The organism is Mycolicibacterium iranicum (assembly GCF_014190915.1).
Taxonomy (GTDB): Bacteria; Actinomycetota; Actinomycetes; order Mycobacteriales; family Mycobacteriaceae; genus Mycobacterium; species Mycobacterium iranicum_B.
On record NZ_JACHVU010000008.1, the window covers coordinates 169,836 to 226,850 of the forward strand.

The following is a 57,015-nucleotide window of genomic DNA, read 5'->3' on the forward strand; positions in this document are numbered from 1 at the left end:
CGGTATTGAGCCGAGGCGCAGCGGTAACGAGGTTTTCGGCCGGCTCCGCCCTTCAGCCTGTAGGCCGGTCGACCGCAAACCCCGCAGTGCACGATCTGAAGGAGGAGGCCTGAAGACCGCTTGGTCGGTTCCTTTCGATTTTCCCGATCAGCCAGCTCTGCGCCTAGCCGAGCGAATACTTCGGGCGTCAGGATCGGCTCCGATCGGACTACGGGGGAACCATCCTCGTCGCGGATCGACTCCCCCTTTGAGACCGCGTGGCCTAGCAGCGTCGGAGACGTCAGAGAGCGCTTTAGCGGTCCAGAGTGCCATTCGTAACCTTTGGCCTCCCGCCCCTGCGTCTGTGCAAACCGATCCTTCGGCGTCGGCACTTTTCGACGGGTCAGGTCGTGGGCGATGGCCCGGAGCGGCTCCCCGTCGAGGGCTCGCTGGACGACCTCGTTGATGACCGCGACTTGATCGGGGTCTTGGACGTAGCGCCAGCCCTCCTCCGTCTCCTCGGGAAGGTAGCCCCACGGCGGAATTCCTCCTCGGTACTTTCCCGCTCGCAGGTTGTACTGAGCAGCGGATCGGTTGCGATCGCTGATCGCTGCAAGCTCCATCTCAGCCACTTTGGCGACCAGGAGAGCGATGATGTCCCCGAAGGGCTGCGTCAGGTCTAGGAACTGCTCGGTGGCCGACACCACCGAGACCGAATGCTTTTGGCACCAGCGAATTACATCGGCGAGGTCCAGCAGTCGACGGACGAGGCGGTCCATCCGGTAGAACACGAGCACGTCGAACTCACCGAGCCGGTTTGTCAACCAGTCCCCGATCTGGGGGCGGTCGAACGGTGTCGTAGAGCCGGCCGACACGTCCAAGTCCTCGGCTACTCCAACCACCTCATAGCCACGTTGGGCGCATAGCTCCCGGCAGGTCTGAAGCTGCCGCTCAGGGGACGTTGTAGCGTCGGTGACGCGGGACAGCCTGACAACGATGAGTGCTCGCACAATGGCATCCTCTCAAGGGGTGTAAATCGAGGCAATCGAATACTCCACGGTGGACATGCCGTCGTCGTCGACGGCCAAGACGATCAACCGGGTGTGCATCTCGTGCAGGCGTTGTCTCATGGTGTTCCTCTTCTCCTTCGGATTCCGTCACAGCACTCCTGACTGCAGGACTTCGCCGGCCAACCCGGCGACAACGGGCACGATGCCCAGACACAGGAAGGCCGGCAGGTAGCACAGGCCCAACGGCCCGCCATCAACACCGAGGCGCGCTCGGCCCGGGCGCTGGCGGCATCGCCGGCCTCGGCGCGCAACTGCCCGGCCAGCTCTTCGATGCCGTCGGCGAGCGCGGTTCCCGACGCCGCCGAGCGACGGGCCATCCGCAGAAAGGCCTGAACATGGTCGCCCGCCTCTCCCGCCGGACTCACCCACGCCTTGGCGGGATCGGCCCCGAGCGCGAGCAGGTCGGCCGCGCGTGCCAGCAGCGATGCCAGCCCCGCCGGCGCCGAGACGGCGACTGCCGCGGCCGCCGTCGACACCGCCATGCCCGACCGCAGGCAGGCCGCCAGCACATCGAGGCTGGCCGCTATGGCCAGCGGATCCTCGGCCGCCTCGGTCACGGCCGACCGACTCTCCGGCTGCTCACCGCGCCGCACCCGGGCGATCGACGCAGACGGAACCACCAGCGCCGCCACCGCGAGAAGCGTTGCCGCCCAGATCATGTCAGCACCCTGGAGGTGATGCGGTCAGACCACAGCAGGCCGCAGCACACGAACGCGACGCCCACGACGAGCAGCCACCCGCCCGCACCCGCCGACAGCAGGAAGCGCAGGGGTTCGGCGCCGATCGCATGGCCCAGCAGCACCCCGAGAACCGGCAGCCCTGCGAGGATCGCGGCGGTGGCCCGCGCCCCGGCCATCCCCGCCTCGACGCGCCCGCGGAACCGCTCCCGTTCGGCGATGTCGCGCTGAGCGGCCTGCATCAACGTCGCGATGGCGAGGCCGTGTGTCTGGGCGAGCGACCAGCACACCGCCAGTCGGTCCCAGTGCGCCGGCGAGGGCGACCGTCGCCCTTCGGTGCGCAGCCCGGCCGCCACGTCCGCACCCAGCAGCGCCCGCGCCGACACCGCCGCCAGCGACTGCGCGATGCGGCCGTGGCTCTCCTGCGCCGCGGCCCCGATCGCCGTGACCGGATGGGCGCCGATGCGCAGCTCGCCGACCAGAACGTCGAGCGCGCCCTGCAACCCCGCGCCCTCGGCGGTACGCAGGCGCCGTCGCCCGGCGAGGCGTCGTCGGGCGAGCAGGGTCGCCGACAGCAGGCCCAGCGCCATCCCGGCCGGAAGCGTCACCGCGACCGCCGCCGCCGCGCACGCCAGCACGGCGCCCGCGGTCACCGGCAACCGGACGCGTCGTCGCGGCGACGCCAGCACCTCCCGCGCCCGCCACCGTGAACCGGCCGGCGCCACGAGCACCGCGACCGCCAGCGCGACCGCCGCGATCGTCACGGCTTGACCCTCGCCTGCACGAGCTCCCGCAGCATCTCCGCCCCCAGGCCGAAGCCGGTGTCGCGGTGCCAGCACGGAACGACCACGACCCGCCCGTCGTCTCCGCGGTGCAACACACCCACTTCGCCGAGGCGACGACAGCCGGCCCGGTCGCGCACCACGTGCAGCACCACCTGAATCGCTGCGCCGAGCTGGCTGTGCAGCGCGAGGCGATCGAGGCCGCCGAGGGCTGCCAGCGCCTCGAACCGGGCGGGCACCTCGGCGGGGCTGTTCGCGTGCACGGTGCCCGCGCCGCCGTCGTGCCCGGTGTTCAGGGCGGTCAGCAGATCGACCACCTCGGCACCCCGCACCTCCCCGATGACGATCCGGTCCGGTCGCATCCGCAATGCCTGCTTGACCAGATCGCGGACGGTGACGGCGCCGGCGCCCTCGACGTTGGCGTTGCGGGCGACAAGCTTGACCAGGTGCGGGTGGGCGGGGGCGAGCTCGGCGGCGTCCTCGACGCACACGATGCGCTCGGTGGTGGGGACCGCGGCCAACAGCGCCGCGAGCAGCGTCGTTTTTCCCGCCCCGGTGCCGCCGGACACCACGAACGCGAGCCGGGCGGTGATGATGTCCCGCAGCAGCTGCGCGGCGTCCTCGTCGATGGCCCCGGCGGTGATCAGCGCGTCGAGGTTCTGGGTGGCCGGGCGCAGCACGCGCAGGGACAGACACGTACCGGCTGCAGCGATCGGCGGGAGCACCGCGTGCAGGCGGACGGTCAGCGCTGCGCCGGGCACACCCGCGACCACACCGCTGAGCTGCCCGTCCACCCAGGGCTGCGCCTCGTCGAGGCGCCGTCCCGCACTGAGCGCCAACCGCTGTGCCAGTCGGCGCACCGCGGCGTCGTCGGCGAACCGCACGGCGGTCCGCCGCAGGCCGTTGCCGTCGTCGACCCACACGGCGTCCGGAGCCGTCACAAGGACGTCGGTGGTTCCCGGGGCCGATAGCAAGGATTCGAGGACGCCGGCCCCGACCAGTTCGGTCTGTAGCTCGCGCATGCTGGTCAGCACCTCGGCGTCGCCGAGGACACCACCCGATTCGGCGCGGATCGCCGCGGCGACCACGCTCGGGCGCAGTGGAGCCGACTCCGCGGCCAGGCGTTCGCGGACCCGTTCGATCAGCGGCGCGTTCACGCCGCCGGCTCCGCGGCGGCATCGAGGTGGGGGTTCTGGCTAAGTACCGCCAGCACGGTCCGGGCGGCCCGCGCGAGCGGGGATCGCGGCCGAATCCGCAAACCACCGCGCTCCAGCAGGGCCTCGATGCCGGGCTGCGGTCGCATGGACGCCAGAACCGGCAGCCCGACGATGCGGGCGACGTCGACCGGCCGCAGCCCGCCCGGCGCCGGACCGCGGACGACGACGCCGGTGTTGGGGTTGCCCGCCGTCACCCACTGTGCGGTTGCGGCCGCCGCGGCGCAGGACCGCACATCGGCGGGAGTGACCAACACCACGAGGTCTGCTGCCGCCAGCGCGATCTCGGTCGCGGGGGTGGGACGGCGCGCGACATCGCAGACGACGGTCACGCCCCCGCGGCTGCCCGCGTCGATGACCGCATCCAGCGGGGCGACGTCGATGTCGTTGCTGGTTCTGTCACCAGACAACACGCGGCTGCCGGACAGGACGCTGACACCGTGGCGGCGCGGCAGCGCGTCACGCAGCGCCGGATAGCTCACCCTGCCGCCGGCGAGGGAGAGGTCGGGCCACCGAAGCCCGGGCTCGGTCTCGCTGCCGAGCACCAGATCCAGGCCACCGCTCCACGGATCCCCGTCGATCAGAAGGGATTCCGTGGCCGTCTGGGCGAGCGCGGTCGCGAAGACGGACGCGCCACCTCCGCCGCGGCCCGCGAGCACCGCCACCACGGGACCGCGGGTACCGCCGGGGTGCCCCGACTCGCCGGCGTCGGCGAGCACCGCCATCAGCTCCTGCTCTCCGGCCGGCAATGTCAGTATCCGTTGCGCGCCGACCGCGACGGCAGCCTCCCAATCGGCGGCTTCGGGCTCATCGCCGCAGATCAGCAGCACGCGTGCGCGGCGGGGCAGGCCCGCCGCGGCGCAGCGCCGGGCGGCGTCGGTGTCGACGAGCACCGCCGCGGCGCTGGTCCACACCCGCCGACTGGACGGGTCGTGAGAACGGACGATGCGAAGACCCGCCGCCGCGCCGACTCTGTCGATGTCGGCGTCGAGAGCCGGGTCGGCGACGAGAGCGAGGATCCCTCCGCCAGTGGTGTCGGTGGCGTTCATGACGCCAAGCCTGCGGCGCTACTGCACGCGCCGGAAGAGTTACAGCAAGGATCTGTGGATGAATGCGGATGTGTGCACAACCAGGGGCACAAACGTTGAAAACGACGTTCCGCAACTTTTGATCCGCGAATCGACCTATCCGCTGGACGAAAACACCCCAGAAAAGGGACGACCCCCGCCAGGGGGGGAGGAGGCGGAGGTCGTCGTGTATCAGCCCCGGGGGGTCGGGCTGATGCACACCCGACATAAGCCGGGTAACGCCCACTATACACACGCCGAGCAGGGCCAGCGCAAGTATCGAAATGGGAACAACTTGGCTGTGTCGCCGAAACCATGCAGGGACAGACACGTGTCGTGAACTGCCAATTTGTACGATCTGCCGCAAATTGTCACGCGCGACACCTCTATGCTGACGATGTGACCTCGTCCGACCCGGCAACCGGGGGTAGCCAGGCGCCCTACGCGTCCACTGCGCCGGACAGCCCCATTCGCACCGCGGCGTTCTTCGATCTGGACAAAACGGTCATCGCGAAATCGAGCACTCTGGCTTTCAGCAAACCGTTCTTCAGTCAGGGGCTCATCAACCGCCGCGCCGTTCTGAAGTCGACCTACGCGCAATTTCTGTTCCTGATGTCCGGGGCCGACCACGAACAGATGGACCGCATGCGCAGTTATCTGACGACGATGTGCGCGGGTTGGGATGTCGAGCAGGTCAAGGGGGTCGTCGGCGAGACACTCCACGACATCGTCGATCCGCTGGTGTTCGCTGAGGCGGCCGAGCTCATCGCCGACCACAAACTGTGCGGGCGCGATGTCGTGGTGGTGTCCGCCTCCGGCGAGGAGATCGTGGCGCCCATCGCGCGTGCCCTGGGCGCCACCCACGCGATGGCAACACGCATGGTCGTCGAGGACGGTAAGTACACCGGGGACATCGCGTTCTACTGCTTCGGGGAGGGCAAGGTCGAAGCGATCCGCGCCCTCGCCGACCGGGAGGGTTACGCGCTCGAGCATTGCTACGCCTACTCCGACTCGATCACCGACCTGCCGATGCTCGAAGCCGTGGGCCATCCGACCGTCGTGAATCCGGACCGGACGCTGCGCCGGGAAGCGGCCGCCCGCAATTGGCCGGTCCGCACGTTCTCCCGTCCGGTGTCACTGCGCGACCGGATGCCGACGCCGTCGGGAGCGGCGGTCGCGACGACGGCCGCCGTCGGGTTCAGCGCCCTGGCCGCCGGCGCGCTGACGTACTCGCTGTTGCGCCGATTCGCGTTCTGACACACGCGAGTTCGCAGCCGGGGCCGAGATTGCTGAACCGGGTGCATAACAAATCGAAATCGTGCCGCGTTGGGCCTTGATGTGACGGTGGTCACGTAGTACAAAGGAAGCACGGAAGCCGGGTGAGGCCAAGGCCGAGCCGGAAGAGAAGGCTCGACCTCCCGATCTCGGCCTCCCAGCACGGGTCCCGGTACCCACGCGGAGCCCATACCGCGATAACGGTAAAAGTGTTGCGGGCCTGCGTGATTGCGAAGATCGGACGACCTCGACGGCTCTTTGGGTAGGGCTGCGGTCGAAGCGGATCGCAATGACGCCGAGGCCACCCACGCAGCCGCAGAACGCACGCTTGGTAACCGGAGGTCCGTGCTGGCGGGCGGTGAGCCGAAGTATTTTTCGAATTGCTTCGGACGCCGCCCGCCTTTTTTGCTGGAGCGCCTGGGAGCGCCCTTTACACCCAGCCCTTTCGCCCCCGCCCTTACGTCGACGACTGCGCGATGGACAGCGCCTCACGAGCGCCCGCGTGCAGTGCTTCGTTGCTCAGGATCAGCCACGCCGTCAGACCATCGGCTGTGCCCGACGCGAAACCGCGTGCCGCAGCGCGATAGTCGTTGGAACGGCGCATCCAGTGCACTTCAGGCACGCCGAGGCCGTGGGGATCCAGACCGCTGGCGATGGTGATCAACCGCGACACCCCGCGCGCAACGACGCCGTCGGCGCTGCCGAACGGCTCCAGCGTCAGCAGCTCACCGTGGGCGACGGCCGCGAGCACCGTCGCGGGGACGCGCGTCCCTCCCGTGGCGAGGTCGGCGAGCAGCTCCAGCCGTCGCCCCGCGCCCTCGCGAGGCCGTCCGAGCGCCTCGTCGGCGACGAGGTCGGCCGCCGCCAGCGAGTGCAGCCGCGCGATCGCCTGCAGCGGCGCCCGCCGCCACACCCCGATCAGGGCGCCTTCGCCACCCTCCAGGGCCTCGGACACCCGCAGCGCCCCGGCGAGCACCGGGTCGCGATCGTCGGCCTCGGGTGCGAACTGCAGCGGCCCACCGTCGAGCACCGACGAGGCGCGCGCCGCCCGCAGTGACGCCTCGGCGGCGGTCTTCGGCCACCCCCGCAGATTCGTCCGGTGCCGGTGTGCGCGGCCGAGCGTCTCCCTGGCCTCCTCGCCGCCGTCGGCGACTCCGGGAAGCTCGGTCAGCGGGGCCAGCGGGTCGGTCACGCCTGAGAAGATACCGCTGGGCCGACGAGCCGCCACGCTCGTCGCGTCCGAAGTGCCGCCCGCAGCCCCAGATATGAGTTGCCAACGTCTTTGCAACGTTGGGTGACTACCCTCACACCCATGACCGAGACGCACGTGGACGCCCCCTCGTCCTACCCTCCGGCACCCGAGTTCGCCGAGAACGCCAACGCCACCGCCGAGCTCTACGACGAGGCCGAGGCCGACCGGCTTGCGTTCTGGGCCAAGCAGGCTGAGCGGCTGTCGTGGGAGACCCCGTTCACCGAGGTGCTCGACTGGTCGGAGGCGCCCGTCGCGAAGTGGTTCGTCGGCGGGAAGCTCAACGTCGCCTACAACTGCGTGGACCGCCACGTCGAGGCCGGCAACGGCGACCGGGTCGCGATCCACTGGGAGGGTGAGCCCGTCGACCACGCGCGCAGCATCACCTACGCCGAGCTCAAAGACGAGGTGTGCCAGGCGGCCAACGCGCTGACCGAACTCGGGCTCAAGGCCGGCGACCGCGTCGCGATCTACATGCCGATGGTGCCCGAAGCGATCATCGCGATGCTGGCCTGCGCGCGTCTGGGCGCCATGCACAGCGTCGTGTTCGCGGGCTTCTCGGCCTCGGCGCTCAAGGCCCGTATCGACGACGCCCAGGCCAAGCTCGTCATCACCACCGACGGCCAGTACCGCCGCGGCCAGGCGGTGTCACTGAAGACCGGCGTCGACGAGGCCATCGAGGGCCTCGGCGACGACAGCCCCGTCGAACACGTGCTGGTGGTGCGCCGCACCGGAATCGACACCCCGTGGACCGAGGACCGTGATCTGTGGTGGGACGAGGTCGTGCCCAAGGCCTCGACCGAACACACCCCTGAGGCGTTCGACTCCGAGCACCCGCTGTTCCTGCTCTACACGTCGGGCACCACCGGTAAGCCCAAGGGCATCATGCACACCTCGGCGGGCTACCTGACGCAGTCGTCCTACACGCACTTCAACGTCTTCGACCTCAAGCCCGAGACCGACGTCTATTGGTGCACAGCCGATATCGGCTGGGTCACCGGCCACACCTACATCGTGTACGGGCCGCTGAGCAACGGCGTGACGCAGGTGGTCTACGAGGGCACACCCGCCTCCCCGAACGAGCACCGCCACTTCGAGATCATCGAGAAGTACGGCGTCTCCATCTATTACACCGCTCCGACGTTGGTTCGCACGTTCATGAAGTGGGGGCGGCAGATCGCCGCCGACCACGATCTGTCGAGCCTGCGGCTGCTGGGTTCGGTGGGCGAGCCCATCAACCCGGAGGCGTGGCGCTGGTACCGCAAGGTCTTCGGCGCCGACAAGACCCCGATCGTGGACACCTGGTGGCAGACCGAGACCGGCGCGATCATGATCTCGCCGCTGCCCGGGGTGACGGACTGCAAGCCGGGTTCGGCGATGCGCGCGCTACCGGGCATCTCGGCCAAGATCGTCGACGACGACGGCAACGAACTCGCTCCGGGCACCGACCACGGCGAGCAGGCCAGCGGCTACCTCGTCCTGGACAAGCCGTGGCCGTCGATGCTGCGCGGCATCTGGGGCGATCCGGAGCGGTTCAAGGAGACCTACTGGTCGCGCTTCGCCGAGCAGGGCTGGTACTTCGCCGGCGACGGCGCCCGGTACGGCAAGGACGGCGAGATCTGGGTGCTGGGCCGCATCGACGACGTCATGAACATCTCCGGGCACCGCATCTCGACCGCCGAGGTGGAGTCCGCGCTCGTCGGGCACTCCGGGGTCGCCGAAGCCGCGGTCGTCGGGGCGACCGACGAGCACACCGGCCAGGCCATCTGTGCGTTCGTGATCCTGAAGTCCAGTGCCCACGGCGGCGAGGAATCGATGGTCGACGAGCTGCGCGCCGAGGTGGCGCGCGAGATCTCGCCGATCGCCAAACCGCGGGAGATCCACGTGGTTCCGGAACTGCCGAAGACCCGAAGCGGCAAGATCATGCGGCGGCTGCTGCGTGACGTCGCCGAGGGCCGCGAGCTGGGCGACACTTCGACGCTGGTCGACCCCAGCGTGTTCGAGGCGATCCGCGCCAGCAAGTAGCGGCCGGGACCTCAGGAAGCAGGGACCTCAGGAACCGATCGGGCGGAACCCGCTGCCGGGCCGGCCCTTGGCGACGATGTCGGCCAGCTGGGTGTTGATCGACATCGTGACCGCCGGGGTGTGCAGCGGGATGAACTTCACGACGCAGGTGGGCAGTTCCTCGGAGAACGCCCCGTGGATCATGCCGACGAGCCGGTTGTTGACGGTGACGGGCGCGCCCGAGTCGCCGGGCTGGCCGCACACCTGGTTGACGATGGTGCCGGGCTCCTGACCGGGCCCCCACGTGACGCCGCAGGAGTAGCCGGTGGTGCGCCCGAGCTTGCAGGCGACCTCGCCGAACTTCGGGTCGGGGCCGATGCCGTCGATGCGGAAACCGTTGACCTCGTTGACCGGGGTGACCTTGGTGGGGTCGAACCTGATCACCGCGTAGTCGAGGATGTCGTTGCCGGCGACCATCTCGCCGACGGTGCCGGCGGTCTGGGCGGATTCGGCGGCGACGACCGCGCCCGGGCCGCCGCAGTGCGCGGACGTGAACCCGATCAGGTTGCCTCTGTTGTCGGTGCCGATGGCGGTCAGCGTGCACAGCGTCTCACCGTTGACGACCAGGCCCGAACCACCGCCGAGCGGAACCGGGGCTTGCGCGTGTGCGGTTACCGCGCCGAGCGTGGTGGCGCCGAGCACGGCGGCCAGGACCACGAACGTGGCGCGAACCGTCAGCCAGAGGCTGTTGGTTCTCAAGAAGTCACTCCCCTATCCGACGTGCCCGACCGGCCAGCAAGGAACCCAGGCAGTCTATCGTCGGGCTGAATCGTTTAGAGCGGCGCCACGTGGCAACATGAACGCGACCGAGGACAGAGGCGGGAAGGAAGCTTTCGTGAGCGACCGCAGGAACGGCGTGCCCAATACCGTGACGTCGATACCGCTGGTGGATCCGCACGCACCGAAGCCCGATCCGTCGATCGGCGATCTGGTCAAGGACGCCACGGCGCAGGTGTCGACGCTGGTGCGCGCCGAGGTCGAGCTGGCCAAGGCCGAGATCACCCGCGACGTCAAGAAGGGCCTCACCGGCAGCGTCTTCTTCATCGCCGCGCTGGTGGTGCTGTTCTACTCGACGTTCTTCTTCTTCTTCTTCGTCGCCGAGCTGCTCGACACCTGGCTGTGGAAGTGGGCCGCCTACCTGATCGTGTTCGGGGTGATGGTGGTGCTGACCGTGCTGTTGGCACTGTTCGGCTATCTGAAGGTGCGCAAGATCCGCGGACCGCAGAAGACCATCGAGACGGTCAAGGAGCTCCCGGAGGCCTTCTCCCCGGGCCCTGACAAGCGCGCCGTCGCCCGGACCGACAATCAGCCCGCGGCGCAAAAAGACCCGTCAGGCTGGTAATGCCCCCACCCGATCCGTCGGTCGTACGCATCGGCGGGCCGTGGCGCCACCTGGACGTCCACGCCAACGGGATCCGCTTCCACGTCGTGGAGGCCGAGCGTCCCGCCGGCAGCGACGACCCGGTCGATCAGTCGAAGCCGCTCACCGACCGCCCGCTGGTCATCCTGCTGCACGGGTTCGGGTCGTTCTGGTGGTCGTGGCGTCACCAACTCACGGGGTTGACGGGCGCCCGGGTGGTCGCCGTCGACCTGCGTGGCTACGGGGGCAGCGACAAACCGCCGCGCGGCTACGACGGCTGGACGCTGGCCGGCGACACCGCGGGCCTGGTCCGGGCGCTGGGCCACAACAGCGCCACCCTGGTCGGCCACGCCGACGGCGGGTTGGTCTGCTGGGCCACGTCGGTGCTGCACCCCCGTGTGGTGCGGGCGATCGCGGTGGTCAGCTCACCGCACCCCTCGGCGCTGCGCCGATCGGTGGTGACCCGGCGCGACCAGCGTCGGGCGCTGCTCCCGTGGATGTTGCGCTATCAGGTGCCGATGTGGCCGGAGCGGGCCCTGTCGGGGCACGACGGCGCCGAGCTGGAGCGGCTGGTGCGCAGCCGAGCCGGTGCCTCATGGCAGACCACCGACGATTTCGCCGAGACGATGGGTCACCTGCGGCGGGCGATCCAGATTCCGTCGGCGGCCCACTGTGCGCTGGAGTACCAGCGCTGGGCGGTGCGCAGCCAGCTACGCGGCGAGGGCAGACGGTTCATGCGGTCGATGAAGCGCAACCTGACGGTGCCGGTGCTGCATCTGCGCGGCGAGGCCGACCCGTACGTGCTGCCCGACCCGGTCAACCGCACGCAGCGCTACGCGCCGCACGGACGCTACGTGTCGATCGAGGGTGCGGGGCACTTCGCCCACGAGGAGACCCCGGACACCGCGAACACGCACCTGTCGCGTTTCCTCGCCGAGGTGTACTCCTGATCAGCCGGCGCTGATACAGGTTCCGGTGGCCACCCGCGCGACGTTGCCGACCTTCGCCATCTGCGCGCCCACCTCCTTGGCGGTCAGCACGAACCCGGTGTCGACATCGTCGACCGCGGCCCCGAACACGACGCCGAGCACCTGGCCCTGCCGGTTGATCATCGGGCCGCCCGAATTACCCTGCCGCACAGTACCTCTGATGGTGTACACCTCGCGGGTCACGGTCGTGCTGCGGTAGATGTCGGGACCGTTGAGCTCGATCACCTCGCGCACCCTGGCCGGTGTGGCGGTGAAATCGCCCCCGCCGGGATAGCCCATCACGATGCCGTCGGTGCCCGTGGGTGCGAGCTCCTCGACGAACTGCAGCGGCGCCGACGGCAGGTTCGGCACATCGAGGATCGAGATGTCGGCGTTGGGGTCATAGGAGATGACGCCCGCGTCATAGGTCTGGCCGTCCACCTCGATGGTGACGCTGTCGGAGCCGGCGACCACGTGGGCGTTGGACATCACGCGGTTCGGCGCGACGACGAACCCGGTGCCCTCCAGCACCTTCTGGCAGCTCTGCGCGACGCCGCGCACCTTGACCACACTCTGGCGGGTTTGGCCGACGACGGGGGAGGTCGCCAGGGTCGGATCGGGCGCCTCGACCGCGGCCACCGGGGTCGGGCCGAAGGGTTTGAGCACGTCGTGCAGGCCGGCGGTCTCCCACAGCGACGACAAGCGGTTCGGTACCGACCGCAGCCAGCTGGGCGCGACCGAGTCGACCTCGGCGATCACCCGGGAGCCCTGCACGGCGGCCGCGAGGTTCGGCTGCGGGGAGGACACCAGCGCGGTGCCCAGCAGCCAGGACGCGGTCAGCACGAGGACCAGTTGCAGGGCCACGCCGACGACGGAGTCGGCGATCCGCAGCCCCGGGTTCCGGATCGCGCCCCGCACGGCCCTTCCCAGCACCACGCCCGCGATCTCGCCGATCACCACGAGCACGAGGATCAGGAAGAGCGTCACGAAGAGTTTGGTGCGCGGACCGTTGAGGTGGCTGACCACGTGGGGGGCCAGCAGGATGCCTGCCGCCGCGCCGAGGACGACGCCGACCAGTGCCAACAACGAACCGGGCGCACCTGATCGCCAGCCTGAGACGGCAGCGAGGAGCGCCACGGCGAGGATGGCGATATCAAGCCATTGTGACGAGTTCATCGTTGCGCATCACCGTAGCTGCCCTCGGCGTCGAGGAGCGCCATTGCATCGCTGAGTTCGTACAGTTTGTCGTTCTGCCACGGCACCGCCCAGCCGGCCACGTCGAGCATCGCCGAGATGACCTGTCCGGTGAATCCCCACACCAGCATCTGGTTGAGCAGGAACGCCGGTCCCGCCGTGCGGCGGGTGTTCTCGCTGCGGTACACCATGATCCGGTTCTCGGGGTTCACGAACGCCCGCACCGGGACGCGGGCGACCAGCGCGGTCTCGGATTCGTCGACCACCCACACCGGGCCGGGATCCGACGAGTACGCCAGCACCGGCACCACGTGGAAACCCGACGGCGGGATGAACATCTTCTCCAGCGTGGCCAGCGGCTGCAGCCTGCCGGCGTCGAGGCCGGTTTCCTCGGTGGCCTCCCGCAGCGCGGTGTCGACGGGGCTCGCATCGCCGGGGTCGGCCGCGCCGCCGGGGAACGCGGCCTGCCCTGCGTGGTGGCGCAGCGTCGACGCGCGGACGGTCACCAGCAGGTCGGCGTCGTCGGGCAGCATGCCCCGGTCACCGTCTGCCGGGCCGGAGAAAAGGACCAGAACGGCGGCGTCGCGGCGCTTGCCGGTGACGGCGGCCGTCGTGTTGGCGGCGGTGAGCGCTGCCAGCACTTCGGCGGGCACGCGTCGCCGGTAGGCGTTCTTCACCGCGCCGGGCTGGTCGACCAGCGGTGCCAGCCACGGCGGCGCGGCCGACGGAGTCAGCTCACCCTCGGGGTCGTCCCAGGTCACGCGACTCCAATCTTCGGGTCCACCGCAGCGGCGATCTCGTCGGCGGTCGCGAACGACCGGGGCAAGATCTCGGCCACGCTACCGTCGGCGCGCAGCACGACCGTCGCAGGCATCACGTTCGGAACCCGTAGCGCTGCGGCGATCCGACGGCGCCCGTCCTGGACCGTGGGCAGGTGCACGCCGAGCTCGGCCATCCTGATCAGCGCCGCCGTCTCGTTCTCGTCCTGGTGCACGGTCAGCACCGTGACCTCAGACCCCTTGCGGCGCTGGTACTCGGCCATCGCCGGCAGCTCGTCGGCGCACGGACCGCACCAGTACGCCCATAGATTCAGCACCACCGGCCGGCCGGCCAGCGCGCGGGCGATGTCGACCCGGCTGCCGTCACCCACGCATTCGAGGTCGATGCCCCGCAGCGCCTCGGGCCCGAGACCGGTTCCGGCGGTGGGGCAGGGCTGCAGCGCGGCCTCGGCGCGGGGTTCGGCGAGTGCCTCCGGGGTGTCGGCGTCCCGGCGGTCGCGGGCGGAGACGGAGTCCTGGCGAGCCGACGGCGCGAGGTCGTCGTCGCCGAGCTCCGACCACAGAGCGACACCGAGCGCCACCAGGATCACCAACGCCACGACGCTCCAGCGGGCGGACGCGCTCATCGGCGCCTACAGTCCGGCCAGCGCCAGCAGGTGCTCGGTCTCGGGACCCTTGACCAGCGGCGCGGCGACCAGCGGATCGGTCGGACCCGTGCCGTAGGACGGGCAATCCTTGGCGAGCACGCAGACGCCGCAGGCGGGCTTGCGGGCATGGCAGACGCGCCGGCCGTGGAAGATCACGCGGTGGCTGAGCAGCGTCCACTCGCTGCGCTCGATCAGGGCGCCGACGACGTGCTCGACCTTCACCGGGTCCTCCTCGGCGGTCCAGCGCCAGCGGCGCACCAGCCGTCCGAAGTGGGTGTCGACGGTGATGCCGGGGACGTCGAACGCGTTGCCGAGGATGACGTTGGCCGTCTTACGTCCGACCCCGGGAAGCGTGACCAGCTCCTCCAGGGTGCGGGGAACCTCGCCGTCGAACCGGGCGACCAGCTCCTCGCCCAGCCGGATCAGCGAATTGGCCTTGTTGCGGTAGAAGCCGGTGGAGCGCACCAGCTCCTCGAGCTCGGTGCGGTCGGCCTGCGCATAGTCCAGCGCGGTGCGGTACTTGCGGAACAGCGCCGGGGTGGCGAGGTTGACCCCTTTGTCGGTGCTCTGGGCCGACAGGATGGTGGCGACCGTCAGCTCCAGGGGGTTGGTGAAGTCCAGCTCGCAGTACACGTGCGGAAACGCCTGCGCCAGAGTGCGGTTCATCCGGCGGGCCCGCCGGACCAGGCCCAGGTGGGTCTCTCTGTCCCATTTGCGGGCCGCGGCGGCGGAGGTCTTGCCGCTGGTCGAGGCTTTACTGGCGGTCACGAAGCCAGCGTACTGAGGGGGTCCGACGCGCCCGGGGGTGGATCGGTTCTTAACGAGGGCTTTTCGTGATCCCGTTGAGACTTTCGCCGTGTTTACTTCCTCCTTGTGTCGTGGTTGCTCGTGGCGCTCATCCCGGGGTTGCTCATGTTGGTGACGCTCGGGCTCGAGCGTGTCGAGGCGGGCTTGCGTTGCGACGCGATGTCGCCGTCGGACGTGGACGAAATTCTCGAACAAGCCAAGGTGAACGAGGTCGACACCCGCCCGCGGGTGCACATCGACGAGGCCGTGCTGAGTGCCGCGCGACGCCTCACCGAGCAGGAGTCACTGGCGCGCCGGTTCATCGAGCCCATCTCCGTCCCGGGTTTGCCGACACGCGAGTATGCCCATCAGCTCGCCAATACTGAGTTTCGGCAGACCCGACAACCCGATCGTGTGTAGCGTGGGCTGGTCGCACCGGGGGCTCGATGCCGCCAACGTCGACAGGGCGTACCTCTAGACTGATCTCACGATCTTTCGAGGTCGGCTTACGCATGTCTGATCAACGAACGCTAAAGGGGCAACGTGGACGAGATCCTGGCCAGGGCCGGAATCTTCCAGGGGGTAGAACCCAGCGCTGTTTCCGCGCTGACCAAGCAGCTGCAGCCTGTCGACTTTCCCCGTGGGCACACCGTGTTCGCCGAGGGCGAGCCCGGCGATCGCCTGTACATCATCATCTCCGGAAAGGTGAAGATCGGGCGGCGTTCACCGGACGGCCGTGAGAACCTCCTGACGATCATGGGCCCGTCCGACATGTTCGGCGAGCTGTCGATCTTCGATCCCGGACCACGGACGTCGAGCGCTACGACCATCACCGAGGTGCGCGCGGTGTCGATGGACCGCGAAGCGCTGCGCGCCTGGATCGCCGATCGCCCCGAGATCGCCGAGCAGCTGCTGCGCGTGCTGGCCCGCCGGCTGCGCCGCACCAACAACAACCTCGCCGACCTGATCTTCACCGACGTGCCCGGCCGCGTGGCCAAGCAGCTGCTGCAGCTCGCGCAGCGCTTCGGTACGCAGGAGGGCGGCGCACTGCGCGTGACGCACGACCTGACGCAGGAGGAGATCGCCCAGTTGGTCGGCGCATCGCGCGAGACCGTGAACAAGGCGCTCGCCGATTTCGCCCACCGCGGCTGGATCCGCCTGGAGGGCAAGAGTGTGTTGATCAGCGACTCGGAGCGCCTGGCCCGCCGAGCGAGGTAACGAGCGAGAATCCCGCCGCGAGCGAGGTAACGAGCTCAGCGGCGCAGGTGGTTGAGTTGCGCCTGCACCGACCATTCGGCTGCCTCCCACAGCTTTTCGTCGACGTCGGTGTAGACGTGCTCCACCACCTGGCGGGCGGTGGCGTCCTCCCCCAGCTCGCGGAGCGCTCCGCGCACCTGCTCGAGCCGCTCCTCGCGATGGGCGAGGTAGGTGTCGCACACCGCGGCCATGTCGTCCAGCTCGGGTCCGTGGCCCGGCAGCACGGTGCGGTGACCCAGTCCGCGCAGCCGTCGCAGCGATTCCAGGTAGTCACCGAGATCGCCGTCCTCGGAGTCGATCACCGTGGTGCCGCGACCGAGGACGGTGTCGGCGGTGAGCACGGTGTCGTCGACAAGGAAGGACAGTGAGTCGGCAGTGTGCCCGGGCGTGGCCATCACGGTGATGGTCAGCCCGGCCGCGTCGATCACCTCGCCGTCGGTCAGCGATCCGCCCAGCCCGCGCTGGAATCCGCTGCCGACCGATCGCACGACGGCGCCGGTGAGGTCGACCAGACGGTCGATGCCGCCGGTGTGGTCGCCGTGGCGGTGGCTGATCAGCACCAGCGGAATGGGCCCGAGGGCCGCGAGGCGCTCGATGTGTTCGTCCTTGTCGTCGGGTCCCGGGTCGATGACGACCATCTCGTCAGAACCGGGACCGCGCAGCACCCACGTGTTGGTGCCGTCGAGGGTCATCAACCCCGGGTTCTCGCACAACAGCACCGACGCGGTCTCGGTGACCGGCCGCAGCAGTCCGTACGCGGGATGCTCCACTCAGGAGACCTCGGCGATCACTTCCACCTCGACCGGCGCGTTGCGCGGCAGCTCGGACACCCCGACCGCCGACCGGGCGTGGGCGCCGTTGTCGCCGAAGATCTCGCCGAAGAGCTCCGAGGCCCCGTTGATGACGCCGGGCTGGCCGTCGAAGCCAGGCGCTGATGCCACGAAGCCGACGACCTTGACCACCCGGACCACCGCGTCGATGCCGGCCACCGAGTCGATGGCGGCCAGCGCGTTCAGGGCGCACTGGCGAGCCAGTTCCTTGGCCTGCTCCGCGGACACCTCGGCGCCGACCTTGCCGGTGGCCAGCAGTTCCCCGCCGCTGATGGGCAGCTGCCCTGCGGTGTAGACGAGGTTGCCGGTGCGCACCGCGGGGACGTAGGCCGCCAGCGGCGCCACGACCTGCGGCAGTTCGATACCCAGCTCGGCCAGCCGCGCCGAGTTGGTCATTTGGCTCGCTTCAGATACGCGACGTGCTGCTCACCCGTCGGGCCGGGCAGCACCGAGACCAGTTCCCAGCCGTCCTCACCCCATTGGTCGAGAATCTGTTTGGTCGCGTGCGTCAGCAGCGGAACGGTGGCGTACTCCCAGCGGGTCGGTTCGCTCATGCGGCTGAGCTTATCCGGCGGCCGATCCGCTATGGCTAGCATGCAAGCGTGGCTACCACCTCATCCAGATCAGCGGGTCCACCGGATGGTCCGACGCCGGCCGGATGGCCGTCGCGGCTGACCGAAGCGCGTCTGCATTTCGTCACCGGCAAGGGCGGCACGGGCAAGTCGACGATCGCCGCGGCGCTGGCGCTCGCACTGGCCGCGGGCGGACGCAAGGTGCTTCTGGTGGAAGTCGAAGGGCGCCAAGGGATTGCGCAACTCTTCGACGTTCCGCCGCTGCCGTACGAAGAGGTCAAGATCGCGACCGCCGAGCGGGGCGGCGTCGTCAACGCGCTGGCGATCGACACCGAGGCGGCCTTCCTCGAATACCTCGACATGTTCTACAACCTCGGGCTGGCCGGGCGCGCGATGCGCAGGATCGGCGCGGTCGAGTTCGCCACGACGATTGCGCCGGGCCTGAGGGACGTGCTGCTCACGGGCAAGATCAAAGAGATCGTGACCCGCACTCAGAAGGATCAGCCAAAAGGCAAGGGCATCGCGTACGACGCGGTCGTCGTGGACTCCCCGCCGACCGGCAGGATCGCCCGCTTCCTCGACGTCACGAAGGCGGTGTCCGACCTGGCCAAGGGCGGCCCGGTGCATTCCCAGGCCGACGGCGTGGTGAAGCTGCTGCACTCCGACCTGACGGCCATCCACCTCGTGACACTGCTCGAGGCGCTGCCGATCCAGGAGACCCTGGAAGCCATCGAGGAGCTGCGCGACATGGGCCTGCCGATCGGCAGCGTCATCGTCAACCGCAACATCCCGTCCTATCTCGCACCCGACGACCTGGCCAAGGCCGCCGAGGGTGTCGTCGACGCCGACGAGGTACGGGCCGGCCTGGAGTCCGCGGGCGTCACGCTCTCTGACGAGGACTTCGCCGGTCTGCTGACCGAGACCATTCAGCACGCGACCCGGATCGCGGCGCGCACCGAGAGTGCCGAGCAGCTCGCCGAACTGGACGTGGCCCGGCTGGATCTGCCGGCGCTGCCCGACGGCGTCGACCTCGGGAGCCTGTACGAACTGGCCGAAGAGCTCGCCCAGCAGGGCGTGCGGTGAGCGGGGAGACACGATGAGCACGACACCACCGGCCCTCGACATGGCCTCGATCCTGCGTGACCGCTCCAACCGCGTGGTGGTGTGCTGCGGGGCGGGCGGCGTCGGTAAGACGACCACCGCGGCGGCGATGGCGCTGCGTGCCGCCGAGTACGGACGCACCGTCGTCGTGCTGACCATCGATCCGGCCAAACGCCTCGCGCAGGCACTCGGCATCCGGACGCTGGGCAACACGCCTCAGCGAGTTCCGCTGGCACCCGAGGTGACCGGCGAACTGCACGCGATGATGCTCGACATGCGTCGGACGTTCGACGAGATGGTCGTGCAGTACTCCGGACCCGACCGCGCGGACGCGATCCTGGACAACCAGTTCTACCAAACCGTGGCCACGTCGCTCGCCGGCACGCAGGAGTACATGGCCATGGAGAAGCTGGGACAGCTTCTGGCAGAGGACAAGTGGGACCTGATCGTCGTCGACACTCCGCCGTCGCGCAACGCACTGGACTTCCTGGACGCGCCGAAGCGGCTGGGCAGTTTCATGGACAGCAGGCTGTGGCGGATGCTGCTGGCGCCCGGACGCGGCATCGGGCGGCTGGTGACGGGCGCCGTCGGACTGGCGATGAAGGGCATGTCGACCATCCTGGGGTCGCAGATGCTCTCGGACGCAGCGGGTTTCGTGCAGTCCCTGGACGCGACGTTCGGCGGGTTCCGCGAGAAGGCCGACCGCACCTACGAATTGCTCAAGCGGCGCGGCACGCAGTTCGTGGTGGTGTCGGCCGCGGAGCCCGACGCGCTGCGCGAGGCCTCGTTCTTCGTCGACCGGCTCTCCAGCGAGCGCATGCCGCTGGCCGGGCTGATCCTCAACCGCACGCATCCGACGCTGTGCGAGTTGCACGCCGACAAGGCGGCCGAGGCCGCCGACGATCTGGCGAAGGCGGATGCGGACTCGGTGACCGCAGCCGCGCTGCGGATCCACGCCGCCCGCGCCTCGACGGCCAAGCGCGAGGTGCGGCTGCTGTCGCGGTTCACCGGCGCCAATCCGACGGTGGCCCTCGTCGGCGTCCCGTCGCTGCCGTTCGACGTGTCCGATCTGGAGGCCCTGCGGGCCATCGCCGATCAGATCACCGGCGCGGCGTAGCGCGAACCGACCCCCAACAAAGGCGTAACCGCGCCCTGGTCGGGCGCGGTTACGTCATTTCCCTCACGTGCGTTTCGACAGGTGGGCCAACCCGCGAATCAGGCAATCGCGGCTTAGCTGTCGAAGGACTCAGCTGTCGAAGGACTTAGCTATCGAAGGACTCAGCCGGCAGTGCGGTGTTTGCGCTGGGCGGCGAAGAAGTCGGCCCAGGAAACAACTTCAGGGTGTTGCTTGAGCAGTGCGCGACGCTGGCGTTCGGTCATGCCTCCCCACACACCGAACTCCACGCGGTTGTCGAGAGCATCGGCGCCGCACTCGGCGATCACCGGGCAGTGACGGCAGATGACTGCGGCTTTGCGCTGCGCGGCCCCGCGGACGAACAGCTCGTCCGGATCCGTCTGGCGACACCGAGCCTGCGAAACCCACGCAATACGCGCTTCTGCTTCCTTACCCGGCACAATGGGCTGGGTAATTGTGTTCACGACGGTCTTACGAGCCGCGGGCTGAATTGTTGACACCAGCGATCCCCTATCGTTCTGGCCGCGCCCCGACAACGCAGACGACTGTTAACCCTGACGTCGATTGCAAGTGCGATCTACGCCACATTGCGAGTACCGGGTGTGACCTGCATCGCACTGTGCGCTCAATTTAGGTGGTCACAGCCGTTCTGCGCAATACATTCGTGACCACTTTTTTGGGACGACCGTGCCGTCAGGCGCGTACATTGCCGTTCTTCGATGGCCTGTTCTGCGCACAAGCGCTCGTCAACGGCGTTTGACATGGCCTGTCACGACTCATTCCGGCGTCCTCGTCGGGCTGCTCGAGGCACGCCCGGCCGAAAGTCGTCGCTACTCTGTACGCATGCCGGAGGACCCACCGACACGGCCGCCGCGCGCGGTGACCGTCATCAAACTCGCCTGGTGCGTCGTGCTCGCCAGCGTCGTCGTCGCCGGGCTGCTGTTCCCCGTCGTCGGCGGCTTCGGGCTCGTGTCGAACCGCGCGTCGGATGTGGTTGCCAACGGGTCGGCGCAACTGGTCGAGGGCGAGGTCCCTCAGGTGTCCACGATGACCGACGCGAAGGGCAACATCATCGCGTGGCTGTATTCGCAGCGACGCTTCGAGGTCCCCAGCGATCAGATTGCCAACACGATGAAGCTGGCGATCGTCTCGATCGAGGACAAGAGGTTTGCCGACCACAACGGCGTCGACTGGCAGGGCACCCTGACGGGTCTGTCGGGTTACTTGTCGGGCAACCTCGACACCCGTGGCGGTTCGACGATCGAGCAGCAGTACGTCAAGAACTATCAGCTGCTGGTGATCGCGCAGACCGACGCCGAGAAGCGCGCCGCGATCGAGACCACCCCGGCCCGCAAGCTGCGTGAGATCCGGATGGCGCTGACGTTGGACAAGACGTTCACCAAGCCGGAGATCCTGACCCGCTATCTGAACCTGGTGAGCTTCGGCAACAACGCCTTCGGCGTGCAGGACGCCGCACAGACCTATTTCGGAATCAACGCCACGGATCTGAACTGGCAGCAGGCCGCGCTGCTGGCCGGCATGGTCCAGTCGACGAGCACGCTGAACCCGTACACGAATCCCGACGGCGCGCTGGCCCGCCGCAACGTCGTGCTCGACACGATGATCGAGAACCTGCCCGAGCACGCCGAGGAGCTGCGGGCGGCCCGCCAGCAGCCGCTGGGCATCCTGCCCCAGCCCAAGGAGCTGCCGCGGGGCTGCATCGCCGCCGGCGACCGCGCCTTCTTCTGTGACTACGTGCTCGATTACCTGGCCCGCGCCGGGATCAGCAAGGACCAGGTCGCCAAGGGCGGCTACATGATCAAGACGACGCTGGAGCCCGACGTCCAGGCGTCGGTCAAGAACGCCATCACGCAGTTCGCGAGCCCCGACCTCGACGGCGTCGCCAGCGTCATGAGCGTCATCAAGCCGGGCAAGGAGACGCACCCGGTGCTGGCGATGGCGAGCAACCGCACCTACGGGCTGAACCTCGATGCCGGGGAGACGATGCAGCCCCAGCCGTTCTCGCTGGTCGGCAACGGCGCGGGTTCGGTGTTCAAGGTGTTCACCACCGCCGCGGCGATGGAGATGGGCATGGGCATCAACGCTCAGCTCGACTCGCCGTCGCGCTTCGAGGCCAAGGGCCTCGGCAGCGGCGGGGCGCGGGGCTGCCCGCCCGCGACCTGGTGTGTGCAGAACGCCGGTAACTACCGGGGGACGATGAGCGTCACCGATGCGCTCGCGACCTCGCCGAACACCGCGTTCGCGAAGCTGATCGCCCAGGTGGGCGTGCAGCGGACCGTGGACATGGCCGTGCGGCTTGGCCTGCGCTCCTACGCGCTGCCCGGCACCGCCCGCGACTACGACCCGGAGAGCAACGAGAGCCTCGCCGACTTCGTGAAGCGGCAGAACATCGGCTCGTTCACCCTGGGCCCGATCGAGGTGAACGCGCTCGAGCTGTCCAACGTCGCGGCGACGCTGGCCTCGGGCGGCATGTGGTGCCCGCCCAACCCGATCGCCGAGGTCTACGACCGCTATGGCGAGCCGGTGTCGGTCACCACCGAGACCTGCGAGCAGGTCGTCCCCGAGGGCCTGGCGAACACGCTGGCCAACGCCATGAGCAAGGACGACACCGGTGCGGGCACCGCGGCCGGCGCGGCGGGTTCGGTCGGTTGGACCCTGCCGATGTCGGGCAAGACCGGCACCACCGAGGCCAACCGTTCGTCGGCCTTCCTGGGCTTCACCAACCAGTACGCGGCCGCGAGCTACATCTACGACGATTCGACCGCGCCGACGGAGCTGTGCTCGTTCCCGCTGCGCCAGTGCGGTTCGGGCAACCTGTTCGGCGGTAACGAGCCGGCCAGGACGTGGTTCACCGCGATGCAGCCGATCGCCACCGCGTTCGGCGACGTCACGCTGCCACCGACCGATCCGCGGTACGTCGAGGGCGCACCGGGCTCCCGGGTGCCGAGCGTGTCCGGCCTGAACATCGACACGGCCCGCCAGCGCCTGCGCGAGGCCGGGTTCCAGGTCGCCGACCAGCCCACCCCGGTCAACAGCGGCTCGTCCTACGGGACCGTGGTCGGAACGGCGCCCAGCGGCCAGACCGTCCCCGGGTCGATCGTGACGATTCAGATCTCGAACGGCATCGCCCCGGCTCCCCCGCCACCGCCTCCGGGGGCCGGGCCGCCGGGTGCCCCGCCGCCACCGGTGGGCCAGCAGGTGATCCAAATCCCTGGTCTGCCACCGATCACGGTGCCGGTGCTGGGTCCCCCGCCGCCACCGCCACCCCCGCCGGGCTGACCCGACAGCCTGTGTCTCACAGGCTCGGGCAGTACGCTTGAGTTCATGTCTGCGTCACCGGCTGCCCTCCTCAAGACCACCGCTGCGGCGTCCGTCGGCACGCTCGTCGCGGGGATCGGGTACGCGTCGCTGATCGAACGCAACGCGTTCGTGGTCCGCGAGGCGACGATGCCGGTGCTGTCGCCGGGGTCCACGCCGCTGAAGGTGCTGCACATCAGCGACATCCACATGCGGCCGGCGCAGCGACGCAAGCAGGCCTGGCTACGCGAACTGGCGGGCTGGGAGCCCGATCTCGTCGTCAACACCGGCGACAACCTGGCGCACCCGAAGGCGGTGCCGTCGGTGGTGCAGGCGCTCGGCGACCTGCTGGCGGTCCCCGGCGTGTTCGTGTTCGGCAGCAACGACTACTTCGCGCCCCGGCTGAAGAACCCGGCCAACTACCTGACCAAGCCGACACATCGCATCCACGGGGAGCCGCTGCCCTGGCAGGACCTGCGGGCGGCGTTCACCGAGCGCGGTTGGCTCGACATGACCCACACCCGTCGCGAGTTCGAGGTGGCGGGCCTGCACATCGCGGCGGCGGGCGTCGACGATCCGCACCTCACGCGGGACCGGTACGACACCGTCGCCGGGCCGGCGAGCCCCGCGGCGAACCTGACGCTGGGGCTGACCCATTCGCCGGAGCCGCGCGTGCTGGACCGCTTCGCCGCAGACGGCTATCAGCTGGTGATGGCCGGCCACACCCACGGCGGCCAGCTGTGCCTGCCGTTCTACGGCGCGATCGTCACCAACTGCGACCTGGACCGCTCGCGGGCCAAGGGCCCGTCGCGGTGGGGTGCCCGTACGCAGCTGCACGTGTCGGCGGGCATCGGGACGTCCCCGTTCGCACCGCTGCGGTTCTGCTGCCGCCCCGAGGCGACGCTGCTGACGCTGATCGCGGCGCCGACCGGCGGCTCGGACCTCGGCACGCAGGCTGGCCAGTCGCATCCGACCGTATCGGCGCGGTGAACGCGGCGGGGCCATGCCGCCGCCAGTCCCGGGCCTGGGTCGACAACGCGGTGCGGCTCATCGAGGCCGACGCGCGCCGCAGCGCGGACACCCATCTGGTGCGGTATCCGCTGCCGTCGACATGGTCCGGTGACGTCGACGTCGCGCTGTACCTGAAGGACGAGACGACCCACATCACCGGCAGCCTCAAGCACCGGCTGGCGCGTTCGCTGTTCCTGTACGCGCTGTGCAACGGGTGGATCGGCGAGGGAACGACGGTGATCGAGGCGTCGTCCGGATCGACGGCGGTGTCGGAGGCGTACTTCGCCGCGATGCTGGGGCTGCCGTTCATCGCGGTGATGCCGGCCTCGACAAGTGCGTCGAAGATCGCATTGATCGAATCCCAGGGCGGCCGTTGCTATTTCGTGCAGCAGTCGGCGCAGGTCTATGCCGAGGCGCAGCGCCTGGCCGAGCAGACCGGCGGGCACTACCTCGATCAGTTCACCAATGCCGAACGGGCCACGGACTGGCGGGGCAACAACAACATCGCGGAGTCCATCTTCGAGCAGCTCGGCGAGGAGACGCACCCCGTGCCGGAGTGGATCGTCGTGGGCGCGGGCACCGGCGGCACCAGCGCGACGATCGGCCGGTACCTGCGCTACCGCCGGCACCCGACGCGGTTGTGCGTCGTCGACCCGGAGAATTCGGCCTTCTTCCCGTCCTACGAGCAGGGCGATCCCGACGTGAGCACGGGTGCGTCGTCACGGATCGAGGGCATCGGACGACCCCGGGTGGAGCCGTCGTTCCTGCCCGGGGTGGTGGATCGGATGGTGAGGGTGCCCGACAACGCGTCGGTGGCCGCCGCTCACCACGTGAGTCGTGTCCTGGGACGCCGGGTCGGGCCGTCGACGGGCACCAACATCTGGGGCGCGTTCGGCCTACTGGCCGAGATGGTCGAGCAGGGCTGCAGCGGGTCGGTCGTCACACTGCTCGCCGACAGCGGAGACCGCTACGCCGACACCTACTTCTGCGACGAGTGGCTCAGCAGCCACGGCATCGAACCGTCCGAGTCGGCCGGGTCACTGGCCGAGTTCGAACGCACGGGACGCTGGCTCTGATCCTTGGGACGCCGAGTTAGCGGAACGTCGGAGGTCAGAAACAGCCACAGTGCTGCCAGCGCGAAGAAGCCCAGGTAGATCGATGCTCCCAAGCCAGTCATGTCACGCCTCGTTTCGGTCGGTTCCTTTTCTCAGTGTGCATAACGCCACCGACACCTCTGTTCCTTCCCGCGGCGTGTCGTAAACCCAATAGCCGTTTGGCCTCAACGGCCTGCAGTGCGATACGCTGTCGTGGCTTCACGCGGGGTGTGGCGCAGCTTGGTAGCGTGCTTCGTTCGGGACGAAGAGGTCGTGGGTTCGAATCCCGCCACCCCGACTCGTGTGATCGCAGGTGAGAGGCCCTGACTGGATGTTCTGGTCGGGGCCTTCTTGCTGTCCGGGCGCGACCGGGGTCGCCCGAGAATTGGTGACAGGGGCTACCGCGGGCCCGGCTTAGGGTTTCTGTCATGGACGCCTTCACCACGGGCTTCGACGGGGCCCGCTAGGCCGTGTTGCCCTCCCGACCCCGGCTGGAGAGCTGGAATCCCGACTCGCTGACATTCACGGGCACGGCGATCCGGGACGCCGGCAGAACCGTCGCCGACGCCGTGACGACGTTGAGCACCAACATCAAGGAGATGCCGGACACCCGCGCCTGGTCGGGCAGCGCGCACGACGCCGCGGAGGCGATGTTCGAGCGGGCCGGCCGTCAGGCCGATTCGTTCTCCGACTACACCACCGCGGTCGGCGAAGCGTTCACCACCGGCGCCGGCACGATCGGCGGTGCCCGAACGGCGTTGCTGGACAAGGCCGATCAGATCGACATGGGTGGCCAGCTGCACGTCAGCGATCAATGGGTGGTCCTGATCACCGGCGCTCAGATGACCCTGGAAGAGGCTGCCGCGCTGGAGAAGCGTGCCCAGGCCGAACAGGTCGTCGTCAACGGACTGCTGCTGAAGGTCGGCGCCGCCGATGACGACACCGCCGCGGCCGTGACCGCCGCCGCGACACCGCACGGCTTCGTCGCCCCCAATCCGTCGGATCCCGCAAGCCTGCTGCTACCCGGCACGCAGAGGCCCGGCGACGAAGTCCCCAACCCGTCCACTGCAATGGGAATGCTGCAGCAGGGGATGCTGCGCGATGCCGACATGTCGCAGACCGTGCGCGAGACGACGACCGAGACCAAGCACGACCCCGCGACAGGCGAGCTCATCTCCACGACCACAACGATGTACATGCAGGACGGAAGCCGCCACGAGCGCACCGCCGACGCCAAACCGCTCTTCTCAGACCGCGGGCCGGCGACCACCGAAACGCACTATGACGAGCACGGCAACGTGATCTCCGAGTCGAGCACCGTCACCTTCAACGACCGCGGGGACCACAGTATGGACAACGCGACGGTCACCTCGGTGAAGATGGCCGACGGCACTCTCGTCACCCTCGTCGAACGCCCCGGCGGCAGCCGCAGCGGCACCGTCACGACGCCGAACGGGCAGACGGCCGACATTCCGCGCGAATTCTTCGACAAGCCGCTGATGACCGGAGTCGAAACGGCCATCGCGGGATTGGAGCACACCCCCCACGGGATTCCGAAGCTCAGCGCCGAGGCGGTCGAGCACATCCGCGCCGGCGCCAAATATGCCGGACCCGGTCTGGGCATCGCCACCACCCTGTGGGAGGTCGCCGTCGCCGATTCGGGGTTCGCCCGATGCGTCGCCGCGACGGAGGGTGCCACCGGGTTGGCGACGGGCGCGCTGGCGGGCCTGGCCACATCCGAGATGGGTCCGGTCGCTATTCCGATCGCCATCCTCGCCGGCGAAGGCGGTTCGCAGCTCGGCAACTGGATCGGAAACACGTTTTGTCCGCGATGAACAGTCCCGTACGTCCTGTCTTGCTCGCCGTCGCCCTGGGTGGGACCGGCGTCTTCACCGGCATCTGGACGGTCCTCTGGGCGCTGCGCGGCAGCTATCTCACGGCGCTCATCATGCTCGCCGTGACGATCTGGGCGATCGGGTTCGCCGTCTTCTGTCTGTGTACGGCCCTGGGCGCGGTGACTCCCCGCGCACACAGCGACCCGAACGGAATCCTGCTGCGCCCCGGCGTCGTGCTGGATCTCGCGGCGATCGCGTCCACCGCTGCCATCACCCTGGCGGCTGCCCTGTATCTGATCTTCTCGCGTCTCGGCATGGTCGACTACGTACCGTCGGCGGTGCCCCGGGCCGCGCTACCCGCGGCGTGCATCGGCCTGATGATCTTCGGAGTACCGGCGCTGTACCAAATGGCCAGGCAGAAATGCGGTCACCATCTCCGTCTCGACCCCGCCGGCTTCGAAGTCTGGAACGGGCACTGGAACTCCCTGCGGCGCGGGAGCTGGGACGACGTCGAGCAGATTCTCGATCACCCTCCCAAGGGCGGAAAGCCGTTCAACAAGCTGGTCGTCTTCCTCCCCTCGACAGGGTCTGCTGCACGGTTGTACGCCGACGCCGTCGCCGAAGACGGTGACGCCCTTCGTGACTGGGTCCGGTTCTACTGGAAGAACCCCGAGCACCGAGCAGAGCTCGTCGATGATCGTGCTCTGCGGCGCCTCGAGCAGCGGCAGTTCACCACCGGCTGATGCCGTCGTTCCGCTCCCCCGCCACCGAGAGATCCTCGGCGATGAACCCATCCAGGTAGGTGGTCAACATCGCGACGTCGAGCGGTTCGGCATGGTCGGCGTCACCGGGTTCGAGAAGGTAGTCGCCGTCACCGCGGATCTGCACCCACTCCAGGATCGGACGCCCGGGATCGACACCCCACTGCGCGGCCGGGTCGCGACGTGTCTGCAGCGTCCCGGTGGCCACCACGTCGTTGCGGGCCACACCGGCCGCCGATTCGTCGTGACCGGTGAGGAAGTCCAGATCCGAGTCCATCTCCCGAGGGGGGCTCTCCGCCAGAGCGATTCGCGGATGAACGCCGGCCCCGATCAGCCCCGCCGTCTCGGCGATGGCCGGTCCCAGCATGTCGGGTGACACCGAGTAGATGTCGACCACATCGACGCCGTCGTCGTCGCTGCCCTGCACCGCAACGTATCCCGAACCGCCCGAACGCACCCCGTGCAGCCGGAGGTCTGGCGTGCCTTCACCGGGGAACCGCACCCGGCACTCGACGCAGACATCCGCGCGCACAAGCGCTTCCGCCCAGTCACGGACGCCGCGCAGGTCGCCGTCGTTCATCCGTGCGTCGAGCGAGCCGACGTCCCGGGTCAGCAGCCACACCGAGCCGACGGGCCGGCTGCGGCCCAGGGGGTAGGGCAGCGTGTCGCGGCCGTACAGTTCGCACGCCGACTCCAGATCGACCACCGCGACGGTGGCCACCGGTACGAACCACAACGATTCCGGCAGAGCCGGCCTGTACGACATCGCTCCATTCTGCCGCGGGCCCAGACCCCTACCGTGCAGTTCTTGACCGCCGCACTGCCGCTGTCGACTTGGCGGCCGCGGCCACCAACGGCGCGCCCAGGACCATCCCCAGCAGGCCGGCGACCGTTCCCCCGATCATCGTCGCGAGCAGCACGGCGACCGGGTGCAGGCGCAGCGACGATCCCAGGGCCCACGAACTGACGACGCTCTGGATCGTGCCGTTGGAGATGACGAACGTGATTCCGAGGATCAGCGCCGCCGTCGGCCCGACCGACCCGAAAGCGATCAGCACGGCGAACACCCCGGTGATCCATGCGCCGAGGAACGGGATGAACGACAGCACGAAGTACAGGATGAAGATCGGGAGTGCCAGGGGCACACCGAGAAGCAGCAGCGGCACCATGAAGATCGGCGCGGTCACCAGCGCGGTGATCGCGGTGCCCCGGAAATAGCCGCGGATCGCCGAGCGGCTCAGGCCGACCACGGTGTCGACGTCGCCGGCGTCCAGCCTGGCGGTGCGGGCGAACCACAACGGGAAACGGTGCGCGTCGCGCAGGGCGAAGAACAGGAAGAACACCGCGAGCAGCGTGCCCATCGCGAGCGACACCGCGCCGTAGAAGGTGCTGCTGACCGCGCCGAGCACGCCTTGGCCGAGCGCAGGGGCGTGGTCCTCGAGCCCCGCGCGCGCCCGCATCAACCATTGCGTCGAAACATCAAGCTTCGCAGCCCATTCCATGAACCGCGTCCACCCCAGCGTCAGCTGCCGGTAGATGTCGCTCCACTGCTGCAGGAAACCCCACACCACCACCGCGACGGTCCCGACCCCGACCACGACCGCGGTCAGCAGCGTGAGGACCGCAGACAGCGCACCGGGCAGACCGAGGCGCTGCAGCCCTTCGGTCACCGGCTCGAGCACCACGCCGAGGATTACCGCGATCACCAACGGGATCAGCACACCGCTGACGGCGCCGGCCGCCACGGCCACGACGACGACCAGAGCGATGATGCCGAGCAGGGACCAACTCAGGGATCCGGCCCGCCGGATCCAGGCGGACGACGCGTGGGAGCCGCTGCCGGCCCCGTCTGCGGCATCCCCACCCATGAGCGCGATTGTGCCCGACGCCGGGCCGTCGGCCTAGCGGCCGCGGCGCGGAACCTGCGGCACCCCGGCGAGCAGACCCCGCTGCGGTATGCCGTCGACCGGCTCGGCGGCGACGCCCAGTTCGGCCAGGACGTCGTTGGCCGCCAGCACACCGGACATCGACGACCGTTCCATCAGGCCCGCCAGATAAGGCATGTCGACGAAATCGCCGGCCACCCGCAGCCCGCGGGCATCCGAGCGCACAGCGGGCCGGGTGCCGGCCGACCCCGGCGGGAACGCCGGCGCGGTCGCCTCGAGCCTGTCGTGGCGGTGCAACACCCGCGCGTCCGCCGTCTCGGGCCACAGGACGGCGAGCTCGCGGCGCAGCGCCTCGGCCGCCTCCTCGGCGTCACCCAAAGTGCAGGAGTAAGAATGCAATTCGATGACCGAGCCGCCTGTCGAGGCGGCCCACCGGCGACTCGGCTCCTCCAGCCGGGAGTAGACCGCGATGGAGTCCAGGGTCGGCTGACCGGTCACGGCGCTGAACACGGCCCGGTCCGACGCGACGTCGCGGTCCAGCCAGAGCCGGCTCACCGCGAAGGGTGGCGCCACCCTGATGCCGTCGCACCGGCCCGCCAGCAGCGGCGCCACATCATGCAGGGCGGAGTCGGCGACCACCTTCTGCAGCGCACCCGGGTCGAGCGCCATGATCACGTGTCGCGTCGGCAGCGAGTCGCCGGCGGTCTCGACGCGCCACCCGTGGCCGTCGGGCACCACCGCCGTCACCGCCGCACCGAGGCGGATGTCGGCACCCTTCTCAACGAGGTACTGCTGCAACGGATTCCAGATGGCGGTCGCGTGGTCGGTGTTCGGCACATCGAAGCCGATGCCCTCGGGGTTGCCCAGGAAGTAGTAGTGGAACATGGCCACGAGCTCGGCCGCCGACAGCGCGTCCTGGTTGCAGAAGAACGAGCGCGCGAACGCCTCGAACAGCATGCTGCGGGTGCGTTCGGTCATGCCGAGGCGATCGAGGAACGCTGCGGCGTCGACATGGTCGAGTTCGGCCACGGTGGTCGCGCGGTCGTAGGCCAGCAGCGCCCGCCCCGCCTCGGGGTCTGCGCGCAGCATCTCGCTGCGCGACAGGCTTTTCGACCGCAGCACCAGCGCCAGCAGGTTCAGCGGCGGCGCGGCGGGCAGGCCGGAGAGATCCTCGGCCGGCCAGGTGGCGGAGATGACCGGGTAGTGCGGAACCGGTTCGAGGAACGCGAGGTCCGGGTCCGCACGCCGCAGAATCGACCGCCAGGTGTAGTAGTGCCGGAAGAACGCGTGGAAGCCGTGTTCGATGTTCTGCTCGGTGCCGTCCGGCAGTGTCTCGGGCCACGCGCCGAGCCGTCCGCCGAGGTGGTGTGCGGCTTCCAGAACCGTGACGCGGACACCGCGTTCGGCGAGCACGACCGCCGCCGAGATCCCGGCGATGCCGCCGCCCACGACGACGGCTTCGGCGCCGGGCGCGACGTCGCGGGGCAGCGTCGGGTCGGGGGTGACGAGCCGTACGGGCCGCATCCGCAACGGTGCCGCGCGGCGGCGCAACGGGTCAGCCACGTCGTCTCCACAAGGTCACGGCGAACGGTATCGCGATCGCGCCCATCAGCACCGCACCGGTGACCGCGGAGCCGGGCAGACCGAAGAACACCGCGTGCGCCATCACCGAGGACGCGTACACCCACAGATACAGCGTGGCCGCCGGTGCGGACGGCTCGTCGTCGCGCGGAAGCGTAAGGTGCAGCAGCGCGATCACCAGGGTGGACACCAGCAGCCACCCCGCGTAGTTCGTCAGCGGGACACCGGGTACCAGCGGCAGCCCCGGATCGGGGTCGAACCACACCCAGTGCCCGGCGGCGACCATCTGCGGATCGAGGAACACGTCCCACGCCGTCAACGCCAGTGCGCCCACGGCGACGACGGCCACTCCCCGGGTGACCAGGGTGCGGGCCACCACCAGCGCCGGCCACGCCATCATCACCCAGGCGAGCGGCACCACCAGCGGCACACCGAGGACTTCCAGCCCGAGGGTGCCGGTGTAGGCGTAGTCGCCGAACGGCAGCCCGGTGCTCACCCCGACCGCCTCGGCCACCAGCCCGCCGCCGCCGGCGATCGACACCAGCAGCAGCGCACCCGTCCGGCCGTAGAGCCGCGCCACGTCCGTGACGGCGGCCAGGAAGAAGACGACCACACTGGTCACGGTCACCGACGTGCGCCACGACTCGGGCATCAGGGGGTAGAGGATCTGCACCGCGATCGCCGCACCCACGAGCGACCAGGTCAGGTGCGTCGCGCGAAACGGGACTACGGGGACGGCCAACGCCACGCTGGGTACCTCCGGTGTAGATGACAGACCTCAAGAATGCCTGTGCGCGGCGGGGGCCGTCGGACGGCTCCGTAGAGTTTGCAGATGCCCGGCGCCCGCCCGACCGAGATCCTGCGCATCGTGATCGCCGCAGGGTCGGCGCTCGCGTGTGCGGGCACGGCGCACCAGATGGTCAACCAGAGGCTGCTACGCCGCCCGCCCTGCGATCCGCCGCCCGTGCGCACCCCGGTGTCAGTGCTGATCCCGGCGCGCGACGAGGCACACCGCATCGCGCCGACCATCCGGTCGGTGCTCGCGCAGCGTGGCCTGGCGAATGCCGAGGTCCTGGTTCTCGATGACAACTCCTCCGACGGTACCGCCGCAGCCGTCGAGGCCGCCGCCGCCGGCGATCCGCGGCTGCGGATCCTGACGGGGTCTGCGCTGCCGCCGGGCGCACTGGGCAAGCCGCACGCGTGCGCGCAGCTGGCCGCGCAAGCCCGCGGCGAGGTCCTGGTCTTCGTCGACGCCGACGTCGTCCTGGCCCCGCACGCCGTGGCCGCCGCGGTGGCCGTCATGCGGGGGCCCGACCCGCTCGATCTGCTCAGCCCGTGGCCGCGTCAGGTCGCCGACGACGTCGTGGGCCGGTTGATCCAGCCGCTACAGGCGTGGTCGTGGCTGACGACGCTGCCGCTGCGGGTCGCCGAGAGGTCCCGGCGGCCTTCGATGGTGGCCGCCAACGGCCAGTTCCTGCTCGTGGAGGCCGCCGCGCTGGCCCGGGCCGGCGGCTGGCAGGCCGTTTCGACGGCCGTGCTCGACGACATCGGCCTGGCCAGGGCGGTCAGGAACTCTGGCGGACGCACCGGGCTCGCCGACGGGTCGGCACTGGCGACCTGCCACATGTACCGGAACGGACGTGAGCTTTTCGACGGGTACCGCAAATCGCTGTGGGCGGCGTTCGGGTCCCCCGCCGGCGCGGTGGCGGTCGGCGCCGCGCTCGCGGTCGTCTACGTGCTGCCCGCGGCGGCGATGCTGGCCGGATCCCGCATCGGCGCGGTCGGCTACCTGGCGGCCGTCGCGGGTCGGGTGCAGGCGTCGCGCTGGTCGGGCCGGCCGTGGGACACCGTCGCCCACCCCGCCTCGATCGTCGCGCTGCTCGGTCTTCTCGCCGCGTCCTGGGTGGGGCGGTGGCGGGGTTCCCTGCAGTGGAAGGGTCGCCCGCTGTGAGTGCGGTCGTGGTGATCGGGGCCGGTCTGGGCGGGCTGGCCGCCGCGGCGCGGCTCGCGTCGGCCGGCCACCGCGTGACCGTGTTCGAGAGCTCCGGCGAGGTCGGCGGGAAGCTCGGGGTGCGCGAACGCGACGGGTTCACCTTCGACACCGGGCCGTCGCTGCTGACGATCCCGGCCGTGCTGGAGCAGTTGTTCCGCGACACCGGCGGCCCGGGTGAGCTGACGCTGACCCCGGTGGACCCCGCGTTCGCCTACGTCTTCGCCGACGGCACCGAGCTGACGCTGCCCCACGACCCCCACCACATCCCGGCCGCACTCGACGCGGCCCTGGGTGCCGGGTCGGGCGAGGCGTGGCAGCGGCTGCACTCACGGTCGCGGCGGCTCTGGGAGCTGGTCGGCGAGCCGGTGCTGCGCAGGCCGGTGTCACTGCCGGCGCTGGCGAAGATGAGCGTCCGGCCCGCCGACCTGCGGGCGGTGGCGCCGTGGATGACGATCGACCGGCTGGGCCGGCGCCTGCTGCCCGACCCGCGGATGCGGATGTGGCTCAACCGGTACGCCACGTATTCGGGTTCGGATCCGCGGCGCACCCCGGCGGTGCTGGCGGTGACGTCGTTCGTGGAACAGGAGTACGGCGCCTGGTACGTGGCCGGTGGGCTGCGGCGCATCGTCGACGCAGTCGCGCGCCGGTGCGAGGACCTGGGCGTGGTGATCCACACCGGCGCCCGGGTCGAGGAGGTGCTGGTCGCCGACCGTCGCGTCCGCGGCGTCCGCGTCGCGGACCGCGAGGTGCTTGCCGACGCGGTGGTGTGCAACGCCGATGCGGCTGCGCTGTACGACGGGCTGCTTCCGCCGTCGGCCGCGGGGTCGGCGCGGCGGCGGGTGCGCCGCACGCCGAAGTCGATGGCGGGTTTCGTTCTGTTGCTGGGCCTTTCGGGTCGCGAGCCGGGCACCGCACACCGCGTCTACTTCCCGGCCGACTACACCGCCGAGTTCGACGCGATCTTCGGCCGCAGGCCCCGGCCGGTGCCCGACCCGACGATCTACGTCCACGCCCCCGACGACCCGCTGCTGCGCCCCGACGACGACTCCGAAGGCTGGTTCCTGATGGTCAACGCCCCGGCGCACGACCCCGCCCGCGGCGTCGACTGGGATGCGCCCGGCCTGAAGGAGAGCTACACCCGCCACGTGCTGGGCGTGCTGGCGGCCCGCGGCGTCGACGTCGCCGACCGCGTGCGTTTCGTCGAGACGCTGACACCGGCGGATCTGCAGCGGCGCACCGGCGCACCGGGCGGCGCGATCTACGGCACCGCGTCGCACGGCCCGCGCGCCGCGCTGCGGCGACCGGCCAACCGGGGCGTCGTTCCCGGGCTCTACCTCGTCGGCGGGTCCGCCCACCCCGGCGGCGGCATCCCGCTGGTGCTGATGTCGGCCGAGATCGTCGCCGGTCTCATCGGTCCGGCGGGAACGCCGGCGGGATCGTCCGCCGGACGCCGGCGACCAGCTGCCCCATCCCGACCAGCCCCACCACGGTCCAGGTGACGGTCAGCGCCGTGGCCCAGCCCCACCCCAGCAGCGGCATACCCGCCGGGACGGCCGCCGTGCCGAACGCGGCCATCGCCACCAGAATCAGCCGCGTGGGTCGTTCGGCGACGGTGACCGCACCGACGCCCGGCATCCCCACCGACTGCGCCCGAGCGCGGAGGTACTCCATCACGAAGAGCAACGCCAGCGCGGCCAGCACCCAGGGCAGCGCCGCCCCGAGCGCCACCAGGATCGCGCCCAGCACCAGGTCACCGAGGCGGTCGGCGACCGCGTCGACGACCGCGCCGAGGGGCCGGGCGCGCCCGGTGCGCAGCGCGACCGCGCCGTCCAGTCCGTCGATCACGCCCGCCGCGATCACCAGCACGCCAGTGAGCGCCGGCCAGCCGGGTCCGACCGTCACCGCCCACCCTGCAACCAGCGTCAGCACCCCCAGCGCCGACAGCACGTCCGGCCGGATGCGCAGCACGGGCCCGGCGGCCAGCGCCCAGATCATCCGCAGCCAGCCACGCACCACCGGGGACGGCTGCACGCCGCCGTGCAGGGCGGACCACCCGGAGTCGTCGGCCCTGTCGCCAGCCCCGTCCTCGGCCCTGTCGCCGCCCCTGCCGGCAGCCCCGTCCTCGGGGCCGCCGCCGGCGTCCGATGTCATGACCTCAGCCTGCCAGGCCGCCCGATGAACCGGATCCGCACGCTGACCTCGGCCGTGGGGCGCACCTTCCCGGTCAGCGATCTGGCGCTCTGGGCAGCCGGCGCGACGTACTTCGGCGTCATCGGGGTGGTCCCCCTGGCGCTGGTGTCGTTGTGGGCGGTGGGCCGGCTCGTCGGACAGGACACGGTCGTCACCGCGATGAACGCCGCGATCGGCGGGCTGCCGGACGGGCACGGCACACCCGAGGCACTGCGCACGCTGACCTCGGTGGCGCTGTCGATGTCGTGGACGCAGGCGCTGGTCGTGCTGTTCCCGGCCAGCCTGTACGGGGAGGGGCTGCGCCGCGCGTTCGTCCAGATGACGGCGGCCAAGGACAAGCTGACGGGCTGGCGCGGCCGCGCGGGCCTGCTCGGCGTCGCGGCCGTCGCGCCCTTCCTGGTCCTGGCCGTGCTGGCGTCGGCGTCCTATGTCGGGCCGCTCTACACGGCGGGCGGATGGTCGCTGGCGTGGGGCATCGTCGTCGCGTTCCACGTCGTGTGGATCGCGGTGTCGACGGCGCTGCTGGGCGTGTTCGGGCTCATCGGCCCCGGGAAGCTCCAGCTGCGGGCGCTGGTGGCGGGCGCGTTCGGCACCGGCGCGATCCTCGCCGGATTCCTGCAGGGGTTCCTGCTGTTCCTGGCGATCCCGATTCCGTGGTCGGCGCCGTTCGGCGGACTGCCGATCGTGGGGGCGGTGACGGCGCTGGCGCTGTGGCTGTTCGTGCTGCACATCCTGGTGCTCTGCGGGTTCCGCATCACGGTGGTGCTCGACGAGGCGATGCGCACCTAGGGCCACCCGGCGGGTCAGCCCGGCGCTGTCGGTGCCCTGCGGCACCATAGCGGCATGCTCCCGGGTGACCACGGTGATACGGCTGCGCTGCGCAAGGCGCGCGGCGCGTTCTTCACCCCGGCACCGGTGGCACGCTTCCTCGCCGACTGGGCGGTGCGCGATCCACGGCACGCCGTGCTCGAACCCTCCTGTGGCGAAGCTGTTTTCCTGCACGAGGTCGGCCGCCGCGGGGATCACGAGGGTGCGCTCGTCGGGGTCGAGATCCATCCCGGGTCGGCGGCGGCGTCCGAGCGGAGCCTGCGCGCGACGGGCATCGACGCGACCATCCATGCCCGGGACTTCTTCTCCCACGCCGAGTTCGGCGCCTACGACGCGGTCGTCGGCAACCCGCCCTACGTCCGCTATCAGGACTTCGCGGGCGAGTCGCGGGCCCGCGCCCGGGAGGCGGCGCTGCGCGCGGGGGTGACACTGTCCAACCTGGCCTCGTCCTGGGCGGCGTTCACCGTGCACTCCGCGCTGCACCTGCGGCCGGGCGGGCGGCTCGGGCTGGTCCTGCCCGCCGAGCTGCTGAGCGTCAACTACGCCGCCGGGGTGCGCCAGTTCCTGATGGACCACTTCGACTCGGTGGGCCTGGTCCTGTTCGACGAGCGCGTGTTCCCCGGCGTCCTGGAGGAGGTCGTGCTGCTGCTCGCCGACGGCTTCGCTCCGGCGGGGGGCGGCGGTGCGGCGCACATGCAGCTGACCCAGGTGCGTGACGCCGCCGCGCTGGACCGCAAGACGGCGCAGCGTCAGTGGACGCCGCCTGCGAACGGCGCCAAGTGGTCGGCGGGGCTGATGTCGGCCGCGGGACTCTCGGCGTTCGAGGCGGCCGTCTCCGGTGACGCGTTCACGTTCCTCGAGACGTGGGGGGACACCACCCTGGGCATGGTGACCGGCAGCAACCGGTTCTTCACGCTCTCGCCGGCCAAGGTCGACGCGCTCGGCCTCGCCCCGACCGACCTCCTTTCGCTCTCGCCACCGGGGTCGCGTCACCTGCGGGGGCTCGGGCTCACCCCGCAGGCGCTGCACGCGCTCGGGGAGGCGGGCCGATCCACGTACCTGTTCCGCCCGGCCGGGGACCCGTCGGCGCCGGGGTGGCACTACATCCGCTCCGGGGAGGACCTCGACGTCCATCAGGCCTACAAGTGCCGCGTCCGCACGCCGTGGTGGCGGGTGCCGTACCTGCGTCCGGCCGACCTGTTCCTGACGTACATGAACGCCGACACCCCGCGGCTGAGCGCCAACCGCGCCCGCGCGCACCATCTGAACTCGGTGCACGGGGTGTATCTGCGCGACCACCTCCGCCGGGACGGCATGGACCTGCTACCGCTGGCCTCACTGAACTCGGTGACCCTGCTGGGTGCCGAGACGGTGGGCCGCGCCTACGGTGGGGGGATGCTGAAGATCGAGCCGCGGGAAGCCGACGTCCTGCCGGTACCCGCCCCGGAGCTGGTGCGCGCCAACGCCGACCGGTTGCGCGCAGCGCGGCCCGCGGTGGCCGCCCGGCTGCGGGCGGGCCGGCTGCTCGACGCGGTGGCCCTCGTCGACGAGGCGCTGCTGATCGCCACGTCCAGCCTCACCGAGCCCCAGCTGGGGGCCATCCGCCGCGACCACGCCGGCCTCACCGCCCGCCGCGTCGCACGGGGAAAAGTCCACGGTGGCAGCTAAACCAAGCTCGAAATCGCTCGCGTGGCCGATGTTCGACGCGATCGTCACCGAGTCCCCCTTCCGCGACGTCAACCCGTGGCACACCGACGGAACGTTCTCCCCGGACTACCCCGCGCTGCGCCGGCTGCTGGCCGTGCCGATCCTGCTGGGTGCCGAAAGCCGTTCCGGCGTACCGGCACTGGCGCTCGACGTGTGGGTGGCCTACGAACTGCGGCGGGCCGGGCTGGATCCCGACGCGGTGTGGCCGCGCGCCGAGGCGCCGCGTGTCATCGACCGCGACGTGCTGAGCTTCGTGAAGTCGATTCCGAAGTCGGCGGGCCGCAACGAGCTCATGGAGCGGCTGCGCACCGGCGCCTCGACCGGCGGCGTGGGTTCGGCGTCGGCCAACATCGCCGGGAAGAACTACTTCAAGCAGGTCGACGTCATCATGTCGTCCTGGCAGACCGGGCCCGAGCTGCTCATCTCGACCAAGCGGATGGATTCGTCGTTCGGCAAGAACGCCGCCAACCGGGTCGAGGAGTCCTACGGCGACGCCAAGAACCTCGCCCTGCGCCATCCGCTGGCCGCGCTGGGGTTCATGTACTCCCTGCGGTCCACGGCCTACACCGAGGAGCGCAGGCAGTTCGACTGGATCGTCGACCTGCTGATCAAACTCGGCCGTGAGGACGACGCGTACGACGCCTGCGCGCTCGTCGTCCCCGAATGGGAGGGCGACGCGCCCCCGGATCCGGTGCAGGAACCCGACGACGCCATCCTCGAGCTGTTCGACGTGGACATCGAAGACGTCAGCGACGAGCCGGCGCCGACCGACATCCGGGCGCAGCTGGCGGCTCTGCCCGAGGTCACGCTGCGCACCGATCTGGTGCCCGACGAGCTGAGCCCGGCGCGATTCTTCGCGCGGATGCTCACGATCGTGCTGGACAACTCGAACATCACTCAGCACGAGGAGGCGCGGCTGCGGCGCCGCCAGGCCGTCGGCTAGGGTCAGGCACTCGTGCACACCGACCTCGACGAGACCGACCGCCGGCTCCGTCACGCGCGCCGCCGGTGGACCGTCATCGCGATCTGCGCATCGCTGTTCCTCGTGGCGGTCTACATCCTCGCCGTCCGCACCACCACCGGCCAAGCAGTCGAGAACGCCGCCCTCAACGGCGCGGAACAGGTGGGGCCCAGAGCATTTCTGGCGGCGCGCAAGGCGCTGAGCACCATCACCTACACGTCACTGGCGCTGGCGACCGCGCTGGTCGGCACCATCGGCCTGCTGCGGCGCCAGGTCCATCTCGCGGTCGCCGCGATGGTCGTGATCCTCGGCAGCCAGGCCGTCACCCAGATCTTGAAATATGTTGTGCTGCAACGCCCGGAGTTGCTCACCACCGACGAATACCTCGAGAACACCCTGCCCAGCGGGCACACCACGGCGGCGATGTCGGTGCTGTTCGCCACTTTGATCGTGATGCCCTACCGGTTTCGCGGCGTAGCGATGTTCTTCGCGCTGACGTGGGCGGTCGGGATCGGCGCCTACACGGTCATCGCCCGCTGGCACCGATTGTCCGACACGCTGGCCGCCGATGCGGTGACCCTCGTCGTCGCCTGTGTCGCAGCGCATTTCCTCGCCCGCACCGGCCGGATCCGCGCCGTCGAGTCACCCGGGGCGGCTCGGTTCACCCTGCGGACGGTGTTCGTCTCAGCGGTGACCCTGGTCGGTTTCGTCAGCAGCGTGCTGGGCGCCACGGCGCTGGTGGCCGCCCTCGATCAGGACATCGACGAGGACGTGGAGTGGGCACTGTTCCTCAGCGCGCAGTGGCTGGCCGCCGCGGGCTCGATCTTTGCCGCACTGCTGTTCTGGTGGACCTGGCACCGGCTGGAGACCAAGCGGCGCGGCGATCCGGCCACCGTGCGCTAGCCGGGCTCAGGCCGTCGGCTCCTCGGTGTTCTTGTCGACGTCGGGCGTCTCGGTGTCGGGATCCTTCTCGGCACCTTCGCCCTTCGACGCGGTCGAACCGTCCTCGTCGTCATAAATTCCTTGGCCACGGGTCATGGAACACGCCTCCTAGTGCGATGCCGAGCGGAGCTTGTCGAGCAGCGGCGTCGCTGCCTCTTTCAAGAATGCGTCCTGGGTGTCGCCACCCACCTGGACGAGGGCGATGTCGGTGAATCCGGCCTCCCAGTACTCGCGGACCGCTTCGACGATCGCGTCGAGGTCGGGGCCGCACGGAATCGACTCGGCGACATCGTCCTTGCGGACGAACTGCGTCGCGCCGTCGAAGCCCGCGGTGGTCGGCAGGTCGGCGTTGACCGCCCAGCCGCCGGCGAACCAGCGGAACTGGTCGTGGGCCCGTTCGATGGCCGCATCCCGGTCGGGGTCCCAGCAGATCGGGATCTGCCCGATCACCCGGACGTCGCCGGACAGCCCGGTGCCGCGACGCGCGTCATGCCAGGAGTCGACGAGGTCCTTGTTGGGTTCGACGGCGATCAGGTGGTCGGCCAGCGGGGCGAACTGCTCGACCGAGCGGTCACCGGACACCGCCGCCGCGATCGGGACGGGCACCTCCGGCACATCCCACAGCCGCGCCGAATCCACCTCGAAGTACTCGCCTTTCCAGTCGACCATGTCGCCGGTCTGCAGCTCACGGATGATCTGGATGGCTTCCTTGAGCATGTCCTGGCGGCGGGCGACCGTCGGCCATCCCTTGCCGACGACGTGCTCGTTGAGGTTCTCCCCGCTGCCCAGACCGAGGGTGAACCGGCCGTCGGCGAGGATCTGCAGGGTCGCGGCCTTCTGCGCGACGATCGCCGGGTGGTAGCGCACCGTCGGGCACGTCACATAGGTCATCAGCTCCACCCGCTCGGTGGCGTGCGCGACGGCCCCGAGCACCGACCAGGCATACGGCGCGTGGCCCTGCGAGGACAGCCACGGGAAGTAGTGGTCGCTGGAGACTTCGAAGTCGAACCCGACCTGTTCAGCCGATACCGCATAGCTGACAAGATCTTTCGGTCCGCTCTGCTCGGTCATCAGGGTGTAGCCGAAACGCGTCATGGGCGGGGGATACCCGAGGTTCCCGGCACAAAACGAGCACCGACCTGACCTGGCCGGATACCGTCTTTGCGACGAACCCCGCCCATCGCCCACGCCAGGAGGCCCGGTGGAGCTGATCGGTCGCACCGCCGAACTCAGCGCCCTGCGCGCAGTGCTCACAGCGGTGCGCGAAGGGCGCAGCGGGGCGCTGGTGCTGTGCGGTGAGGCGGGCATCGGCAAGACGGCCCTGCTCGACGAACTCGCCCGTCAGGCTCCGGACTGCCGGGTGGTGCGCATCGCCGGCGTGGAGTCCGAGATGGATTTCGCCCACGCGGGACTACACCAGCTGTGCACAGCGCTGCCCGAGGGGATGGCCGACATCCCGGCGCCCCAGTCCGACGCCCTGCTGACGGCTCTCGGGCGACGGGCGGGCGCCACCCCGGACCCGTTCCTCGTTGGGCTCGCCGTCCTGGGCCTGATGTCCGAAACCGCGCACCGCGATCCACTGCTCCTGCTCATCGACGATTATCAGTGGCTCGACCGGGCGTCGCGTCGGGCGATGGCGTTCGCCGCCCGTCGCCTCGGACGAGAAAGCGCCGGCGTGGTGTTCGCAAGCAGGACGGTCGGCGAGGACCTGCGGGGGCTCCCTGAGTTGGCGGTGGGCGCTCTGCGCGAGAACGACGCGCACATGCTGCTGACCCGCAGTGTCGACGGACCCCTCGACGCCCGCGTCCGCGACCGGATCGTCGCGGAGGCGCGCGGCAACCCGTTGGCGCTGCTGGAACTGCCCCGCGCGCTGGGCCGGGGTGGACTGGAAGGCGGATTCGGGACGCCGGGCGCCCCGGCGACGCACAGCCTGGAGGGCTCGATCCGCACGCAGCTGACCGCGTTGCCACCGGCCACCCGCCGCCTGCTCGCTCTGGCCGCGGCCGATCCCGTCGGCGACCCGACCCTGCTGTGGCGCGCCGCCGACCTGCTGGGCCTCGGGGCCGTAGAAGTCGTACCGGCCGTGGAGGCCGGACTGGCCGAAATCGGCAGCCGCGTCGCGTTCCGGCATCCGCTGATCCGTTCGACGGCCTACCGCAGTGTGCCGCTGTCGGATCGGCAGTCCATCCACGGTGCGCTGGCGGCCGTCACCTCCGTCGACCACGACCCGGACAGGCGCGCCTGGCATCTCGGGCACGCGGCCCTCGGCCCGGACGAATCGGTGGCCGACGAACTCGAGCGATCCGCCGACCGCGTCCGGGCCCGGGGTGGGATGACTGCCGCAGGCGCCTTCCTCCAGCGGGCCGCAGAGCTCACGGTCGACCCGTCCCGCCGCTGTGACCGCGCCCTCGCCGCGGCGGCGATCAGGGCCCAGGCCGGCACGCTCGACGCGGCGCGGGATCTGCTTCGTGTGGCGGATGCCTGCGCGCACACCGAGCTGCAGCGTGCTCGGGCCGACCTGGTCCGAGCGCAGCTGGCTTTCCTCAGCAGCCACGGCAACACCGCGGGACCACTACTGCTCGCCGCGGCCCGCCGGCTCGAGACCGTCGATCCGGCGCTGGCCCGCGAGACCTACCTCGACGCGATGTCCGCAGCGCTGTTCGCCGGACGGCTCGCCGTGGACGCCACCCTGTTGGAGGTGTCGAAGGCCGCGGTCGCGGTGCCCCGCGGGCCGGCCCCGGCCAGCCCCTCGGACCTGTTGCTCGACGGGCTGGCCCGCCAGCACTGCGACGGCTTCACGGCGGGGTTGCCGGTACTGCGGGATGCGCTGCAGCAGTGGGGTCGGGGCATGCCGTTCGAGCATGAGCTCCGGTGGATGTTGCTGGCCTGCTTCGCATCCACCCGGGTCTGGGACATCGACAGGCACGCGTCGTTGTCGGTGCGCTACCTGCAGCTGGTCCGTGACGCCGGGGCGGTCAGCCATCTTCCGCTGGCGTTGAGCAGCCGCTTCCTGCCCCTGCTCTACGCCGGGAACTTCGTCGAGGCGGCCCAGGTCTGCGAGGAGATGCGCGAGGCGATCGACGCGATGGGCCAGAACGTGAGTCCGTACAGCGCCGTGGTGCTGGCCGCATGGCGCGGCAGGGCGGACGAGCTCGCTCAGATCGCCGACGCCGCCGGCGAGGACGCGGTGCGACGCGGGGAAGGCCACGGCATCACCGTGATCGCCTGGGCACGGGCGGTTCTCGCCAACGCCGTCGGCGACTACGCGGACGCGCACACCGCTGCGCTCGACGCGTCGTCGTATCCCGGCGACGGCGGTGCGTCCTGGTGGGCGTTGCCCGAACTGGTCGAAGCCGCGTCCCGGCTCGGTGACGAGGCCACCGCGGCGGCGGCGCACAATCGGCTCGCCGAGGTGACCACCCCCAGCGGCACCGATTGGGCGCTCGGCCACCAGGCGCGCTGCCGCGCCCTGGTGACTGCCGGGGATGCGGCCGAGCCGCACTACCGCGATGCCATCGCCAGGTCCACCAGGGCGGGGTTGAGGCCGGACGCGGCTCGCTCGCGCCTGCTGTACGGCGAATGGCTACGGCGTCGCCGCCGCCGGGTGGACGCGCGCACCGAGCTGCGCGCGGCACTGGCGTCCTTCGAGTCGATCGGTATGGAGGCGTTCGCCGAACGCGCCCGGCGGGAGCTGCGGGCCACCGGCGAGACGGCGCGCCGCCGCATCGACACCCCGGCCGGCACGCTGACCGCCCGCGAGGCGCAGATCGCACGGCTGGCCGCCGAAGGCCTGTCCAACCCGGAGATCGGCGCGCGGCTGTTCATCAGTGCCCGCACCGTGCAGTTCCACCTCGGCAAGGTGTTCGCCAAGCTCGGCATCCGTTCGCGCAGCCAGCTCGAGTCGATCCACCTCGGCGCGGCCACGTAATCCGACTGGCCGGTGGCCGATGCGAGAACCATCGCCGCCTCGTCACGATCCCTCTGACGCTTCCAGACCAGAGGAGTTCCCGATGAAGATGCGCGCCGCCCGCATGTACGGCTACAAGCAGCCATTGCGCCTCGAAGAGATCGACGTTCCCAGTCCCGGCCCGGAGGAGGTGCTCGTCCGGGTCGGCGGGGCGGGCATGTGCCGCACCGACTTCCAGCTCATCGACGGCTATTTCGACACGGGCCTTTCGATGGACTTCCCGATCACGCCGGGACACGAGGTGGCCGGATGGGTCGACGGGCTGGGCGCCGCGGTCCCCCGTTCGGCCGGCCTGTCCGAGGGCGACCAGGTGGTGGTGTTCGGCAGCTGGGGCGACGGCGCGTGCCGGCAGTGCCACGAAGGCAACGAGCAACTGTGCGCCCACGGGGTCTGGGCCGGGTTCGGCCGGCACGGTGGCTACCAGGAGTACCTGCCGGTCAATTACCGCTATCTCATCAAGATGCCGGGCCGCGGCGGGCTGTCCCCGGACAATCTGGCACCGCTGACCGACGCCGGCCTCACGCCGTACCGGGGGCTCAAGAAGCTGCGCGACGCCGGCCACCTTGGGCCCGGTCGCACCGTTGCGGTCGTGGGCATCGGTGGCCTGGGCAGTTACGCGACGCAGTACGCCGCGCTGCTCGGCGGCGGCGCGCAGGTCGTCGCGTTCGCCCGAAGCGACGAGAAGCTGACGATCGCCAGGGACAACGGGGCCGATCACGTCATCAACGTCCGTGACAAAGACAGTTCAGCGGTCCGGTCGGAGCTCGAATCCCTCACTGGGCGTGCCGAATTGGACGCGGTCATCGACTGCGCCGGTTCCGAGGAGTCGATCCGTCTGGCGTTCGCGCTGCTGGGGGCCGAGGGCGCCGTCGTCTCCGTGGGCCTGATCGGGAACAGGATCGACGTGCCGCTGTTCCCGCTGGTGGCGCGTGAATACACGTACTTCGGGTCGTTCTGGGGCAACTACAACGACCTGACCGAGGTGCTCGCCCTGGCCGAAGCGGGCAGGATCAGGCATTCCGTCACGAGGGTCCGCTTCGACGACGTCAACGAGACCCTCGACGCCATCGCGCGCGGAGACGTGCTGGGCCGCGCCGTCATCGTCTACGACTGAGCGGTTCCGCGACTCCCGCCCTCCTGCCGGTGGCAGGCGACGTTGTCAATTCCGCCGGCGATCGACAGGATGGTGATCATGACCTACCACCCGGGCGGCTACGGTCCGGCGGGGGCGCCTCCCCCTGGCCCGGTACCCACCGGCTATCCGCCGCCGGGATGTCCCCCGCCCGGTTATGGCCCTCCGCCCGGGTACGGCCCCCCGCCCGGTTACGGACCACCGCCGGGTTACGGACCGCCGCAGTACGCCACCGGCTACGGCGCTCCGTGGCCGCCGCACGGGCCACCGCCGGTCGTCAAACTGGGTGTGGTGCCCCTGCGGCCGTTGACGCTCTCGGACATCTTCAACGGGGCTGTCGCCTACGTCCGCGCGAATCCGAAAGCCACGCTGGGTCTGACCACGATCGTCGTCGTCGCCACCCAGATCATCTCCCTGGTGTTGACGGTGTGGCCGGTGGCGTTCACCGGCGACCTCATCTCGCTCTTCGACGCCGACGAGTCCTCCGCCGGGATCGTCATCAGCTGGGTCGCGACGGTGGCCGCCGGCGGCCTCGCGACGGCGCTGGCCACGACGCTGCTGAGCGGGCTTCTGACCGTGATCGTGGGTCGCTCGGTGTTCGGTGCCGGCATCACCATCGGGGAAGCCTGGGTCCGCCTCAAGCCCCGGATATGGGCGCTGCTCGGGTACACCGTCCTGGAGACGCTCGCGTTCGTCCTGCTGTTCGGCGTGGCCGGCGTCCTGGTGGTGGCCGCCGTCGCCGCTACGGACGGGGCCGCTGCGTTCTTCTTCGCGGCGCCCGTCGTGTTGGCCGCCGTCCTCGTCGCGGTCTGGCTGGCGGTCATGCTCACGTTCGCGCCGGTGATCATCGTGCTGGAGCGCCGCGACATCGTCACCGCGGTCAAACGGTCGTTCGCGTTGATCAAGGGCGACTTCTGGCGGGTGTTCGGAATCTGGTTGCTCGCCTACGTCGTCGCACAGTTCATCGCCGGGGCGGTGTCGATCCCGTTCACGATCGGCGGCGAGGTCGCGATGGCGGCCTCGGTCTCGGACGCCTCGACCGTGCTCTCGCTCGTCCTGACCTCCGTCGGGGCCGCCATCGGCGCGATCATCACCGGACCGTTCACCGCCGGTGTCTCCGTCCTGCAGTACACCGACCGCCGCATCCGTGCGGAGGCGTTCGACCTGGTGCTGCAGACCGGCGCCGCGGCCGGCCCGTACGCGCCGCCGACCACCACCGACGACCTCTGGCTGACCGGCCCGCGGTGACGTGTCGACAGTAGACATCGGCCGCGACGCCGCGCAGGACGCCGCCCGGGCAGAACTCGCGAAGTCCATCTATCCCAAGCCGTCGGCGATGGACATGCTCTCGGACTGGTTCCAGGAGCTGCTGTACCGCCTCACCGCCGGCGCCTCGAAGTTCCCCGGCGGCTGGCTCACGGTGTCGGTCCTCGTGATCCTGCTGGCCGTGGCGACCGTCGTCGCCGTGCGCATCGCACGCCGGGCCATGCGCAGCAGCCGCAGCGAGGACGTGCCCCTGTTCGGCGACCACCTGCTCAGCGCGGCCGAACACCGCGCCGCCGCCGAACGCTGTGCGGCCTCCGGGGATTGGGCTCCGGCGATCCGGCACCGGCTGCGCGCCATCGCACGACAGCTGGAGGAGAACGGCATCCTCGACCCCGTTCCCTGCCGTACCGCGACCGAGCTCGCCCGCAGCGCCGGCAGAGCGCTGCCGGCGCTCGTCGCCGAACTGGGCACCGCGGCAGAGACATTCAACGAGGTCACCTACGGCGAGCGGCCCGGCACCGAGGCCCGATACCGGATGGTCGCCGACCTCGACGGCAGGATCGGCACCCGGCCCGCCACCGCCCCGGGGGCCGATGCGCCGGCAGCGACGCAGCCGTGGGCCGAGGTGCGATGACGGCATCGACAGCGGTCGGGCCCACCCTCTCCCAGCGGTGGCGCGGGCTGCGCTGGGTCCTGCTGGCACTCGCGGTCATCGTCGCGGTCGCCGTGGTGTCGACCCTGCTCACCTCGCCTCGTGACGGAGGCAGGCTCGATCCGGCCTCCACCTCGGCCGACGGTGCGCATGCTCTGGTGGCCCTGCTTCGCGACCGCGGTGTCACCGTCGTCGAGGCAGGCTCTGTCGCCGACGTCGAGCGGGAGGCCGCCGACGGCACGCTGCTCGTCGTCGGACAGACGTTCCACCTGTACGACGACGATGTCCTGCAACGCCTTTCGCGGGTACCCGGCGACCGGCTGGTGATCGCTCCGATCGGACGTACCCGGGAGGCGCTCGCGCCGGAACTCGCGCGCGGGGAGACCACGGAGTACACCGGGCTCGATCCGGACTGCGACCTTCGGGAGGCGCGACAGGCCGGCACCGTCCAATTCGACGTCGCCGAGACGTACGAGGCGAAGGGTTCGGTGCCGGTGACCCGCTGCTATGACGGCGCCCTCGCCCGCTACACCGACGACGGCCGCACGGTGACCGTGGTGGGCAGCGACGCCTTCGTGATGAATTCGGGCCTGACGAAGGAAGGCAACGCCGCACTGGCGATGAACCTCGCCGGCACGCACCCGCAGATGATCTGGTACGCGCCGCAGCGGGACGAGGGCGGCGAAAACAGCGGTGCCGCAACGTTCACCGACCTGATCCCGGTCCAGGTGTACTGGATGGTCCTGCAGCTGGCGCTCGGGGTCGCGCTGCTGGCGTGGTGGCGCGGACGGCGCGTCGGCCCGCTGGTCAGCGAACAGCTGCCGGTGGTGGTCCGCGCGTCGGAGACCGTGGAGGGGCGAGGCCGGCTGTACCGGTCGCACCGCGCGAGAGACGTTGCGGCCGAGTCGTTGCGCACATCGGCACGCCTGCGGATGCTGCCCCGGCTGGGCCTCAACCAGGCCGCGTCCCCGGCGGCCGTGATCCAGGCCGTCACCGCTCGGGCCGGCCTGGACGGCCAGGCCGTCGCCCATACCCTGTACGGAACGCCACCGGCCACCGACGCCGATCTGGTGAACCTCGCCCGTGCACTCGACGACATCGAAAGGCAGGTCGCACAGTCGTGACAGAGCCCACCCACCATGAGGGTGCCCGCAACGCACTGATGGCCCTCCGCGCCGAGATCGCCAAAGTGGTGGTCGGCCAGGACGCCGTCGTGAGCGGGCTCGTGGTCGCCCTACTGTGTCGTGGCCACGTGCTGCTCGAAGGTGTTCCGGGAGTAGCGAAGACGCTGCTGGTGCGCACCCTGGCCGCCGCGTTGCAGCTCGAGTTCAAGCGGGTGCAGTTCACCCCTGACCTGATGCCCGGCGACGTGACCGGGTCGCTGGTCTACGACGCGCGCACCGCCGAGTTCGAGTTCCGCGCCGGGCCGGTGTTCACGAACCTGATGCTGGCCGACGAGATCAACCGCACGCCACCCAAGACGCAGGCCGCCCTGCTGGAGGCGATGGAGGAGCGTCAGGTCAGCGTCGACGGCCAGCCGCGCGCCCTGCCGGACCCGTTCATCGTCGCGGCCACGCAGAACCCGATCGAATACGAGGGCACCTACCAGCTTCCCGAGGCGCAGCTCGACAGGTTCCTGCTCAAGCTCACGGTGCCGCTGCCGCCGCGCGATCAGGAGATCGCGATCCTGAATCGCCATGCGCACGGCTTCGATCCGCGCGACCTGTCGTTCGTCAGGCCGGTGGCCGGACCCGCCGAGCTGGCCGCGGGCCGGGAGGCGGTGCGGCAGGTGATCGTCGCCGACGAAGTGCTCGGCTACATCGTCGACATCGTCGGTGCGACCCGTCATTCGCCGTCGCTCCAGCTGGGGGTGTCGCCACGCGGCGCGACGGCGCTGCTGTCGACGGCCCGCTCGTGGGCGTGGCTGTCCGGACGCGGTTACGTGACCCCCGACGACGTCAAGGCGATGGCCAGGCCGACGCTGCGCCACCGGGTCGCCCTGCGTCCGGAGGCCGAACTCGAAGGCGCCACGGCCGACGGGGTGATCGAAGGCATCCTGTCCGCGGTGCCCGTGCCGCGATAGTCGAGCGGCGGTGGTTCTCACAGGTCGGGTCGGGCTGATCGCGCTGCTGTGCGCGCTGCCGGTCCTGTTCTCCCCCTTTCCCGCAGCGACTTTCGTGGTGCTGGCGGGCCTTCTCGCGCTGGCGGTGGCGGCCGATGTCGCGCTGGCCGGGAGTCCACGCGCGCTGAGGTTGACCCGCGGCGGCCCGACCTGGGCGCGGCTCGGTCAGCCTGTGACCGCCGAGTTGACGGTCGAGAACACGGCCCGGGCACGGTTCCGCGGCGTCGTCCGCGACGCATGGGCGCCGAGCGCGCGCGCCCAACCACGCACGCACGCGGTGAACATCGTTGGCGGGCAACGTCTTCAGCTGGGGACGACGCTCCAACCGGTGCGTCGCGGCGATCAGAACTCGGCGCTGGTGACGGCACGGTCGATCGGTCCGCTCGGGCTGGCCGGCAGGCAGGGTTCTCACCGGGTGCCGTGGCAGATCCGCATCCTGCCCCCGTTCCTGTCGCGCAAGCATCTACCGTCCCGGCTCGCGCGGCTGCGGGAACTGGAAGGCATGACGCCGGTGCTGATCCGCGGACAGGGTACCGAATTCGACTCTCTGCGTGAGTATGTCGTCGGTGATGATGTCCGGTCCATCGACTGGCGGGCGACAGCGCGGCGCGCCGACGTGGTGGTGCGCACCTGGCGGCCCGAACGCGACCGCCGGGTGCTCATCGTGCTCGACACCGGACGCACGTCGGCGGGACGGGTCGGGGTGGACCCGACGCGGGCCCGATTGCCGGCTTCGCCGGCGGAAGCAGACCCCGGCGGGTGGCCGCGCCTCGACTGGTCGATGGATGCGGCGTTGCTGTTGGGCGCACTCGCTGCGAGGGCCGGCGATCATGTCGACTTCCTGGCCCACGACCGCGAGACGCGCGCCGCGGTGGTCAACGCCTCGCGCACCGAGCTGCTGGCCCAATTGGTCGCTGCCATGGCTCCTTTGGAGCCGTCGCTGGTCGAATCGGATGCCCGGTCGATGGTCGCGGCGGTGCAGCGCCGGGTGCGGCGGCAGGCTCTGGTGGTCCTGCTGACCGACCTCAACGCCTCGGCGATCGACGAGGGTCTGCTGTCGGTGCTCCCGCAGTTGACGGCCAGGCACCGGGTGATCGTCGCGGCGGTGGCCGACCCGCGGGTGGACACCCTCGCGGCCGGCCGGGCCGACGCGGTCGAGGTGTACGACGCCGCGGCCGCGGAGCGGGCCCGCAACGACCGCCGCGGCGTGGCCTCGCTGTTGCGCGGCATGGGCGTCGAGGTGGTCGACTCCCCACCTGAGGAACTCGCCCCGGACCTCGCCGACCACTACCTCGCGATGAAAGCCGCGGGCCGCCTCTAGACCCCGCGCGGTCTGGCCCAAGCGCTCAGAAGCCGCCCACCACTAAGCCGAGCGGTCAGCCGGTCGGGACCACGTCGGGGGCGTTCTCGATGTCGCCGGTCTGACCCGCGGCCACCGCGCGGCGCCCGAAGTAGACGACATAGCCCAGGAATGCCGCGAGCGCGGCGACACCGATCGCGACCCTCGCGAAGGTCGGCAGCGAGGACGGCGTCACGAAGCCCTCGATCGCGCCGGCCGCCAGCAGCACCGCGACCAGACCGATGGCCACCGAGATGACGGCACGCCCCCGCTCGGCCAGCACCTGCGCGCGGGGCCGGTCACCCGGGGACACCACCGACCAGCCCAGACGCATGCCGACGCCGGCCGCCACGAACACGGCCGTCAGCTCGATCAACCCGTGCGGGGTGATGAGCCCGAGGAACACATCGCCACGACCGGCCTCGAACATCAGCCCGGCGTTGACGCCGAGGTTCGCCGCGTTCTGAAACAGGATGTACGGGATGGGGATTCCGAGCAGCACCGCCATCGCGATGCACTGCGCAGCCACCCACGCGTTGTTCACCCACACCTGTAACGCGAACGACGCGGCCGGATGCTCGCTGTAATAGTTCGCGAACTCGTGGTTGACGAGCTGCTCGATCTCGCCGGGCGTGCCGATCGCCGCCTGCACCTCCGGTGTGTGCGCGATCCACACCGCGATCACGGCCGCGACGAGGTAGAACAGCACGCCCGACGCGACCCACCACCGCCAGGCCCGGTAGACCTCGACCGGGAACGACACCGTCCAGAAACGCGCGAACTCCCGCCACAGCGGAGCATGGGCGCCGGTGACGACGGCGCGCGCCCGTGCGACGAGCCCCGAGAGCTTGCCCACCAGCACCGCATCCGACGACGAGGACCGCACGATCGACAGATGGGTCGACACCCGCTGGTAGAGATCGACCAGTTCGTCGACCTCGGCGCCGGTGAGCCTCCGGCGGTTCTTCACCAGGTGTTCGAGGCGGTCCCAGGTCGGCCTGTTCGCCAGGACAAACGCGTCGACATCCACAGCCGAGATTTTAGTAGCGTGGCCAACTATGGTCGGCCAGCAACAGCCCGTCGTGACCGGCGACGCGGTAGTCCTCGACATCCAGATCGCCCAGCTGCCGGTCCGAGCCCTGTCGGCCTTGATCGACGTCGCCGTCGTGGCCGCCGTCTACGTCATCGGCGTGCTGCTGTGGGCGGTGACGCTGACGGACCTCGACCCCGCGTTCTCCGGCGCCGTCCTGATCATCTTCACGGTGCTCGCCCTGGTGGGCTATCCGACGATCTTCGAGACGGCCACCCGCGGCAAGACCCTGGGCAAGATGGCGCTGGGTCTGCGGGTGGTGTCCGAGGACGGCAGCCCGGAACGCTTCCGGCAGGCCCTGCTGCGGGGACTCACCGGCGTGATCGAGCTCTGGCTGCTGACCGGCGGCCCCGCGGTGCTGTGCAGCCTGCTGTCCCAGAAGGGCAAACGGATCGGGGACGTCTTCGCCGGAACGGTCGTGATCACCGAGCGGGCACCCCGCCAGGCGCCACCGCCGGCGATGCCGCCGCAGCTGGCGTGGTGGGCATCCACCCTGCAGCTGTCCGGACTCGACCCCGCCCAGGCCGAGATGTCTCGCCAGTTCCTGTCTCGGGCACATCAATTGGCGCCTGAGATCCGTGACCAGATGGCGTACCGGATCGCCTCGGACGTCGTGGCCCGGATCTCCCCACCGCCGCCGACCGGAACGCCGCCGGCGACCGTGCTGGCCGCCGTTCTCGCAGAACGCCACCGCCGGGAGCTGGTCCGCCTGCAGCAGCTCGCGGCGGCACCTCCCCCTCCTCCCGGACCGCCCCCTCCCGGCTGGTCCGCTCCAGCTCAGCAGCCCCCGCCGCAACCTGCCGGCGGCGGCTTCGCTCCGCCGTCCTGAGCTTCGCTCTGAGCGCCGCGTTCACCCGCGCCTACGGCATCAGCCCGCGGGATCACCGGCGATCCAGTTCCCGTGAAAGCCGTACGGAACCCGTTGCGGGAGCTTGATTCTGGCCACGGGCGGACCGGAGAAGTCGGACGCGTCGATGATGACGAGGTCACTGCCGTTGCGTTCGGGGTCGTAGACGTAACCGAGGTACCAGCCGCTGCTCTCATCGGCCGGACCGACAGTCGACGGCACGAAGACGGCTTCGCCCGGTCCGCCGTCGGTGCCGAATCGGTGTTCTTCGGCCACGCCGGTGCGAAGGTCGTGGCGGACCAGACTCGAACCGCCGACGGACACCGCGTAGCGGGCGGGCAGCGTCGCGAGCCGGTCGTCGATCCGGGGGAATTCGACGGCACGGTCGTCGAGCTGGCTCTCGCTCACCGAGCCCGCGGCGAGGTCGATCGTCCAGGTCCACATGACCCCGTCGGCATCGAATCCACCGTTATCACGCCATAATTCGGGATAGCGGACGGCCTGCAGCACCAACCTGCGCCCGTCGTCGTAGGCGTTCGCGACGTGGAAGACATAGCACGGATCGATGTCGAACCAACGCACCTCTCCGAACGGGTCGTCGCGCCACAGCACACCGAGTCGCGCACCGTAGCCGTCGTCCCAGCGGAAGGGCATGTCCCCGGCACCGCTGATCGCGATGTCGGCGTCGAACACGATCGGGAGGTCCATGAACACCACGTAATTCGCGGTCAGCGCGAAGTCGTGCATCATCGTCAGCGCCGGGACGTCGAGGGGACGGTTGATCACCAGGTCCCCGTGGGCGTCTGCGCGGTGATAGGTGACGTGCGGCGTGTGAATGTTGCCGTAACCGAAGAAGTGCATCTCGCCGGTCGTCGGGCAGATCTTCGGGTGGGCGGTCATCGCGTCGGCCAGCTTGCCGCCGAAGTCGTAGGCGCCCAACGTTTCCAGGTCTTTGGTGATCTCGTACGGCAACGACGACTCCACCAGCGCGAGCGTCCTGCCCGCGTGGTTGACCACGTGGGTGTTGGCGACGCTGGCCCGCAGATTGCGCGTTCCGTCCTCGTTGTAGAGCGGGAACGGGTCGAGGAAGCTGTCGGTGCGCACCCATCGGTTGCGGTACCACGCGGCCTTGCCGTTCTCGATCCGCACGCCGTGGATCATGCCGTCGCCGGTGAACCAGTGCCCGGTGGCGGTGCGCGGGTTGGGCCCGTTGCGCAGGTACCACCCGTCGAGTTCGGCAGGGATCGCCCCCTCGACGGCCAGGTCGAAGGTGGACAGTTCGTCGGTGACGGGGGCGTAGTTGCCGACCTGGAAGAAGTCACCGGTGCCGGACAATTCCGACGCCTGCTCGTCCGAGGATTCGGGCGCCAGGGATTCCGTGGTGTCGTGGGTGGTGTCGGTCATGGATTGGACCTCCTGTCGGGGCTGCGTCCACATTGACACCCCACTAGTGACATGTCAGTAGTGGAATGTGTTCGGGGCACCACCGTCGGACACGGGGAAGATCGCCGAATGGCGGACCGACGCCACACCGCGGCCCTGTTCACGGCGGTGGTCGGCCGCGAGCTCGCCGAGATGTATCTGGTGCGGGAGACCCTCGAGACGCGCGACCTCCGATCGCCGGGATGCAGAAACATATTCTCGACGCAACGGCAGGGAAACACGGTGTCACTACCTTGCTCACCTATGTCAGACACCCGAGATCTGCCGCCGAGCACCGTCGTCGGCGCGAACGACATCGTTGAGGCTGCGGGCCATCCCGTCGGCGGCGGCGTCATCAAAGCCGACTACGACCCGCGGCTGACCAACGAAGACCTCGCCCCTCTGGGCAAGCAGTCCTGGTCGTCGTACAACATTTTCGCGTTCTGGATGTCCGACGTGCACAGCGTGGGCGGCTATGTCACCGCAGGCAGCCTGTTCGCCCTCGGTCTGGCCAGCTGGCAGGTACTCATCGCGCTGCTCGTCGGCATCGTGATCGTCAACGTGCTGTGCAACCTCGTCGCCAAGCCCAGCCAGTATGCCGGCGTCCCGTATCCGGTCGTCTGCCGCAGTTCGTTCGGCGTCCTCGGCGCCAACATCCCGGCGATCATCCGTGGGCTGATCGCGGTGGCCTGGTACGGAATTCAGACCTACCTCGCCTCCGCCGCCCTGGATGTGGTGCTGCTCAAGCTCTTTCCAGGCCTGGCGCCGTATGCCGACGTCGATCAGTACGGCTTCACCGGCCTGTCGCTGCTGGGGTGGTGCAGTTTCGCCCTGCTGTGGGTGCTGCAGGCGGCGGTGTTCTGGCGGGGCATGGAATCGATCCGCAAGTTCATCGACTTCTGCGGCCCCGCGGTCTACGTCGTGATGTTCATCCTGTGCGGCTACCTGCTGTGGAAGTCCGGGTGGCACGTCAGCCTCACCCTCGGTGGCGAGAAGCAGGGCAACACGCTGGTCGTCATGCTCGGCGCCATTGCCCTTGTGGTGTCGTACTTCTCGGGCCCGATGCTGAACTTCGGTGACTTCGCACGCTACGGCGGCAGCTTCGAGTTGGTCAAGAAGGGCAACTTCCTCGGCCTGCCCGTCAACTTCCTGGTCTTCTCGCTGCTGGTCGTCGTCACCGCCGCGGCCACGGTGCCGGTGTTCGGCGAACTGCTCACCGACCCGGTCGAGACGGTGGCACGCATCGACAGCACCACCGCGATCGTGCTCGGCGCGCTGACATTCTCGATCGCGACGATCGGTATCAACATCGTCGCCAACTTCATCAGCCCGGCCTTCGACTTCTCCAACGTCAGCCCGCAGAGAATCAGCTGGCGGATGGGCGGCATGATCGCCGCCGTCGGCTCGGTGCTGCTGACGCCGTGGAACCTGTACAGCAATCCAGAGGTCATCCATTACACGCTGGAGACGCTGGGCGCCTTCATCGGTCCGCTGTTCGGCGTGCTGATCGCCGACTTCTATGTGATCCGCAAGCAGAAGATCGTCGTCGACGACCTGTTCCGGATGACCGAGAGCGGAAACTATTGGTACCGCAAGGGATACAACCCGGCCGCCGTCGCCGCGACGGTCGTCGGCGCTGGGCTCGCAGTAGCGCCGGTGCTGCTCGGCGGCTACGTCACCGGTATGACGGCCGCCGCGCAGTACAGCTGGTTCATCGGGTGCGGCGTCGCGTTCGGTCTGTACTACCTGTTCGCTACGCGCGGACCGTGGAAGATGACCGCGCTGCGGCTGCCGCAGGGCGCCGAGCTCATGGAGGGATGAGCAGGCTGATCTCGTCAACCGCGGCCCCGACACTCCACTTCTGGAATGTCGGGGCCGTACGATGCGGGCCATGAGCCTGCGGATTGCGGCACTCGGCCTGTTGGCCGAAGGACCCGCCAGTGGATACGACCTGCTCAAGCACTTCGAGAAGTCGATGGCCAACGTCTGGCCGGCCACGCAGAGCCAGCTGTACTCCGAGCTGAACAAGCTCGCCGCCGGCGGCCTGATCGAAGTCAGCTCGGTGGGCCCGCGGGGTCGCAAGGAATACCGCATCACCGACGCCGGCCGGGCCGAGCTCGTCCGGTGGGTCACCAGCCCGCAGGACGATCCGCCGTTTCGCAGCGCGGGTCTGCTCCGCGTCTTCCTGCTCGGGTGGATACCGCGTGAAGAGGCGCGCGCTCATCTGCAGGACATGGCCGAGCAGTCCGACGCCGAGGTCGTGCGACTGACGGCCCTTCGCGACTCCTTGACGTGCGGGCGGCCTGTCGGCGCCTCTGACGAGGGCTTCTTCGGTTTCGCCGCGCTCGACTACGGGCTGCGGCTGAACACCATGCAGGCGCAGTGGGCCCGATCCGTGATCGACGAGTTGGCGGCCACCCCGACCCAGGATGCTGAGACCACGTCGAACTGAACGTTGCATCACGATAGTTTCCGATATATCGTCAACGTATCGGAAGCGCAGTTCGTGCTTCCTCTCGACAGAAGGACACAGACATGGACAACCCCATGAACACACCATTCACCCCGGGCGAGGGTCCCTTCGGCGGGCGCGGTTTCGGCTTCGGCTTCAGCCCCGAGGACCGTCGGCTGTTGCACGACCGTCGCCGCCAGGCCCGCCGCGAATTCCGCGATCACGTCCGGGAGCATCGCGGCGACGCCGGCTTCGGCGGCTTCGGTCCGGGCTTCGGCTTCGGTCCCGGCGGCGGGAAGTTCGGTCCGGGCTTCGGCTTCGGCCCGGGTGGACGCCGGGGTGGACCCCGCGGCGGCGGACGCGGCCGGCGCGGCGATGTGCGCGCGGCGATCCTGAAGCTGCTCACCGACCGGCCGATGCACGGTTACGAGATGATCCAGGAGATCAACGAGCGCAGCCAGCAGCTGTGGAAGCCTAGCCCCGGTTCGGTCTACCCGACGCTGCAACTTCTCGTCGACGAAGGCCTGATCGTCTCCACCGAGTCCGAGGGCAGCAAGAAGCTCTTCGAGCTCACCGACGAGGGTCGCGCCGCCGCGGAGAAGATCGAGACGGC

At 69.9% G+C, this 57,015-nt stretch carries 53 protein-coding genes, 1 tRNA gene and 1 pseudogene (2 of these 55 running past the window's edge); 31 read left to right on the top strand and 24 right to left on the bottom strand.

Translation table 11 applies throughout. The annotated features are described in order from the left end of the window. The 5 genes and pseudogenes from FHR72_RS18080 to ssd all read right to left on the bottom strand — a co-directional run. Positions 1 to 989, bottom strand: partial view of a recombinase family protein gene (locus tag FHR72_RS18080; RefSeq protein WP_311736187.1) — the 5' portion only. 637 nt of this gene lie to the left of the window's left edge; 989 of the gene's 1,626 nt are visible here — the first part of the coding sequence; it begins with the start codon at positions 987 to 989; the stop codon falls past the left edge of the window. Between the two features lie 147 nt (positions 990 to 1,136). Further along, positions 1,137 to 1,708, bottom strand: a pseudogene (locus FHR72_RS18085) (type II secretion system F family protein). Next, a complete protein-coding gene (locus tag FHR72_RS18090; protein ID WP_183470595.1) occupies positions 1,705 to 2,490 on the bottom strand; it encodes a type II secretion system F family protein in 786 nt (261 codons plus the stop codon). The pseudogene FHR72_RS18085 and the gene FHR72_RS18090 overlap by 4 nt, the downstream one beginning before the upstream one ends. Then, on the bottom strand, positions 2,487 to 3,665 hold the full coding sequence (locus tag FHR72_RS18095; protein WP_183470597.1) for a TadA family conjugal transfer-associated ATPase: 1,179 nt from the start codon (positions 3,663 to 3,665) through the stop codon (positions 2,487 to 2,489). The genes FHR72_RS18090 and FHR72_RS18095 overlap by 4 nt, the downstream gene beginning before the upstream one ends. Then, the gene (gene ssd / locus FHR72_RS18100) at positions 3,662 to 4,771 is read right to left on the bottom strand and encodes a septum site-determining protein Ssd (protein WP_183470599.1); all 1,110 of its coding nucleotides are present in this window, start codon (positions 4,769 to 4,771) and stop codon (positions 3,662 to 3,664) included. Before ssd ends, FHR72_RS18095 begins: the two co-directional genes overlap by 4 nt. Positions 4,772 to 5,188: 417 nt before the next feature. Between ssd and FHR72_RS18105 the strand changes: the two genes are divergently transcribed. Further along, positions 5,189 to 6,046, top strand: a complete 858-nt coding sequence (locus tag FHR72_RS18105) for an HAD-IB family hydrolase (protein ID WP_183470601.1) — start codon at positions 5,189 to 5,191, stop codon at positions 6,044 to 6,046. A 475-nt stretch (positions 6,047 to 6,521) separates the two neighbouring features. On the opposite strand, the gene FHR72_RS18110 is transcribed toward FHR72_RS18105, so the two are convergent. Beyond that, entirely contained in the window at positions 6,522 to 7,256 is a 735-nt protein-coding gene (locus tag FHR72_RS18110; protein ID WP_183470603.1) for a Fic family protein, read from the bottom strand. Between the two features lie 120 nt (positions 7,257 to 7,376). On the opposite strand from FHR72_RS18110, the gene acs reads away from it, so the two are divergent. Beyond that, on the top strand, positions 7,377 to 9,338 hold the full coding sequence (gene acs / locus FHR72_RS18115; protein WP_183470605.1) for an acetate--CoA ligase: 1,962 nt from the start codon (positions 7,377 to 7,379) through the stop codon (positions 9,336 to 9,338). Positions 9,339 to 9,365: 27 nt separating this feature from the next. Here the strand turns inward: acs and FHR72_RS18120 are convergent, their stop codons facing one another. Continuing rightward, positions 9,366 to 10,076 (bottom strand): S1 family peptidase, encoded by a 711-nt coding sequence (locus FHR72_RS18120; protein WP_396888473.1) that lies wholly within the window; start codon positions 10,074 to 10,076, stop codon positions 9,366 to 9,368. A 97-nt stretch (positions 10,077 to 10,173) separates the two neighbouring features. Here FHR72_RS18120 and FHR72_RS18125 point away from each other — a divergent pair, with 97 nt between their 5' ends. Both FHR72_RS18125 and FHR72_RS18130 read left to right on the top strand, forming a co-directional pair. Then, entirely contained in the window at positions 10,174 to 10,719 is a 546-nt protein-coding gene (locus FHR72_RS18125; protein ID WP_183470607.1) for a phage holin family protein, read from the top strand. After that, positions 10,719 to 11,687 (top strand): alpha/beta fold hydrolase, encoded by a 969-nt coding sequence (locus tag FHR72_RS18130; RefSeq protein ID WP_183470609.1) that lies wholly within the window; start codon positions 10,719 to 10,721, stop codon positions 11,685 to 11,687. Before FHR72_RS18125 ends, FHR72_RS18130 begins: the two co-directional genes overlap by 1 nt. Here FHR72_RS18130 and marP read toward each other — a convergent pair whose 3' ends face one another. Genes marP through nth form a run of 4 tightly spaced genes read right to left on the bottom strand, consistent with a single transcriptional unit; the run spans position 11,688 to position 15,093 of the window. Further along, a complete protein-coding gene (gene marP / locus FHR72_RS18135) occupies positions 11,688 to 12,881 on the bottom strand; it encodes an acid resistance serine protease MarP (protein ID WP_183470611.1) in 1,194 nt (397 codons plus the stop codon). Further along, the gene (locus FHR72_RS18140) at positions 12,878 to 13,660 is read right to left on the bottom strand and encodes an NUDIX hydrolase (protein WP_183470613.1); all 783 of its coding nucleotides are present in this window, start codon (positions 13,658 to 13,660) and stop codon (positions 12,878 to 12,880) included. Before FHR72_RS18140 ends, marP begins: the two co-directional genes overlap by 4 nt. Next, the gene (locus FHR72_RS18145; protein ID WP_183470615.1) at positions 13,657 to 14,304 is read right to left on the bottom strand and encodes a TlpA disulfide reductase family protein; all 648 of its coding nucleotides are present in this window, start codon (positions 14,302 to 14,304) and stop codon (positions 13,657 to 13,659) included. The genes FHR72_RS18140 and FHR72_RS18145 overlap by 4 nt, the downstream gene beginning before the upstream one ends. A 6-nt stretch (positions 14,305 to 14,310) precedes the next feature. Continuing rightward, positions 14,311 to 15,093: an endonuclease III gene (nth, locus tag FHR72_RS18150; RefSeq protein ID WP_183470617.1), complete on the bottom strand. Its 783-nt coding sequence runs from the start codon at positions 15,091 to 15,093 to the stop codon at positions 14,311 to 14,313. 120 nt (positions 15,094 to 15,213) lie between these two features. Here nth and FHR72_RS18155 point away from each other — a divergent pair, with 120 nt between their 5' ends. Together FHR72_RS18155 and crp are read left to right on the top strand one after the other, a co-directional pair. Continuing rightward, positions 15,214 to 15,531, top strand: coding sequence for a hypothetical protein (locus FHR72_RS18155; RefSeq protein ID WP_396888474.1), 318 nt, complete (start codon positions 15,214 to 15,216; stop codon positions 15,529 to 15,531). A gap of 123 nt (positions 15,532 to 15,654) precedes the next feature. Continuing rightward, a complete protein-coding gene (gene crp / locus FHR72_RS18160; RefSeq protein ID WP_003931718.1) occupies positions 15,655 to 16,329 on the top strand; it encodes a cAMP-activated global transcriptional regulator CRP in 675 nt (224 codons plus the stop codon). Between the two features lie 35 nt (positions 16,330 to 16,364). On the opposite strand, the gene FHR72_RS18165 is transcribed toward crp, so the two are convergent. The 3 genes from FHR72_RS18165 to FHR72_RS18175 are packed head-to-tail and all read right to left on the bottom strand — an operon-like array spanning position 16,365 to position 17,752. Then, the gene (locus FHR72_RS18165) at positions 16,365 to 17,138 is read right to left on the bottom strand and encodes an MBL fold metallo-hydrolase (RefSeq protein WP_183470621.1); all 774 of its coding nucleotides are present in this window, start codon (positions 17,136 to 17,138) and stop codon (positions 16,365 to 16,367) included. Beyond that, the gene (locus tag FHR72_RS18170) at positions 17,139 to 17,594 is read right to left on the bottom strand and encodes a RidA family protein (RefSeq protein ID WP_183470623.1); all 456 of its coding nucleotides are present in this window, start codon (positions 17,592 to 17,594) and stop codon (positions 17,139 to 17,141) included. After that, positions 17,591 to 17,752, bottom strand: a complete 162-nt coding sequence (locus tag FHR72_RS18175; RefSeq protein WP_013472940.1) for a Sp36 family protein — start codon at positions 17,750 to 17,752, stop codon at positions 17,591 to 17,593. The genes FHR72_RS18170 and FHR72_RS18175 overlap by 4 nt, the downstream gene beginning before the upstream one ends. A gap of 48 nt (positions 17,753 to 17,800) precedes the next feature. Here FHR72_RS18175 and bagA point away from each other — a divergent pair, with 48 nt between their 5' ends. Beyond that, positions 17,801 to 18,853 carry an ATPase BagA gene (bagA, locus tag FHR72_RS18180; RefSeq protein WP_183470625.1) on the top strand — a complete coding sequence of 351 codons (1,053 nt, stop codon included), beginning with the start codon at positions 17,801 to 17,803 and terminating at the stop codon, positions 18,851 to 18,853. 13 nt (positions 18,854 to 18,866) lie between these two features. Next, positions 18,867 to 19,988, top strand: a complete 1,122-nt coding sequence (bagB, locus tag FHR72_RS18185; RefSeq protein WP_183470627.1) for an ATPase BagB — start codon at positions 18,867 to 18,869, stop codon at positions 19,986 to 19,988. Between the two features lie 161 nt (positions 19,989 to 20,149). Here the strand turns inward: bagB and FHR72_RS18190 are convergent, their stop codons facing one another. Continuing rightward, on the bottom strand, positions 20,150 to 20,506 hold the full coding sequence (locus FHR72_RS18190; RefSeq protein WP_183470797.1) for a WhiB family transcriptional regulator: 357 nt from the start codon (positions 20,504 to 20,506) through the stop codon (positions 20,150 to 20,152). Between the two features lie 343 nt (positions 20,507 to 20,849). Between FHR72_RS18190 and ponA2 the strand changes: the two genes are divergently transcribed. The 6 genes from ponA2 to FHR72_RS18220 all read left to right on the top strand — a co-directional run bounded on the left by ponA2 (position 20,850) and on the right by FHR72_RS18220 (position 28,007). Beyond that, positions 20,850 to 23,306 carry a transglycosylase/D,D-transpeptidase PonA2 gene (gene ponA2 / locus FHR72_RS18195; RefSeq protein WP_183470629.1) on the top strand — a complete coding sequence of 819 codons (2,457 nt, stop codon included), beginning with the start codon at positions 20,850 to 20,852 and terminating at the stop codon, positions 23,304 to 23,306. A 45-nt stretch (positions 23,307 to 23,351) separates the two neighbouring features. Further along, positions 23,352 to 24,314, top strand: coding sequence for a metallophosphoesterase (locus FHR72_RS18200; RefSeq protein WP_183470631.1), 963 nt, complete (start codon positions 23,352 to 23,354; stop codon positions 24,312 to 24,314). Continuing rightward, a complete protein-coding gene (gene cds1 / locus FHR72_RS18205; protein ID WP_183470633.1) occupies positions 24,311 to 25,411 on the top strand; it encodes an L-cysteine desulfhydrase Cds1 in 1,101 nt (366 codons plus the stop codon). The genes FHR72_RS18200 and cds1 overlap by 4 nt, the downstream gene beginning before the upstream one ends. A gap of 242 nt (positions 25,412 to 25,653) precedes the next feature. Further along, positions 25,654 to 25,727 (top strand) — tRNA-Pro (locus FHR72_RS18210). Positions 25,728 to 25,899: 172 nt separating this feature from the next. After that, a complete protein-coding gene (locus FHR72_RS18215) occupies positions 25,900 to 27,264 on the top strand; it encodes a hypothetical protein (protein WP_183470635.1) in 1,365 nt (454 codons plus the stop codon). Then, a complete protein-coding gene (locus FHR72_RS18220) occupies positions 27,261 to 28,007 on the top strand; it encodes a hypothetical protein (protein ID WP_183470637.1) in 747 nt (248 codons plus the stop codon). Before FHR72_RS18215 ends, FHR72_RS18220 begins: the two co-directional genes overlap by 4 nt. Here FHR72_RS18220 and FHR72_RS18225 read toward each other — a convergent pair. Genes FHR72_RS18225 through FHR72_RS18240 form a run of 4 tightly spaced genes read right to left on the bottom strand, consistent with a single transcriptional unit; the run spans position 27,994 to position 32,240 of the window. Then, positions 27,994 to 28,791, bottom strand: a complete 798-nt coding sequence (locus FHR72_RS18225; RefSeq protein ID WP_183470639.1) for an ESX secretion-associated protein EspG — start codon at positions 28,789 to 28,791, stop codon at positions 27,994 to 27,996. The genes FHR72_RS18220 and FHR72_RS18225 overlap by 14 nt on opposite strands. A 28-nt stretch (positions 28,792 to 28,819) precedes the next feature. Further along, the gene (locus FHR72_RS18230; protein ID WP_183470641.1) at positions 28,820 to 29,893 is read right to left on the bottom strand and encodes an AI-2E family transporter; all 1,074 of its coding nucleotides are present in this window, start codon (positions 29,891 to 29,893) and stop codon (positions 28,820 to 28,822) included. 33 nt (positions 29,894 to 29,926) lie between these two features. Beyond that, positions 29,927 to 31,474 (bottom strand): FAD-dependent oxidoreductase, encoded by a 1,548-nt coding sequence (locus FHR72_RS18235; protein ID WP_311736188.1) that lies wholly within the window; start codon positions 31,472 to 31,474, stop codon positions 29,927 to 29,929. Beyond that, complete coding sequence (locus FHR72_RS18240) at positions 31,467 to 32,240, bottom strand: carotenoid biosynthesis protein (RefSeq protein WP_311736189.1); 774 nt, start codon at positions 32,238 to 32,240, stop codon at positions 31,467 to 31,469. Before FHR72_RS18240 ends, FHR72_RS18235 begins: the two co-directional genes overlap by 8 nt. A gap of 84 nt (positions 32,241 to 32,324) precedes the next feature. Here FHR72_RS18240 and FHR72_RS18245 point away from each other — a divergent pair, with 84 nt between their 5' ends. Both FHR72_RS18245 and FHR72_RS18250 read left to right on the top strand, forming a co-directional pair. Continuing rightward, a complete protein-coding gene (locus tag FHR72_RS18245; RefSeq protein WP_183470643.1) occupies positions 32,325 to 33,443 on the top strand; it encodes a glycosyltransferase family 2 protein in 1,119 nt (372 codons plus the stop codon). Next, positions 33,440 to 34,984, top strand: coding sequence for a phytoene desaturase family protein (locus FHR72_RS18250; protein WP_183470646.1), 1,545 nt, complete (start codon positions 33,440 to 33,442; stop codon positions 34,982 to 34,984). The genes FHR72_RS18245 and FHR72_RS18250 overlap by 4 nt, the downstream gene beginning before the upstream one ends. On the opposite strand, the gene FHR72_RS18255 is transcribed toward FHR72_RS18250, so the two are convergent. Next, positions 34,893 to 35,636 carry a CDP-alcohol phosphatidyltransferase family protein gene (locus tag FHR72_RS18255; RefSeq protein WP_183470648.1) on the bottom strand — a complete coding sequence of 248 codons (744 nt, stop codon included), beginning with the start codon at positions 35,634 to 35,636 and terminating at the stop codon, positions 34,893 to 34,895. The two genes, FHR72_RS18250 and FHR72_RS18255, sit on opposite strands and share 92 nt — an antisense overlap. 24 nt (positions 35,637 to 35,660) lie before the next feature. Between FHR72_RS18255 and FHR72_RS18260 the strand changes: the two genes are divergently transcribed. From FHR72_RS18260 to FHR72_RS18275, 4 genes are read left to right on the top strand one after another with little or no spacing between them, the layout of a single operon-like run. Next, positions 35,661 to 36,464, top strand: a complete 804-nt coding sequence (locus FHR72_RS18260; protein WP_183470650.1) for a YhjD/YihY/BrkB family envelope integrity protein — start codon at positions 35,661 to 35,663, stop codon at positions 36,462 to 36,464. A 54-nt stretch (positions 36,465 to 36,518) separates the two neighbouring features. Further along, complete coding sequence (locus FHR72_RS18265) at positions 36,519 to 38,171, top strand: N-6 DNA methylase (RefSeq protein ID WP_183470652.1); 1,653 nt, start codon at positions 36,519 to 36,521, stop codon at positions 38,169 to 38,171. Continuing rightward, entirely contained in the window at positions 38,161 to 39,153 is a 993-nt protein-coding gene (locus tag FHR72_RS18270; protein ID WP_183470654.1) for a hypothetical protein, read from the top strand. The genes FHR72_RS18265 and FHR72_RS18270 overlap by 11 nt, the downstream gene beginning before the upstream one ends. A gap of 12 nt (positions 39,154 to 39,165) precedes the next feature. Then, positions 39,166 to 40,074: a phosphatase PAP2 family protein gene (locus FHR72_RS18275; RefSeq protein ID WP_183470656.1), complete on the top strand. Its 909-nt coding sequence runs from the start codon at positions 39,166 to 39,168 to the stop codon at positions 40,072 to 40,074. Between the two features lie 6 nt (positions 40,075 to 40,080). Here FHR72_RS18275 and FHR72_RS26575 read toward each other — a convergent pair whose 3' ends face one another. Further along, positions 40,081 to 40,209, bottom strand: coding sequence for a hypothetical protein (locus tag FHR72_RS26575; protein WP_260156089.1), 129 nt, complete (start codon positions 40,207 to 40,209; stop codon positions 40,081 to 40,083). Positions 40,210 to 40,221: 12 nt separating this feature from the next. Continuing rightward, positions 40,222 to 41,208, bottom strand: a complete 987-nt coding sequence (locus tag FHR72_RS18280; RefSeq protein WP_183470658.1) for an LLM class F420-dependent oxidoreductase — start codon at positions 41,206 to 41,208, stop codon at positions 40,222 to 40,224. Between the two features lie 106 nt (positions 41,209 to 41,314). Between FHR72_RS18280 and FHR72_RS18285 the strand changes: the two genes are divergently transcribed. The 7 genes from FHR72_RS18285 to FHR72_RS18315 all read left to right on the top strand — a co-directional run bounded on the left by FHR72_RS18285 (position 41,315) and on the right by FHR72_RS18315 (position 50,573). Then, positions 41,315 to 44,041, top strand: coding sequence for a helix-turn-helix transcriptional regulator (locus FHR72_RS18285; RefSeq protein ID WP_311736190.1), 2,727 nt, complete (start codon positions 41,315 to 41,317; stop codon positions 44,039 to 44,041). Between the two features lie 82 nt (positions 44,042 to 44,123). Then, a complete protein-coding gene (locus tag FHR72_RS18290; RefSeq protein WP_183470662.1) occupies positions 44,124 to 45,194 on the top strand; it encodes an NAD(P)-dependent alcohol dehydrogenase in 1,071 nt (356 codons plus the stop codon). 78 nt (positions 45,195 to 45,272) lie between these two features. Then, positions 45,273 to 46,460, top strand: coding sequence for a DUF7847 domain-containing protein (locus FHR72_RS18295; RefSeq protein ID WP_183470664.1), 1,188 nt, complete (start codon positions 45,273 to 45,275; stop codon positions 46,458 to 46,460). A 1-nt stretch (position 46,461) separates the two neighbouring features. Continuing rightward, complete coding sequence (locus FHR72_RS18300) at positions 46,462 to 47,112, top strand: DUF4129 domain-containing protein (protein WP_183470666.1); 651 nt, start codon at positions 46,462 to 46,464, stop codon at positions 47,110 to 47,112. Beyond that, a complete protein-coding gene (locus FHR72_RS18305; protein ID WP_183470667.1) occupies positions 47,109 to 48,254 on the top strand; it encodes a DUF4350 domain-containing protein in 1,146 nt (381 codons plus the stop codon). Before FHR72_RS18300 ends, FHR72_RS18305 begins: the two co-directional genes overlap by 4 nt. Positions 48,255 to 48,292: 38 nt before the next feature. Continuing rightward, on the top strand, positions 48,293 to 49,213 hold the full coding sequence (locus tag FHR72_RS18310) for an AAA family ATPase (protein ID WP_221193935.1): 921 nt from the start codon (positions 48,293 to 48,295) through the stop codon (positions 49,211 to 49,213). Positions 49,214 to 49,223: 10 nt separating this feature from the next. Beyond that, a complete protein-coding gene (locus FHR72_RS18315; protein WP_183470669.1) occupies positions 49,224 to 50,573 on the top strand; it encodes a DUF58 domain-containing protein in 1,350 nt (449 codons plus the stop codon). A 55-nt stretch (positions 50,574 to 50,628) separates the two neighbouring features. On the opposite strand, the gene FHR72_RS18320 is transcribed toward FHR72_RS18315, so the two are convergent. Beyond that, entirely contained in the window at positions 50,629 to 51,621 is a 993-nt protein-coding gene (locus tag FHR72_RS18320) for a stage II sporulation protein M (RefSeq protein ID WP_183470670.1), read from the bottom strand. Between the two features lie 28 nt (positions 51,622 to 51,649). On the opposite strand from FHR72_RS18320, the gene FHR72_RS18325 reads away from it, so the two are divergent. Then, on the top strand, positions 51,650 to 52,510 hold the full coding sequence (locus FHR72_RS18325; RefSeq protein ID WP_183470671.1) for an RDD family protein: 861 nt from the start codon (positions 51,650 to 51,652) through the stop codon (positions 52,508 to 52,510). Positions 52,511 to 52,549: 39 nt separating this feature from the next. Here the strand turns inward: FHR72_RS18325 and FHR72_RS18330 are convergent, their stop codons facing one another. Then, positions 52,550 to 53,932, bottom strand: a complete 1,383-nt coding sequence (locus FHR72_RS18330; RefSeq protein ID WP_183470672.1) for a carotenoid oxygenase family protein — start codon at positions 53,930 to 53,932, stop codon at positions 52,550 to 52,552. Between the two features lie 282 nt (positions 53,933 to 54,214). Here FHR72_RS18330 and FHR72_RS18335 point away from each other — a divergent pair, with 282 nt between their 5' ends. The 3 genes from FHR72_RS18335 to FHR72_RS18345 all read left to right on the top strand — a co-directional run. Then, positions 54,215 to 55,771: an NCS1 family nucleobase:cation symporter-1 gene (locus FHR72_RS18335; protein ID WP_183470673.1), complete on the top strand. Its 1,557-nt coding sequence runs from the start codon at positions 54,215 to 54,217 to the stop codon at positions 55,769 to 55,771. A 70-nt stretch (positions 55,772 to 55,841) separates the two neighbouring features. Continuing rightward, on the top strand, positions 55,842 to 56,402 hold the full coding sequence (locus FHR72_RS18340; protein WP_183470675.1) for a PadR family transcriptional regulator: 561 nt from the start codon (positions 55,842 to 55,844) through the stop codon (positions 56,400 to 56,402). A gap of 95 nt (positions 56,403 to 56,497) precedes the next feature. Next, on the top strand, positions 56,498 to 57,015 hold the 5' portion of the coding sequence (locus FHR72_RS18345) for a PadR family transcriptional regulator (protein ID WP_183470803.1). The gene runs 184 nt beyond the window's last position; the window shows 518 of its 702 coding nt (coding positions 1–518); it begins with the start codon at positions 56,498 to 56,500; its stop codon lies beyond the right edge, outside the window.

Bases quoted from the DNA above. Each gene is read 5' to 3' on its own strand.
- FHR72_RS18295 (WP_183470664.1), top strand. From the start codon at position 45,273: ATGACCTACCACCCGGGCGGCTACGGTCCGGCGGGGGCGCCTCCCCCT.
- FHR72_RS18170 (WP_183470623.1), bottom strand. From the start codon at position 17,594: ATGACCAACTCGGCGCGGCTGGCCGAGCTGGGTATCGAACTGCCGCAG.
- FHR72_RS18325 (WP_183470671.1), top strand. From the start codon at position 51,650: ATGGTCGGCCAGCAACAGCCCGTCGTGACCGGCGACGCGGTAGTCCTC.
- FHR72_RS26575 (WP_260156089.1), bottom strand. From the start codon at position 40,209: ATGACCCGTGGCCAAGGAATTTATGACGACGAGGACGGTTCGACCGCG.
- ssd (WP_183470599.1), bottom strand. From the start codon at position 4,771: ATGAACGCCACCGACACCACTGGCGGAGGGATCCTCGCTCTCGTCGCC.
- ponA2 (WP_183470629.1), top strand. From the start codon at position 20,850: ATGCCGGAGGACCCACCGACACGGCCGCCGCGCGCGGTGACCGTCATC.
- FHR72_RS18330 (WP_183470672.1), bottom strand. From the start codon at position 53,932: ATGACCGACACCACCCACGACACCACGGAATCCCTGGCGCCCGAATCC.
- FHR72_RS18310 (WP_221193935.1), top strand. From the start codon at position 48,293: ATGGCCCTCCGCGCCGAGATCGCCAAAGTGGTGGTCGGCCAGGACGCC.
- FHR72_RS18290 (WP_183470662.1), top strand. From the start codon at position 44,124: ATGAAGATGCGCGCCGCCCGCATGTACGGCTACAAGCAGCCATTGCGC.
- FHR72_RS18125 (WP_183470607.1), top strand. From the start codon at position 10,174: ATGAACGCGACCGAGGACAGAGGCGGGAAGGAAGCTTTCGTGAGCGAC.
- FHR72_RS18175 (WP_013472940.1), bottom strand. From the start codon at position 17,752: ATGAGCGAACCGACCCGCTGGGAGTACGCCACCGTTCCGCTGCTGACG.
- FHR72_RS18260 (WP_183470650.1), top strand. From the start codon at position 35,661: ATGAACCGGATCCGCACGCTGACCTCGGCCGTGGGGCGCACCTTCCCG.
- FHR72_RS18220 (WP_183470637.1), top strand. From the start codon at position 27,261: ATGAACAGTCCCGTACGTCCTGTCTTGCTCGCCGTCGCCCTGGGTGGG.
- FHR72_RS18145 (WP_183470615.1), bottom strand. From the start codon at position 14,304: ATGAGCGCGTCCGCCCGCTGGAGCGTCGTGGCGTTGGTGATCCTGGTG.
- FHR72_RS18200 (WP_183470631.1), top strand. From the start codon at position 23,352: ATGTCTGCGTCACCGGCTGCCCTCCTCAAGACCACCGCTGCGGCGTCC.
- marP (WP_183470611.1), bottom strand. From the start codon at position 12,881: ATGAACTCGTCACAATGGCTTGATATCGCCATCCTCGCCGTGGCGCTC.
- bagB (WP_183470627.1), top strand. From the start codon at position 18,867: ATGAGCACGACACCACCGGCCCTCGACATGGCCTCGATCCTGCGTGAC.
- FHR72_RS18265 (WP_183470652.1), top strand. From the start codon at position 36,519: ATGCTCCCGGGTGACCACGGTGATACGGCTGCGCTGCGCAAGGCGCGC.
- FHR72_RS18225 (WP_183470639.1), bottom strand. From the start codon at position 28,791: ATGTCGTACAGGCCGGCTCTGCCGGAATCGTTGTGGTTCGTACCGGTG.
- FHR72_RS18230 (WP_183470641.1), bottom strand. From the start codon at position 29,893: ATGGGTGGGGATGCCGCAGACGGGGCCGGCAGCGGCTCCCACGCGTCG.
- acs (WP_183470605.1), top strand. From the start codon at position 7,377: ATGACCGAGACGCACGTGGACGCCCCCTCGTCCTACCCTCCGGCACCC.
- FHR72_RS18255 (WP_183470648.1), bottom strand. From the start codon at position 35,636: ATGACATCGGACGCCGGCGGCGGCCCCGAGGACGGGGCTGCCGGCAGG.
- FHR72_RS18340 (WP_183470675.1), top strand. From the start codon at position 55,842: ATGAGCCTGCGGATTGCGGCACTCGGCCTGTTGGCCGAAGGACCCGCC.
- FHR72_RS18245 (WP_183470643.1), top strand. From the start codon at position 32,325: ATGCCCGGCGCCCGCCCGACCGAGATCCTGCGCATCGTGATCGCCGCA.
- FHR72_RS18335 (WP_183470673.1), top strand. From the start codon at position 54,215: ATGTCAGACACCCGAGATCTGCCGCCGAGCACCGTCGTCGGCGCGAAC.
- FHR72_RS18280 (WP_183470658.1), bottom strand. From the start codon at position 41,208: ATGACGCGTTTCGGCTACACCCTGATGACCGAGCAGAGCGGACCGAAA.
- FHR72_RS18305 (WP_183470667.1), top strand. From the start codon at position 47,109: ATGACGGCATCGACAGCGGTCGGGCCCACCCTCTCCCAGCGGTGGCGC.
- FHR72_RS18130 (WP_183470609.1), top strand. From the start codon at position 10,719: ATGCCCCCACCCGATCCGTCGGTCGTACGCATCGGCGGGCCGTGGCGC.